Consider the following 57671-nt stretch of genomic DNA (forward strand, 5'->3'; position numbering starts at 1 on the left):
CGGGTTCAGCCTCACGCCGCTGTTCAACCCGGACACGTTCTCCTGGCCCGTCGTGTTCGGCGCGGTCTCCGTCGCCGTCCTGTCCTTCCTCGGGTTCGACGGCATCAGCATGCTGGTCGAGGAGGCCAAGGGCGGCTCCGCGCAGGTCGGCAAGGCCATGCGGCTGGCGCTGATCCTGGCCGGCGTGCTGTTCATCGTCCAGGTGTGGGTCGCCGCGCTGCTGGTCCCCGACCCGGCCGGCCTGCTGGCCAACGGCGACCAGGCGGGCACCGCCTTCTACGACACGGCGGAGGTGGCCGGAGGAAGCTGGCTCGCGCACCTCACGTCCACCGCGACGGCCGTCTCCTGGGGCCTCGCCGACACGATGGTGGCGCAGGTGGCCGTGTCCCGGCTCCTCTACGCCATGGCGCGCGACCGGCAGCTCCCGTCCTTCCTGGCCAAGGTGTCGGTCAAGCATTCGGTGCCGACCAACGCCATCCTCTTCGTCGCCGCGCTGTCCATCGTCCTCGGCCTGTGGATGTCGAACCGCGCCGACGGCGTGGACCTGCTCAGCAGCCTGATCAACATGGGCGCGCTGATCGCCTTCATCGTGCTGCACATCTCGGTGATCACGCACTATGTGGTCCGCCGCAAGTCGACCGACTACTGGGCGCACCTGGTCATGCCGCTCATCGGCATGGCGATCCTGATCTTCGTCGTCGTGAACGCCAACATCCTGGCCCAGAAGGTGGGCCTGATCTGGCTCGCCATCGGCGCCGTGGTGCTGCTCGTCCTGTACCTCAGGGGACGCCGGCCGGCGCCGGCCGGCCTGGCCGCGACGGGCGAGCACGTGATGGAGGAGCAGCGATGAACCGGCCGCCGCTCTATCACGACCTCTATCTGATCGCCCACGACCAGACCGGGAAGCCGCTGGTCCACCTGTCCTCGCTGAGCGTCGGACTGGCGGGCGCGGTGCTGCTCGACCTGGCCCTGAGCGGTCGCCTGGACATCACCCAGGGCCGGCTCGCGGTGTACGACCGCAGCCCGATCGGCGACATGATCGCCGACAGCCTCGTCCCGGTGATCCTCAAGGATCGCGACAACCGGGACACCAGGTTCTGGATCAAGAAGGTGGCCGAGGACGTCTACGACCGCGCCTGCGGCGGCCTGGTCGCCGCGGGCGTCCTCACCAAGGTGACCCGGCGCCGCATGGGCGTGATGGCGCAGACCCGATACCAGCCCGCCGACATCGCCCCCGTCGTACGGGCTCGCGCCGGGGTGCGGGGCGCGGCCGAGACCGGCGAGCAGGCGGACGCGCGGTGCGCCGCGCTGTGCGGCCTGGTGGGCGTGCTGCGGCTGGAGGGGGCGCTCCACCTCGCCCAGCCGTCCGGCCAGCTCGTCGGCCGCCTGCGCGCCATCGCCCGGGAGTACCCGCGTCCGGTCAACGAGGTCATCGGCGTCGTCGAGACCCTCATCACCGAGAACGCGATCGCCCTCTACCGCTGACCCCGCCGACCCAGGACAATCCCCCTCGAACAGGGACAATGTCCCATTCTTCCTGGCAGGATCGTCGCTACTCTGAAGGGGCGATCAGGGAGGTCACGTGCGGCGTGCGGCATGGCCCGTCTGCGCGGTCACACTCCTGCTGGTCACCGCGGCCCTCGTCCTGGGCGTACACAACGGGATGGGACCGCTCTCCCAGAGCCACCTGCTCTTCGTCGCCGCGTACGGCGTCGTGGGCGGGCTCATCGGCGCGCGGCGGCCGGGCAACACGATCGGCCTCGTCATGGCGGCCGGCGGCCTGTGCTTCGCCCTCCTCGACGCCTTCGGCCAGTACGCGATCTACGCGCGGGGCGCCGGAGCGCCGCTCGCCCGGGCCGCGGCCTGGCCGCAGACCTGGCTGTGGGTCCCGGCCAACCTCACGATCGCCGCGATCCCGCTCTTCTTCCCCGCCGGACGGCTCCCCTCGCCGCGCTGGCGGCCGCCGCTCCGCGCCCTGGTCGTGGTCGCCCTGGCCTCGATGGCGCTGAGCGCCGTACGACCCGGCCCCAACGACCAGGCGGGGCTCGGCACGGCCGTGGTCAACCCGCTCGGCGTGCCCGCGCTGGCGGACCTCTCCCGGGCCGTCGACCCGTTCATGACGGTGCTCTGCGGCGTCCTCTTCGTCGCCGGCGCGATCGACCTCCTCCGCCGCACCAGGCGGGCCGGACGGCGGGAGCGCGACCAGCTCAAGTGGCTGGTGTACGCGGCCGGGCTGGCCGGGCTCATCGTCGTCGCCCGCCTGATCGCCGGGCTCACCGACGACGTACCGGGACTCGTCTGGCCGGCGAGCAGCACGATCTGGGAGCTGGTGGGGACGCTGGGCGCCGTTCTCGTGCCGGTCTCGGTCGGCGTGGCCGTGCTCCAGCACAGGCTGCTCGACATCGACCTGGTCATCAACCGCACGTTCGTGTACCTCCTGCTCTCCGGATGCGTCGTCGGCGGGTACGTCCTGACGGTCGCCTACCTCGGCGCGATCTTCCGCTCCGAGGGCGCGCTGCCGGTCTCGATCGTGGCCGCCGGGGTGGTCGCGCTGGTCTTCGCGCCGCTGCGGGACCGCGTCCAGCGCTCCATCAACCTGGTCATGTACGGCAGGCGCGACGATCCGTACGCCGCGCTCGCGCTGCTGGGCAGGCGGCTGGAGGAGACGGCGGAGCCGTCGGCCGTGCTGGCGGCGGTGGCCCGCTCCGTGGCCGAGGCGCTGCGGCTGCCGCACGTCGCGGTGGAGGTGGCCGGCGGCCCGTCGCACGCGCACGGCGCACCCGCCCCCGATCCCGTACGGCTCCCGCTCGTCTATCACAACGAGCCCGTCGGCGAGCTGGTCCTGTCCCCGAGGCCCGGAGAGAGCGGGTTCGGCGCCAGGGACCGCCGCGTACTCGCCGACCTGGCCAGGCAGACGGGCGTCGCCGTCCACTCCGTACGGCTGTCCGCCGACCTGCGCCGGTCACGCGAGCGCCTGGTCATCGCCAGGGAGGAGGAGCGCCGCAGGCTCCGCCGGGACCTCCACGACGGCCTCGGCCCCACGCTGGCCGCGCTCACCATGCGGGCGGAGGCCGTACAGGACCTCGTCTCGGACGCGGCGGCGAAGGCGATGCTGGAGGAGATCATGGGCGACGCGCAGGCCGCCATGGCGGACGTCCGCACGCTGGTGGACGGGCTGCGGCCGCCCGCTCTCGACACCCTCGGCCTCCTCGGCGCGATCCGCTCGCACGTCGCCGGCGTGCCCGGGAGCGTGGGGGCGCGGCTGGACGTGCGGGTGGAGTCCGCCGGAGAGCTGCCCGCCCTGCCCGCAGCGGTGGAGGTCGCCGCGTTCCGGATCGCCGTGGAGGCGCTGGCCAACGTGCGCGGCCACTCCGGGGCCGCGCACGCGCGGGTGCGCCTGTCCGTGGCCGGCGGGAGCCTGGTCCTGGAGGTCACCGACGACGGGCGGGCCGCGTCGGCCCCGGAGGCCGGCGCGCCGGCGGGAGCGGGCGTCGGCGTCGGCGCGGGCGTGGGGACGGCGTCGATGCGGGAGCGGGCGGCCGAGCTGGGCGGGTCGTGCGTGATCGAACCGCGTGCCGAGGGCGGCACCCGGGTGCGGGCCGAGCTGCCCCTCGGCGCCGGAGGAGCCGGCCCGGGACACCGGGAGGCGACGGAAGGAGAATCGGAGAGCGATGAAGCCGATCCGCGTGCTGCTCGTTGACGACCACGCCGCGTTCCGCGCCGGGCTGCGCGCGCTGCTGCGGGCGGTGGAGGACGTGGAGGTGGCCGACGAGGCCGCCAGCGGCGAGCAGGCCGTGGCCCTCGTGTCCGGGACGCAGCCCGACGTCGTGCTGATGGATCTCGCGATGCCCGGCATGGGCGGCGTCGCGGCCACCGAGCGGATCGTGCGGGACCATCCCCACGTGCGGGTCCTCGTGCTCAGCATGTCCCACGACGACGACTCGGTGCTGGCCGCCGTACGCGCCGGGGCCAGGGGCTACGTGCTCAAGGGGGCGCGGCGGGCCGAGCTGGTCCGCTCGATCCAGGCCGTCGCCGAGGGCGAGGCCATCTTCGGCCCCGCCCTCGCGGCCCGGCTGACGGACTACTTCTCCCGGGGAACGGCCGGGGCGGGCGGGGAGGAGCGCTTCCCCGAGCTGACCCGGCGGGAGCGGGAGATCCTGGGCATGATCGCCTCCCATCTGACCAACCCGCAGATCGCGGCCCGGCTCAGCCTGAGCCAGAAGACGGTGCGCAACCACGTGTCGAGCATCTTCACCAAGCTGGGGGTCGCGGACCGGGCCGGGGCGATCATCCTGGCCAGGGAGTCCGGCCTCGGCGGCTGACGGGAGGACTCAGGCGGCCCGCCAGGCGGCGATCGGCATGCGCAGCACCCTGACGCCCACCCAGCCGAACGCGGCGAGCTGGAACAGCGCCCCGATCGCCTGCACGTACGGCGCCTGGCCCATGGTCAGGAACGGCCCCACGACGCCCATCAGCGTCACCGGGGGCAACCACCACGGCCCCGCCTTGGCGAGGGCCAGGCCCGTCATCAGCGTGAGCACGCCCACGTGCGCGAGGAAGCCCGGCAGCAGCGTGCCGTAGACGAAGCCGCCGAGCGCGCCCGCCGCCTCCGTCACGCGTACGGCCTGCTCGGCCGGGACGGTCTGGGCCAGGGCGAGGTCGTAGAAGTCGGTCGTGAAGAGCGCGACCGCGCTGGCCGCGCCGGCCAGCCCGATCGCGGCGCCGACGTTCCCGGTCCGCGGCATCCGGGCGCGCAGCAGGTGCGCGAGCCCGAGGATCGCGGGGATCATGGCGATCGTGCCCCATTGGAAGAGCAGGGCGCTCACCTGCACCTGCGCCGGCCGACCGGCGAACACGGCCGGCTCGTGGGCCGCGCCCGGCGGCGAGGTGAGGAACGCCAGGAACTCCAGCACCGGCCAGGCCAGCATCGCGGCCCCGGCGACGTTCCTCCGGAACAGATCCGGTTCTCTCAACATCGGTGAATCACCACTTCCACAGCTCCTTCACGGGTCTCCGGCCGCTCGCCGACAGGGCGGTCGCGGCGGATCCAGGGAAGCGCGGCCCCGTCCCGGGACGGATGAGCCGCGGGCCCGCGATGACCGGGAGGAATGTCCCGGCGTGCGGGGCCCTCGGAAGCCTGTGATCTGATCGGTACCGGGACTTAGTGACTTGGCGACGTTGACCCCCGTACGTTGTCCACCATGACAGAGCCTGGTGACCTCGGCCCGCTTGTCAGCCTGCAAGGCGTCAACAAGAGCTTCGGCACACTCCATGTCCTCAAGGACATCAACCTGAGCGTCGCGCGCGGCGAGGTCGTCGTGGTCATCGGGCCGTCCGGCGGCGGCAAGTCCACGCTGTGCCGCCTGGTCAACCGGCTGGAGACCATCGACTCGGGGTCGATCACCTTCGACGGCCAGGAGCTTCCCGCCGAGGGCAAGGCGCTGGCCCGGTTCCGATCGGACGTCGGGATGGTGTTCCAGTCCTTCAACCTCTTCTCCCACAAGACGATCCTGGAGAACGTCACGCTCGGGCCGATCAAGGTCCGCAGGATCTCCAAGGAGGCGGCGGAGAAGCGCGGCATGGAGTTGCTCGAACGGGTCGGCATCGCCTCGCAGGCCGCGAAGTACCCCGCCCAGCTCTCCGGAGGCCAGCAGCAGCGCACGGCCATCGCCCGCGCGCTGGCCATGGATCCCAAGATGATCCTCTTCGACGAGCCGACCTCCGCGCTCGACCCCGAGATGGTCCAGGAGGTGCTCGACGTCATGACCGGCCTGGCCCGCGACGGCATGACGATGATGGTCGTCACGCACGAGATGGGGTTCGCCCGCCGGGCCGCCAACCGCGTCGTGTTCATGGCCGGCGGCGAGGTCGTCGAAGAGGCCGAGCCCGACGAGTTCTTCGACAACCCTCGGACCGACCGGGCCAGGGACTTCCTTTCCAAGATCCTCACGCACTGATCACGCGATCCTCCCCGAGCCGCGATCCGGCTCGGCGTACGGAATGAAGAGGTGGCAGTTATGCGAGCACGTCGAGTCTGGGCGGCTCTCGCCGTCGCCGCCACAGCCGCGAGCCTTTCGGCCTGCGGCGGGGGCGACGAGAGCTACTCCAGCATCGCGGAGAAGCTGCAGAAGGCACAGAAGGTGGTTGTCGGCACCAAGTGGGACCAGCCCGGCCTGGGCCTGAAGAAGGGCGCCGACCCCGAGGGCTTCGACGTCGACGTCGCCAAGTACGTCGTCAAGGAGCTCGCCGGAGGCAAGGACGTGGACATCACGTGGAAGGAGTCCGCGTCGTCCAACCGCGAGGCGTTCCTGGCCAACGGCACCGTGGACATCATCTTCGCCTCCTACTCCATCACGGAGAGCCGCAAGGAGAAGGTGACCTTCGGCGGCCCGTACGTCGTGGCCCACCAGGACGTCATGGTCCGCAGCGACGACAGCGCGGTCACCAAGCCGACCGACCTGGCCGGCAAGCGGATCTGCCAGGCGGCCGGTTCCAACTCCTACAAGCGGATCACCGACCCGCCGCCGGACGGCGAGCTCGACCTCGACGCCCAGCTCGTCGGCGCGGCCACGTACTCCGAGTGCGTGAGCAAGCTCGGGGGCAACAACCTCGACGCCGTCACGACCGACGACCTGATCCTGGCCGGGTTCGCCGGTCAGGCCCCGGGCAAGTTCAAGATCCTCGGCCAGCCGTTCACCGACGAGAAGTACGGCGTCGGCCTGAAGAAGGGCGACACCAAGACCTGCGAGGCCGTCAACGCCGCCATCACCAAGATGTACCAGGACGGCACCATGCAGCAGCTTTTCACCAAGTGGTTCGGCCAGGCACAGGGGCTCAAGGCCCCCACCGGCGCTCCGACGTTCGAGCCCTGCGCCTGACCGTGTCCTGAGGACACCTGAAACGGCCGCCGCCGAGCCGGACACCCGGCCGGCGGCGGCCTCCCCCACCGGTGGAGCACGATGGACGATCTGATCAAATACGCGCCGGACCTGCTGGCCGGCTTCCTGGAGAACGTCAAGCTCTCTCTGATCTGCGCGGTCCTCGCGCTGGTTCTCGGCACGATCCTGGTGTCGATGCGGGTGGCGCCGACACCGGTGCTGCGCGCCGCCGGAAGCATGTACGTCAACGTCGTACGGAACACGCCGCTGACGCTGGTGCTGGCCTTCTCCTCACTGGGCCTGAGCGACACCATGGGCCTGTCCTTCTCCGAGACCCCGCGGACCAACAGCTTCTGGCTGGTCGTCTTCGGACTCTCCGCGTACACCGCGACCTTCGTCTGCGAGGCGTTGCGCGCCGGCATCAACACGGTGCCGCTCGGGCAGGCGGAGGCGGCGCGCGCCATCGGGCTGACGTTTTTCCAGTCCCTGCGGATGATCATCCTGCCCCAGGCGTTCCGCACCGTCGTCGCGCCGCTGGGCAGCGTGATAATCGCGATGATCAAGAACACCACCGTGGCGATCGCCGGAGGCTACCTGATGGAATCGGCCTTCGTCATGAGGGACACCTTCGACGACACGGGCGTGTCCATCCCGATCTTCATCGGGCTGGTCATCGCGTTCATGGTCGTGACGCTGCCGGTCGGGTTCCTCACCAACCGCCTGGCGTCGAGGCTGGCGGTGGCCCGATGAGCGCAGGAGTCCTCTTCGACGCCCCGGGTCCCCGCGCCCGGGTGCGCAACGCGATCCTGACCGCGGTGTCCGTGGTCGTCCTGGTCGCCGCCGTGTACTTCGTGTACGCCAGGTTCGACGCGAAGGGACAGTGGGAGGGCGAGCTCTGGAAGCCGTTCCTCGAAGGCTCCACCTGGACCGAGTACATCATCCCCGGGCTGCTCGGCACTCTGAAGGCGGCCGGCATCAGCGCGGTGTGCGCGCTGATCTTCGGCGCTGTCTTCGGCCTCGCCCGGCTCTCCGACCACCGGTGGGTCCGCGGCGTCGCGGGCGCGGTCGTCGAGACGTTCCGCGCGATCCCGCTGCTGCTGCTGATCTTCTTCCTGTTCTTCCTCGCGCCGAGCGTGTTCGGCAGCGGCGACTACACGCTGATCGCGCTCGTGACCGGGCTCACGCTGTACAACGGGTCCGTGCTGGCCGAGATCGTCCGGGCCGGGGTGCGCGCGGTGCCGATCGGTCAGGCGGAGGCGGCGCAGGCGATCGGGCTGCGCAAGAGCCAGATGATGCGGCTGGTCCTGCTGCCCCAGGCGGTCACCGCGATGATGCCGGCCATCGTGAGCCAGCTCGTCGTGCTGCTCAAGGACACCGCGCTCGGCTACATCATCGCGTACGTGGACCTGCTCAACATGGGGTTCAAGATCATCCCGGCGGTGTACTTCGGGTCGCTCATCCCGGCCGCGATCGTCATCGGCGTGATCTACGTCGGGCTCAACATGTCGCTCAGCGCGCTCGCCACCTGGCTGGAGAAGCGCACCAGGCGCAGCACCCGTACGGCGGCGACCCCGATCGCCCCGCCCGGATTCGTCGGCGAGCCCGACTCCACCGGGGCCGGCGGAGTCGGCGCGGTGGCCTGAGCCGGACGTCGGACCGCCTGCGGCGACCGGTCCCCCCACCGGTCCGACCGGTCACGCCGCCGACGAAGTGGCGCCGGGGCGGCTCGGGAGGGTGAGCGGCCGGCGGCGAGGTCTTTCCGGTTCCTTGTCGTGTCGCTGCTTGGCCTTGGGCGTCGCACGCCCGGATCCTTGGGCTCGTGCGGCGCGTCGCGGCCCTGTTGGCGGGCCTTTCCCTGGTGTGCGCCTCCCTCACCGCGTGCGGAAAGGGCGGCGTCCTCGTCGTCGGCGTGCGCGTCGGATATCCCGGGCTGGTCGTCCGGCTCCCCGAGAACGGCTACACCGGCTTCGACATCGCCGTCGCCCGATATGTGGCGCGCGAACTCGGCTACAGCCTCGGGCAGATCGCGTACACGGGCGATCTCGCCGGCGCCGACATGGTCGTCGGCACGACGGACGCTCCCGACGCCGCCGGGCCGTACCTCGTGACCGGCTCCGACCTCCTGGTCCGCGCCCGCGACCTGAGCATCGCCGGGCCGAAGGACCTGCGGCGACGGCGCGTGTGCGGCACCGTCGCGGACGCCGCGCCGCTGGTACGCAGGTTCGGTCCCGCGTGGAAGGCCGCCTTCCTCGCGGAGGCGAACGTCCCGGCCGCGTGCGCTCCGCTGCTGGCCAAGGGGACGATCGACGCCATCGTGGCCGACGCGCCCGTCCTGGTCGGGCTCGACGCGCAGTACCCCGGCCGGTTCCGGCTCTGCGGCCGCTCGATCGCCGTCCACCGGTACGGCATCGGCGTCCGTACGGGCGGGACCCGGGAGGAGATCGACGCCGCGCTGCGGCGGATGTTCGACGACGGCTCCTGGAACCGGGCGGTGATCCGCTATCTCGGCGTGCTCGCCGCCCGCTACACCAGCCCTCCACCCCTCGACGTGAGCGCGCGGTAGGGCTTTCCACAGATCGTCGGGGCGGGCGGACGCGGTCACCCTCCTTCCGGCAGGATGGGGCCATGTCCCCCGCCATGCCGCATGCCGCCTGGTCGTCACCGATCTCGACCACCGACGTCGCCCGGTCGGGGCTGTCCCTCGGCTTCCCCACCGTGCTGGGCGAGGACCTGTGGTGGGAGGAGGACCGGCCGGCGGAGGGCGGTCGGCGCACCGTCGTCCACCGCGACGCCGAGGGCGTCCTGCACGAGTTGCTGCCCGCGCCGTGGGACGCGCGCACCCGTGTCCACGAGTACGGCGGGCGCTCCTACGCCGTCGTGCCGGGGGTCGGGATCGTCTTCTCCCACCACCGCGACCAGCGGCTCTACCTCGCCGCCGCCGGGGCGGAGCCCCGGCCGCTGACGCCGGAGCCCGACCGGGCGTGCGCGCTGCGCTACGCCGACCTGCTCGTCCACGAGGGGCCGGACGGACCCGAGCTGTGGTGCGTGCGCGAGCGCCATCACGACGACGGCCGGGTCGGCCGCTCCATCATCTCCCTGCCCCTCGCCGACCACCTCCCCGCCGTGGAGAACGACCGTTCCGGCTTCGTCGACCATCCCGGCTCCACGGACCGTCCCGGCCGGTCCAGCCGGACGGAGCCCCGGCGTTCCGACGGGACGGGTCCCCTCTCCAGCGGCCCGCACGCGCCCGGAACGCCGGAACCGCCCGCCGCCGCGGAGGGGATCGTCGAGCGGGTGAGCGGAAACGACTTCTACGCCTTCCCCACGCTCTCCCCCGACGGGCGGCACCTCGCCTACATCTGCTGGGACCATCCGGCCATGCCGTGGACCGGCACCGAGCTGCGGGTGACCCGGATCTCCAACGGCCACACCGTGACGATCGCGGGCGGCGCCGACGAGTCGGTGCTGGCGCCGTGCTGGCGTGACGACCACACGCTCTACTTCGTCTCCGACCGGTCGGGCTGGTGGAACCTCTACCAGGCGGGCCTCCTCGACGGCTCCCGCCGCGCCCTCCACCCGGCCGACGAGGAATTCGCCGGGCCGCTGTGGCAGCTCGGCGGCCGGCCGTACCAGCCGCTCGGCGACGGCCGGCTCGCGGTGCTGCACGGGCGCGGCGACCTGCGGCTCGGCCTCCTCGATCCGGCGGCGGGGACGCCCTCCGACGTGGAGGTCCCCTACAGCGGCTGGATCCCCGCGCTGGCCGGCGACGGCCGCACCGTCGCCGGGATCGCGTACGGCCCGCACCTGCCCAGGGCGGTCGTCCGGATCGACGGCGGCAGCGGCCGGATGGAGTTGTTGTGCGGCGACACCGCCGAGCTGCCCGACCCCGCCTACCTCCCCACGCCGCGGGCCGTCGAGATCGAGAGCGGCCACGGCCGCCCCGTTCACGGTTTCCTGTACCCGCCGTCCGGCCCCGGGGTGTCGGGGGCGGCGGCCGCGCCGTACGTCGTCTTCGTGCACGGCGGTCCGACGGGACACGCGACGACCGAGCTCAGCCTGGAGAAGGCGTTCTTCACCAGCCGGGGCATCGGCGTGCTCGATCTGAACTACGGCGGCTCGACCGGGTACGGCCGCGCCTACCGGGAGCGCCTGCGCGGGCAGTGGGGCGTCACCGACGTCGAAGACGCCGTCGCGGCGGCGCGGTGGCTCGCGGCGGAGCGCCTGGCCGACGCGGCGCGCATCGCGATCAGGGGAGGCAGCGCGGGCGGCTGGACCGTGATGGCGTCCTGCTGCGCCTCCGACGTCTTCGCCGGAGGCGTGTCGATCGCCGGGGTCAGCGCCCTCGCCCCGCTCGCCGCCGCCACACACGACTTCGAGTCCCGCTACATGGACTGGCTCGTCGGCCCCGAGACGCTGTACGGCTCCCGCGAACCTCTGGCGCGGGCAGGCGAGATCGACTGCCCGATGCTGCTGATGCAGGGGCTGGCGGACCCGGTGGTGCCTCCGGCGCAGTCCGAGGCGTTCGCCGACGCGCTGTCGGCCCGCGGCGTGCCCTGCACCTACCTCGCCTTCGAGGGCGAGTCGCACGGCTTCCGCCGCCAGGAGACCAAGGCGACCGCCCTGGCCGCCGAGCTCTCCTTCTACCTGCAGATATTCAGCGGCGGGGCGGCCTGACCCCGGTGAGGACGACGATCCCGTGGAGGGCGGCCGGTCGCCGCCCCCGCGTGAGCCGTACGGCCGCGGTCCTGGGCGCGATCACGGCCGCCGCCGCGGTGCTCTACTCTGCCGCGGGCCTGATCCGCCTGCACGCCTTCCGCCTGGGCACCTACGACCTGGTCATCTTCGACCAGGCGGTCCGGTCCTACTCGCGTTTCGGGCTGCCGGTTTCACTCGCGAAGGGCGTCCACAACGACTTCGGGCCGGACTTCTCTGTCCTCGGCGACCACTGGTCGCCGATCCTGGCCTCGCTGGCGCCCTTCTACTGGCTGCACGACGGCCCCGGGACGCTGCTCGTCCTCCAAGGGGTGCTGCTGGCCGCCGCGATCCCGCCGCTGTGGTTGTTCACCCGGCGGCGGCTGGGCTCGGCCGCCGCCCACCTGGTCGCGGGCGCGTACGCGCTGTCCTGGCCGATCGCCGAGGCGGTGGTCTTCGACTTCCACGAAGTGGCCTTCGCGCCCGCGCTGACCGCCTGGATGATCGAACGCCACGACGCGGGCCGCACGAGACAGGCGGTGCTGGCCGGCGTGCTCCTCCTGTGCGTCAAGGAGGACATGGGGTTGGTCGTCGCCGGGTACGGCATGTTCCTGCTCGCCGTCCGCCGCCCGCGTGCGGGGCTGGCGCTGGTGGCCGGCGGTCTCGCCGCGGTGATGGTCACGACCCGGGTGCTCATCCCGGCCTTCGGCGGCCGGGCCGACTACTACTGGGCCTACGGGTCGCTCGGGCCCGACCTGCGCGGCGCCGCCGTACGGGCGCTGACGCACCCGTGGGAGGCGCTGGCGCTGCTGGTCACCCCGCCCGAGAAGGCCGCGACGGTCGCCCTCCTCGGCGTGATGGTGCTCTTCCTGTGCCTGCTCTCGCCGCTGACGCTGATCGCGGTGCCGCCGCTCGCCGCCCGGATGCTGGCGAGCTCGTTCCCGAACTGGTGGGGAACGGAGTACCACTACAACGCGTTCGTCGTCGTGGTGCTCTTCTGCGCGGCGGCCGACGGCATCGCCCGGACCCGGCTCGTCACGCGGAAGGTGCCGCTGGCCGCGTCGCTGCTGGTGGTCGCCGTCGCTCTCGTGCCGTTCTTCGCGTACGGGCGGTTGCTCACCCCCGGGAACCGCGTCCAGGCCGCCTCCGGGGCGGCCGCCGCCGTACCGGACGGGGTGCTGGTGGAGGCGGCCAACTACGTCGGTCCCGCGCTCACCGGGCGTACGCGGGTACTGCTGTGGGACCGGCGCCCGCGCTGGGCGCCCTGGGTGGTCGCCGACACGGGCAGGAAGACGTTCCCGTTCACCGGGCTCGACGAACAGCGCGCACGTGTGGACCTGTTGCGCCGGAACGGCTACCAGGTCGTGTACGACCGCGACGGCTACGTGGTGCTGCGCGCGGCCCCGGACGCGAGGCCACCCGACCTCGCCCGGCCATGACAGCACCGCATTCCGTTCGGCCATGACAGGACCGCCGGCTCGGCCGTGGCAGGACCGCTTTTCGCTCGGCCGTGACAGGACCGTGCCCGGCTCCCCATGACAGGACCACATTCTGCTGGGCCGTGACAGGACCGTCGGCTCGGCCGTGGCAGGACCGCTTTTCGCTCGCCCGTGACAGGACCGCCGTCCGGCTCGGCCGGCCCTTGGTGGCGCGTGGCCTGTCACACAAGCTTGACCGGGTCATTCACGGCTTCCGCCCGGCAGCCCCGGCCTCCGGCGCCGACCAGCCCGTCAGCGGGCGAACTCGGTGGCCCGGGACTCGCGGACGACGGTGATGCGGATCTGGCCGGGGTAGGTCAGCTCCTCTTCCACCTGCTTGGCGACGTCCCGGGCGATGACCTGTGCCTGGATGTCGTCGACGGAGTCGGGACGGACCATGACTCTGATCTCGCGCCCCGCCTGCATCGCGAAGACCTTCTCCACGCCGTCGAACGACTGCGCGATCTCCTCCAGCCGCTCCAGCCGCTTCACGTAGGCCTCGAGAGATTCGCGCCGGGCCCCGGGACGGCTGCCGCTGATCGCGTCGGCCGCCTGGGTGAGCACCGCCTCGACCGTACGCACCTCCACCTCGTTGTGGTGCGCCTCGATCGCGTGGACGACGTCCTCGTGCTCGCCGTACCGGCGGGCGATCTCCGCGCCGATCAGGGCGTGGCTGCCCTCGACCTCATGGGTGAGTGCCTTGCCGATGTCGTGCAGCAGGGCGCAGCGCTTCACCAGGTCACGGTCGAGCCGCAGCTCGGACGCCATGATCCCGGCGATGTGCGCGGACTCGATCAGGTGCTTGAGCACGTTCTGCCCATAGGACGTGCGGTAGCGGAGCTGGCCGAGCAGTGTGATCAGCTCGGGGTGCATCTCGGTGATGCCGAGCTCCACGAGAGCGTCCTCACCCGCGCGGACGCACAGGTCGCGCACCTCGCCCTTGCTGCGCTCGTACGCCTCCTCGATGCGCTGCGGGTGGATGCGGCCGTCGAGCACGAGCCGCTCCAGGGTCAGCCGTGCGGTCTCCCGCCGGACCGGGTCGAAACAGGAGAGAAGCACCGCCTCGGGCGTATCGTCTATGATCAGGTTCACTCCGGTCGTCGACTCGAAGGCCCTGATGTTGCGGCCTTCACGGCCGATGATGCGACCCTTCATATCGTCGCCCGGCAGGTGCAGCACGCTGACCACGGACTCCGCGGTCTGCTCGGTGGCCACCCGCTGGACCGCCAGCGTCACGATCTTGCAGGCGCGTTTCTCGCCCTCTTTGCGCGCCTCGCTCTCGATCTCACGGACGATCAGGGCCGCCTCGCGCTTGGCCTGGTTCTCGATCTCTTTGACCAGCTCGTTCTTGGCCTGATCCGCGGTGAGCCCCGCCACCCGCTCAAGGATCTTTCTGCGGTTCTCGGCGACCTGGTCCAGCTCGACCCGGCGATCGGCCAGTTCCGTCTCGGTCTCGGCCAGCTTGCGTGCCCGTTCGGCCTGCCTGCGCGCCTCCTCGTCGAGCCGCTGCTCCCGCTCGACCAGGCGGCCCTCCCGGCGTTCCAGGTCGGCGCGCAGCTCTTTGATCTCGCCTTTGAGGGTGCGCGCCTCCTCCTCGACCTCTTTGCGCATCAGGGCCGCGCCCTCGGCGAGGGACTCGGACTTCCTGACGATCTCGCCCGCGTCCCTCTCGGCCTTGCCGCGGATCTCTTCGGCCTCGCGTCTGGCCTGTTCAAGCTCCTCGTTCACCTCGGCCTCGGCCGCGGCGAGCTGCTCGGGTGAAGGGCCTCGGGACCGGGAGACGCCCCCGGTGTGGCGCACGACCATGACGAGCGCGGCAATCGCTACGAGCGTCAGCAGCACCACCGCCAGCGCCAGCACGATCACGATCGTATTCATGCGCGCTCACCCCTCCTCGCGTCGCAACTTCGAGCTAGCGAGGGGGTCACGCGCGCAGCACGGCAGTCCGCGGCGACGTCAACGGAACGTCGTGAAATCCGGCAGCCCGGAGGGCGGCCGTCATGGCCGGCAAGCCGGTCGAGATCGCTCGTTCTGTCATCCACCGATATGGCAATCCGCACTGCGGAGTAACTCCTCACTGCGGTCGAGATTAAGCGTCAGCGAGGTAACGGGCAAGCAAAGGAGTGGCGTCAAATAGCTTTTTCCGGTCACATCCACAGTGGGAAACGGTCCCCCCTCAGGTGTGCCCCGGGTCGGCACACGGAGTCAACGCCTCACCTGCCCCTCTGGAGCCTCTGGCCAGGATGCAGCATCAGAACCTCGCTTGCCCCTCTGGAGCCCCACTGGGCGTCAGCGCCTCGCGCACACCCTCGCCGTCATCACCGCACGTCACCGTCGAAGAGATCGTCGACGTCGTCGACGTCGTCGCCCTCGCCCTCCAGTGCCTCGCGCACGACCCGGAAAGCGAGCCCGGCGCCGTACCCCTTGCGGGCGAGCATGCCGACGAGTCGGCGCGTACGCGTCTGAGGATCAAGACCGCGCGTGCCCGGAAGCTTGCGGGCGACCAGCCTCCGCGCCGTCTCCACCTCCTGCTCGGGGTCGAGCTGCTCGACGGCCTCGTTGACGGTGTCCTCGTCCACGCCCCGGTGGCGCAGCTCCTGCGCGAGCGCCCGCCGCGCGAGGCCGCGCCCGGCGTGCCGGGAGCTCACCCATGCCGCCGCGAACGCCTCGTCGTCGATGAGGCCCACCTCGGAGAAGCGCTCCAGCACCGCCTGCGCGGCTTCCTCGGGCACCTCCCGCTTGCGCAGCGCTTCGGCGAGCTGGGCCCGCGTCTTCGGAGCCATGGTGAGCAGCCGCAGACAGATCGCTCTGGCCGCCGCCTCCGGATCCTCGGCCGGCCTCCGCGCGGCCCGGGAGTCCGCATCGCCGACGCCCCCGAAAGTTTCCCCAGCATCCGAAGCGTCACCGCTGAACCGGTCACCGCCGCGAGGACCCCGCTGCCGGCCACGTGCCCTCCCCCGGCCGAGAACGTCCCCGTCCTCGGAAACGGCATCATCGCCGAACGCGTCCCCGCCAGGAGCGCCGCGCCGACGACGCGCCTTCCGCCTGCCGGCGGAGCCCGCGCCGTCATGCGCTTCCCCGCCGAAGGTGTTTGCCAGGTCGAAGGCGCCCCCGAAGTCGAAAGCATCCGCGCCGCCGGAAAAGACCCCACCGCCGAAACGACCGGCGCCGCGAGGAGGGACCCCGCCGGAACGACCCGCACCACGAGATGTGGCCCCGCCGTCGAAAGCGTCCGCGCCGCCAGAGGGGGCGCCGCCGCCGGAACGACCCGCATCACCAGAAGGGGCCCCGCCGTCGAAAGCGCCCGCGCCGCCGGAAGGGGCGCCACCACCGAACACGCCGTCATCCCCGAACGTGTCCCCACGGAAGACATCGGCGCGATCCGCACGACGGCGAGAACGCCGAGGTGGACTGCTCGATGGTGTGCTCTCCGAGGGCTCCCCACGCTCACGGGCGCGGATCGCCTCTCGCAGCGCCTCCAATGAGGGAACCTCCCGTGGCGACGCCCCCTGGTCTCCGTCGCCCGGCCACGGCTCGTTCACGGGGCCGGGAGACTCGTCACGCCTCACGGCCGCGCTCAGACATCACCCGGCTTGGGCGTGGCCGCCTTGGATCCGCGCCCGCCGGAGGGAGCCGCCGCGGCAGGAGCGGGAGCGGGCGCCTCGGCGGCCGCGTCCAGACGCGGGCCGACCCCGAGCTTCTCCTTGATCTTCTTCTCGATCTCGTTGGCGATGTCGGGGTTGTTCTTCAGGAAGTTGCGGGCGTTCTCCTTGCCCTGGCCGAGCTGATCGCCCTCGTACGTGTACCAGGCGCCGGCCTTGCGCACGAAGCCGTGCTCCACCCCCATGTCGATGAGGCCGCCCTCACGGGAGATGCCGATGCCGTACAGGATGTCGAAGTCGGCCTGACGGAAGGGGGGCGCCATCTTGTTCTTGACGACCTTGACTCGGGTGCGGTTGCCGACCGGCTCGGTGCCGTCTTTGAGCGTCTCGATCCGCCGGACGTCCAGCCGGACCGAGGCGTAGAACTTCAGCGCCTTACCACCCGTGGTGGTCTCGGGCGACCCGAACATGACACCGATCTTCTCGCGGAGCTGGTTGATGAAGATGGCGGTGGTGCGGGTCTGATTCAGCGCGCCGGCGACCTTGCGCAGGGCCTGGGACATCAGGCGCGCCTGGAGACCCACGTGGCTGTCGCCCATCTCGCCCTCGATCTCGGCCTTGGGCACAAGGGCGGCCACCGAGTCGATGACGATGATGTCGACGGCGCCGGAGCGGATCAGCATGTCGGCGATCTCGAGGGCCTGCTCACCGGTGTCGGGCTGGGAGACGAGCAGCGCGTCGACGTCGACGCCGAGCTTCTTCGCGTACTCCGGGTCGAGCGCGTGCTCGGCGTCGATGAAGGCGGCAATGCCGCCGGCCCGCTGCGCGTTGGCCACCGCGTGCAGGGCGACCGTGGTCTTACCGCTGGACTCCGGCCCGTAGACCTCGACGATGCGACCGCGCGGGAAGCCGCCGATGCCGAGGGCGACGTCGAGGGCGATCGCGCCGGTCGGGATCACCTCGACCGGGGCGCGCGCGTCGTCGCCGAGGCGCATGACGGAGCCCTTGCCGAACTGCCGCTCGATCTGCGCGAGGGCGGTCTCAAGGGCCTTCTCGCGGTCGTTGATTGCCATTGGGTGCCCCCTGGAGGGTCGTGGTCTGTTGGTCACCGGAAAGCTACGGGGTGCCACCGACATTTTCCGGAGTTCCGGAAGCCGGCACTCGGAAACCGATGCCGAACACCTCCGGGAGGCCCCGAGGAGGCCCGGAAGGCGGCTGCGCTGCCCACCGGACACGGCACACCCTGCGGCGGCCGTTCAAATATAGCCGAACGACTGTTCGATCACATCGAACGTGTGGAGACTCACCTCGCGCCCGCACCCGGACGCCCCGCCGCCCGCCCGGGATGTCCAGCGTCCTCCCCATGCGGGGTCCCGGGAGCCCCGGGCGTCGGCACCGGTCCCCACCCCAACCTCGAAGTCACATTCCCGGGCATTCCGTCACCGCTGTTGCCTGCCCGGTGACCTGCGGCGATCCTGAAGGAAAGCCGGTTCTCCCCTCAAGGCGGCCATGTGACGAGCACCAGCACCTACGGACCGCAGCGCCGTACGCACCTGGAGGAACTCGCGGGGCGGCTCCCTGAGCGCGGGCTCGTCGGCCGCATGCTGGGCGGGGACGATCCCGTTCTCTGGGTGTGGCACCCGGACACCGGGAACCAGACGATCGTCTTCGCCGCGCCGACGACCGACGGCTGGGTGTTCCTGTGGTCTCCCGACGGACAGGAGAGCGCCGAGGCCCCGGAGAAGACGGCCGACGCCGTCACGGAACTGCTGTCCGCAGCCGGCTGAGGCCGCTCCGGCGGGGTCACCCGCAGCGGAGCGGCCGGTTCTCGCTCGGTCAGGCGGGCGTCCGGACCGCTCCAGCCGGTCCGCCGGCGCCGAGCCGCCCCGGGTTCGGGAGCGCTCCACTTCGGCTCCCGCTCGAACGGAACCGGACGCCCTCGCGTCGGTCGCGGGAAATCGTCTAGAGCCCCTGGTCGGGACCGAAGACCTCGTAGTGGATGCGGTCCGCCGGGACGCCCAGGCCGAGCAGCCGCTCCCGCATGGAGCGCATGAACGGCACGGGCCCGCACAGGTAGGCGCGGGTGCCTTCGAGGACCTCGACTCCGCCCAGGTCGACCAGGCCGGTGCGCTCGGCGGGCCACCCGTCCTCCGGCTCCTCGTACCAGACGTGCGCGACGGCCTGTGGGATCTTCTCGGTGAGCAGCTCCAGCTCGCTGCGGAAGGGGTGGCTGAGCGGGGTGCGGTCGCCGTGCACCACGGTCACCGGCCGCGTGGTCGCCGTGGCGGCGAGGTGGGCCAGCATGCTGATGATCGGGGTCGCGCCGACTCCCGCGGAGGCGAGCAGGAGGGGGGAGTCGCCCTCGTCGAGGACGACGTCACCGAAGGGGGCGCTCACGCGAAGAATGTCTCCCTCGCGGACGTTGGCGTGCAGCCAGTTCGAGACCTCGCCTTCGGGGTCGCCCGTCACCCTCTTGACGGAGATCCAGTGGTCGCAGCCACCGGGCGCGCAGGACAGGCTGTACTGCCGGATCTGGCGCGCGCCGTCCGGAAGCTCCACCTGGACGGAGACGTACTGGCCCGGCCGGAAGGACGGCGTGGGGCCGCGGTCGGCCGGCCTCAGCATGAAGGTGGCGACGTCAGGGGTCTCCTCGACCCGCCCGACCACCCGCCAGGGGCGCCACACGTCTCCGTCCGCGACACCCGACTCGGAGTACAGCCGCGCCTCCAGCGCGATCAGCGCGCCCGCCATCAGCCAGTAGACCTCGTCCCATGCGGCGGCCACCTCCGGGGTCACCGCGTCCCCGAGCACCTCGGCGATCGCGGCGAACAGGTGACGGTGCACGATGCCGTACTGCTCGGCCGTGATGCCGAGGGAGGCGTGCTTGTGCGCGATGCGGGCGAGCAGCTGCTCGGGGCGGGTGTCCGGGTTCTCCAGCAGCGCGACCGCGAAGGCGGCGATGGAGCCGGCGAGCGCGCGCCCCTGCGATCCGTTGGACTGGTTGCCCCTGTTGAAGAGGTCGCGCAGCAGCTCCGGATGAGCGGCGAACATCTTGCGATAGAAGATCGGGGTGATGTCCCCGATGGCCCCTCCGACGGCGGGCAGCGTGGCGCGGACGACGGCAGCCGACTTCTCTGAGAGCATGGCAAACTCCTGAATCTGCTTTTTATATACCAATTTCTGGCCGCGTCTTTCCGCGGCGAAGGTATGAATCGACGAGGTCAGGCAGGTGGGGAGGCGAGCAACTGGAGCAGCACCGGCTTGGAGGAGCCACCGACCAGGTCACGTACGGTCAGCGGGTCGAGCGATGAGTAGAACGCCTCCTGCGCCTCACGCAACGCCAGTCGCAGGCGGCAGCCTCCCCGCAAGGGGCACGGCGGCTGGTCATCGCATCCGACCACGTCGTCGGTGCCCTCCAGATGACGCACGAGCCAGCCGACGGAGGCGTCTCGGCCGGCGCCGGTGATCTCCAGACCGCCTCCCCTCCCCCGCCGGGTTTCCAGGACGCCGAGGTGCTGCAGCCGGCTGACCACCTTGGCGACGTGCGTGTACGGCGCGGCCACGGACGCGGCCACCTGCTTGGAGGTGGGCAGCTCCTCCGCCCCGTCCATCACCGCCAGGCGCATGGTGACCCGCAGCGCCAAGTCGGTGAACTTCGTCAGTCGCACACCACAAAAGGTATCAAACTGGCATCTAGGGGTCATATTTGGGGCTCCCGGTTCGCACCCCGATGACCAGGGAGGACGCGGAGCGAGAACGCGGCCGCCACCAGCGGAGACGCGCGGCTGTCGGCCGCCCAGGGGCAGCGGGCGCGGCGAAGGATCCCGCGAAAGGGCCTACGGCACAGGACGCGCGCTCACCGGCGACTCACGGGCACGGGCGACCGTGCGGGGACCGCACGAGCGGCGCTCGACCGGCCCGGGCCGGCGAATCAGCCCTGCGCGAAACGGAGACCGGGGTGACGCCGGGCATGACGGCATGGCGAGCGGCGAGGCGCGCGATCGACCTCGCGAGTGGCGGCTCCGGCGCCTGTGCGGGCCCGGACGGCGGTACCCGGACAGCGGACGAGGGACGGGCCCTCAGCGGGGGTGCGGTGTGCGGCTCAGCGAAGCTTCGGGTCCACGTCGACGACCGTGCAGACGGCCCGCCAGACCCGCTTGGCGGCCACTCCGTCGGCCAGGGCCTGCTCGACCGTCCTGCCGTCGAGGTCGGCGATGACATAGTCCTTCGCCCACGATTCGGCGTACGCCTCGCCGAAGTGGCGGTGCATACGACTCCAGAAGTCCGTCAGGCGCATCCCACAAGTATGGTGCCGCGGAGGGCCCTCAAATGACGCGAGAGCCGTACATCTCCCCGAGCGGGTCGGCGAGCAGTTCGAGACGGGCGCCGTCCGGGTCGCGGAAGTAGATCGACGCCCCGCTCTCGATCTGGTGCGGCACGCCCGCCGCCTCCAGCTTGCCCCGCAGCCGTTCCCAGGTCGCGGGCTCGACGGAGATCGCGATGTGGTGCACTCCGCCGAGAACCTCCTGGTACGGGCCGAGATCGAGACCGGGCAGATCGAAGAACGCCAGCAGGTTCCCGTTTCCGATGTCGAAGAAGAAGTGGTTGGACCCCTTGTAATCGCGGTTCTCGAAAATCTCCGTCAGCGGGAACTCCAGGAGGTCCTGGTAGAACCGGATCGTGCGCTCGGGGTCCGACGACAGCAGTGCGAAGTGGTGGAGCCCTCGGGCACTGCTCGGCGGGCGGTTCTCGCGCAGGTGGCGTTCCCGGATCAGGGATCGCTTCCGTTCGATGGCCTCGTAGTCGATGTCCATATCCGTATGGTTGTCCGCTTTCCCGGATAATCAACGCTTCCAGAGGACAGAACACGGCTTTTAAGTGGAACGTCCCCCTTTCAGGGGCAGGGGACGCTCTCCCCTTTCGCCGCCGGAAACCGGCCCCATCCACCAGAACCCCGTCCAGAGCCGGACACGCATCCCGTCCTCGGCCGGCCCAGCGTCTCGATCATGTCGCCGTGGCGCGCCATGCGACTTTCCGTGCTTTCACGCGTCCCGGCCGTTCGAGGGGCGCGGACCCCGGCCTCCGCATCGCCGTGGAGAGATCACGTCCGTTTCTGTCGGAGGCGGGATGCATGATGGCGAGCTGACACCCTCGCCCGGCCACGAAGGATCCGGCCCGCTCCCAGACCAGAGGAGGACACGTTGAGTGACGTGGTTCGTCGGCGCCCCCGCCGCGCCGTGGCTCCGTACCCCCTCATGTCTGCCGCGCGAGCACCGGTCCGGAACGCGATGAGCTCCCCGGTGCCACCCGAGCTCGCGCCCGTCCCGACGGGGCGAAGCGGCGCGTCGTGGTCGGCCGGGACAGTCGCGTACGTCTCCCTGGAGTCGCCGGCGCTCGCGCCGGCCCCGGACGCGGCGCGCCCCTTCACTCCGACTGCCGTCGCACAGGCGGGGGCCGTGCGAGATTCCCATGCGGACGATGGCCATAGCCTGGGAGAGGCCATGGAGCACCCACCGCCGAGGGATCACGGAGCGGGTACGCGACCAGGCACACGCCTCCCGTGTCACGCCGATCCGCGGGAGGCGTCCGGCGAACGCCGGCGCGGGCTCGCGTCCCGGCCCTCGCCGCGTCCGCCGCGCGACCCGGCTGCTCCGCGACCTCACGCGTACGCGCGGCTCCGGCGGCGTCCGTTCGTGGGCGGGCCCGCGCCGGCGACGCGACCGGGACACGACCACGGCCGTCGACCACGACACCGAGAGAAGCCGGAGAACCTGGAGAGACCCGACAACCGGGAGCGCCCCGAGACCCCGGGGAGCCGGGAGAACTTGGAGAACACCATGCGAGACCGTTCCGCGGTCCCACTTCGCCCTGAGGGACCGGGCCCCCACGCAGTCGCGGGTGCCCGGTGAGCGTGCTCGACCTCTTCGGCCGGGTGACCAGAGAGTGGTTCACCGGCGCGTTCGCCGCGCCCACGGCCGCGCAGGAGGGCGCGTGGTCGTCGATCGCGCGCGGTGACAACACTCTGGTCGTCGCTCCGACCGGCTCCGGCAAGACGCTCGCGGCCTTCCTCTGGTCGCTCGACCGGCTCGCCGCCGAGCACGCCGAGCGCGCCGACGACGAGCGGCCCGAACGGCTGTGCCGGGTGGTGTACGTCTCCCCTCTCAAGGCCCTGGCTGTGGACGTCGAGCGGAACCTGCGCGCGCCGCTCACCGGGATCAGGCAGACCGCCCGCAGGCTCGGCCTTCCCGTGCCGGAGATCTCCGTGGCGATCCGCTCGGGTGACACGTCGGCGGAGGACCGGCGCCGGTTCGCGGCCCACCCGTCGGACATCCTGATCACCACGCCGGAGTCGCTGTTCCTCATCCTCACCTCCCAGGCGCGCGAGGCGTTGCGAGGAGTGGAGACGGTCATCGTCGACGAGGTGCACGCGGTCGCCGCCACCAAGCGCGGCGCCCATCTCGCGCTGACCCTGGAGCGGCTCGACGCGCTGCTCCCCCGTCCCGCACAGCGCGTCGGCCTGTCCGCGACCGTACGGCCGGTGTCCGAGGTGGCGACCTTCCTGGGCGGCGAACGCCCCGCCACGGTGGTGCAGCCGCCCTCGGAGAAGGTCATCGAGGTCGACGTGGTCGTCCCGGTCGAGGACATGACGGAGCTGGCGCCGCCTCCTCCGGGTATGGACGGCGAGCCGGCCGAGCACCGGCGGAGCATCTGGCCGCACGTGGAGGAGCACCTGCTCGATCTGATCGAGGCACATCGGTCCACGATCATCTTCGCCAACTCGCGCCGACTGTCGGAGCGGCTCTGTACCCGCCTCAACGAGCTCGCGGACGAGCGCGCGTTCATCGATCCGGCGGCGGGGCCGGAATCTCCGCCGTATCCCTCGTCGCGGCAGGCCGAGGCATCGGGCACCGAGCCGCGTTCCGGGACAGCGGGGCCACAGGTCGCGGGCACCCCGGAGTCCGCCTCGCCATCGCGACCGCCGGAGTGGGAGGAACCGCCCCGGCCCGCAGCGGCTGCCCCGACCGCATCGGCCGCATCGGCCGGAGCGGCCGGAGCCGCCACTCCGGCGGCTTCCGGCTCCCGTCCGCGCGCTTCTCTGGGCACCCCGGCCGAGATGATGGCGCAGGCCGGGGCGTCCCGCGGCGCGCCAGCCGAGATCGTGCGCGCGCACCACGGGTCCGTGTCCAAGGAGGAGCGGTCCCAGATCGAGGAGGCGCTGAAATCGGGCCGGCTGCCCGCCGTCGTCGCCACCTCCAGCCTGGAGCTGGGCATCGACATGGGCTCGGTCGATCTCGTCGCGTGCGTGGAGTCGCCTCCTAGCGTGGCCAGCGGCCTTCAGCGCATCGGCCGGGCCGGGCACCAGGTCGGAGCGGTCTCACGAGGAGTGATCTTCCCGAAATACCGCGGCGACCTCGTTCAGACCGCCGTCGTCGCGGAGCGCATGAGGAGCGGCCAGATCGAGGAGCTGCGCTACCCGCGCAATCCCCTCGACGTACTGGCCCAGCACATCGTCGCGATGACCGCGCTCGACGAGTGGACGGTCGACTCGCTGGAGAGCCTCGTCAGGAAGGCCGCGCCGTACGCGACGCTGCCGCGCAGCGCGCTGGAGGCGACGCTCGACATGCTCGCCGGGCGATATCCCAGCGAGGAGTTCGCCGAGTTGCGGCCGCGCATCGTGTGGGACCGGGTGACGGGCACCCTGCGCGGCCGGCCCGGAGCGCAACGGCTCGCCGTCACCAACGGCGGCACGATCCCCGACCGGGGGCTCTTCGGCGTGTTCCTCGTCGGCGAGCGCGCCTCCCGGGTGGGCGAGCTGGACGAGGAGATGGTCTACGAGTCGCGTGTGGGCGACGTGTTCGTGCTCGGCGCGACGTCCTGGCGGATCGAGGACATCACCGCCGACCGGGTGCTCGTCTCCCCCGCCCCGGGCCAGCCGGGCAAGCTGCCGTTCTGGCACGGCGACGCCCCCGGCCGGCCCGCCGAGCTCGGCCGGGCGATCGGCGCGTTCATCCGGGAGCTGTCCGCCGCGGGCCTCCCGTCCGGTGCCGTGCCCGGGCCCGGTGAGAAGGACCGGCATACGACGGACGGGAAGGGCCGCCCGGCGGCGCTCGCCTTGGAAGAGGACCGGCCGTCGCGCGGAGAGGGGGCCGCCGCCGCGCGGGTCAGGCAGGCCGGGCTGGACGACTTCGCCACCGGCAACCTGCTGACCTACCTGGCGGAGCAGCGCGACGCCACCGGGTACGTGCCGGACGACCGCACGCTGCTCATCGAGCGGTTCCACGACGAGCTGGGCGACTGGCGGGTGGTGATCCACTCGCCGTACGGCGCCCGGGTGCACGCGCCGTGGGCGCTCGCCATCGGGCGGCGGCTGCGCGAGCGCTACGGCCTCGACGTGCAGGCGATCCATTCCGACGACGGCATCGTGCTGCGCATCCCGGACACGCTCGACGAGCCGCCCTCCGATGTGGCGGCGTTCGACGCGGACGAGATCGAGCAGATCGTCACCGAGGAGCTCGGCGGCTCGGCCCTGTTCGCCGCGCGGTTCCGCGAGTGCGCCGGGCGTTCCCTGCTGCTGCCGCGCCGTACGCCCGGGCGGCGGACCCCGCTCTGGCAGCAACGCCAGCGCGCCGCGCATCTGCTGGGGGTGGCGAGCAAGTACGCGGGGTTCCCCGTCGTGCTGGAAACCATGCGTGAATGCCTTCAGGACGTCTTCGACGTCCCCGGGCTGGTCCAGCTCATGCGGGACATCGCGTCCCGCCGGGTCCGGCTGGTCGAGGTCGAGACCGCCCAGGCGTCGCCGTTCGCCGCGTCGCTGCTGTTCAACTATGTCGGCGCGTTCATGTACGAGGGGGACGCGCCGCTGGCCGAGCGCCGGGCGCAGGCCCTCGCCCTCGACACCGCGCTGCTCGCCGAGTTGCTCGGGCAGGCGGACCTGCGTGAGCTGCTCGACCCCGACGTGATCGTCGAGGTCGAGCGGGAGCTGGCCCGGCTGGACCGGCCGCTTCGTGATCCTGAGGACCTGGCCGACCTGCTTCGCACCCACGGTCCACTGCTGGCGCAGGACGTGTCGATCCGCGAGGGCGACCCGGCGTGGCTGGCCGAGCTGGAGCGGGCCCGCAGGGCGATCCGGGTGCGCATCGCGGGTGAGGATCAGTGGGCCGCCGTCGAGGACGCCTGGCGGCTGCGCGACGCCCTCGGCACACCCCTTCCCGTCGGCGTGCCGCAGGAGTTCCTCGACGCCCCGACCACCGGTTCTGCGTCCGGCTCGGCGCCGGGTTCCCGACCCGGCTCCGCGACGCGGCCGGATCCGCTGGCCGACCTGGTGGCCCGCCACGCCCGTACGCGCGGGCCCTTCCACGCCGGTACGGCCGCCGCCCGCTTCGGGGTCGGCATAGCGGTGGTCGGCGAGGCGCTGCGCCGCCTCGCGGCTGCCGGCCGGGTCGTGTCTGGCGAGTTCCGCCCCGGCGGGCGCGGCGAGGAGTGGTGCGACGCCGAGGTGCTGCGGATGTTGCGCCGCAGGTCACTGGCCCGGCTCCGCAAGGAGGTCGAACCGGTCCCGCCCGAGACGCTCGCGACGTTCCTGCCCGCGTGGCACGGCGTCGCACCCGCGCGGCCGTCCCATGAGCACGGCGTCGGAGGCGGACCTCGCGGCGGCTCCGCTCGGGCGATGGACGACCTGGTCAACGCGATCGAGCGGCTCCAAGGGGCGGCGGTTCCCGCCTCGGCGCTGGAGACCCTGATCCTGCCGGGTCGGGTGCCGGGATACTCCCCCGCGCTGCTCGACGAGCTGACCGCGTCCGGCGACGTCATCTGGGCGGGCCAGGGGTCGCTGCCGGGCGGCGACGGATGGGTGTCGCTCTACTTCGCCGACACGGCTCCGCTGCTGCTCCCCGAGCCTGCCGCGATCACGATGACACCGCTGCACGAGGGCGTCCTGACCGCGCTCGGTGGAGGGGGCGCGCTCTTCTTCCGCGAGTTGTCCAATCGGATGGCCTCCCTGACGATCGGCACGTCCGGTCCCGGCGACGCCGCACCCGACGATCCGGCCCTGGCGGCCGCGCTGTGGGACCTGGTCTGGTCGGGGCGGGTCACCGGCGACACGCTCGCTCCGCTGCGGTCGACGCTCGGCTCCGGGCGGCCCGCGCACCGGCCTCCGGCGAGCCGGTCGCTGCGGCGTCGGGCGGTGCTGCCCACACGCAGCGGTCCGCCGACGGTCAGCGGCAGGTGGTGGCTGCTGCCCGCGCCCTCAGACGACGGCACACAACGGGCGCACGCCCAGGCCGAGGTCCTGCTCGAACGGCACGGCGTGCTGACGAGGGGCGCGGTCGGCGCGGAACGGCTGCCCGGCGGCTTCTCCGCCGTCTACCAGGTGCTGCGGGCGTTCGAGGAGAGCGGCCGCTGCCGGCGGGGCTACTTCGTCGAGGGGCTCGGCGGCGCGCAGTTCGCGCTGGCGGGGGCCGTGGACCGGATGCGGGCCATGTCACCCACCGCCTCAGCGCCGGCGACCGGTTCCGCACCGCTGGAGGACCTGTGGACGACGCCGGCGCCACGCGCACCCCGACGTGTGGTGGTGCTGGCCGCGGCCGACCCGGCCAACCCGTACGGCGCGGCTCTGCCGTGGCCCGACCGGCCCGGGGAAGTCACCCACAAACCGGGCCGTAAGGCGGGTGCCCTCGTGGTCCTGGTCGAGGGGCGGCTCGTGCTCTACGTGGAGCGGGGCGGCAAGACGCTGCTCTCCTTCGGAGCGGACGGCGGAGGCGACAACGGCGACGAGCTCCAGGCGGCGGTCGACGCACTGGCCCTGGCGGTGCGGGAAGGGGCACTGGGCAAGCTCACGGTCGAGCGAGCCGACGGCACGGTGATCACGGACTCGCCCCTCGCCGCCGCGCTGGAGGCGGCCGGGTTCCATCCGACGCCGAAGGGGCTGCGGATCCGCGCCTGAGCGGCCGGACGGATGCCCTTGGCCCGTCCGCCCTCGCCCCCAGGCCGAGGGCGGGGGCGGGGGCGGGGGGCCTGGTAAGCACGCCGGACCTGGTGCGGCATCAAGCCGGAAAGGTCAGGAGACGGCAGCCTTCGGCTCCTCGAGCAGGTGCTTGAGAGCGCGGAGGAACAGTGCGGCGTCCCTGCCGTTGATCAGCCTGTGATCGTAGGCGAGCCCGATGTCGACGACCGTCCGGCTGACCACCTCACCCGCGTCGAGCCGGAGCTCGGCCTGGGGGGTCGTCACCGCGAGCGCGCACACGTGACCCGGGAAGATCAGCGGGATCGCGAGCGTGACGTCGCCGTCGTGATGCAAGGTCACGACGATGTTGGCCCCGGCCAGGTCGCTCTCGCGGAAGTTCCCCGTGACCGCCGCCAGGCGGTACTCCATCAGACGGGTCGCGACTTCCCGAACCGTACGGCGGGCGGCATCGTGGACGACCGGGACGTAGAGCCCCGCGCCGGCGTCCATCGTGACGCCGACGTGCGGGGCCTCCGCCGTCCTGGCAGAACCCTCACCGACGAGCGTGGCGTAGAACAGCGGGAACGCCTCGTGAAGCCGGGCCGCCGCGCAGGTCACGAGTTCGGGCAGGCCGACCGGCCGCCTGATCTCCCGGGTCAGCCGGGCCCCCATCTCCAGCGCCGCCCCGATGTCGATCTTCACGGCCGTGTACGCCGCCGGGATGGTCTCGTGCGAAGAGCGCACCGCCCGCGCCACCGCCCGTTGCACGCGCGAGAGCTCGTACGGCGCGCCCGTGGCGTCGGCGGCGGGACCGACGGGCACGGAGCCTGTGGGTCCCGAGCCTGTGACGGCGAGACCAGTGGCAGCCGGACCCGCGAGGGCGGAACTGGTGGTGGCAGGAGCGGGACCGGTGGCGACAGGACCGGCGACGGTAGGGCCAGTGGTAGCCGCCCCATCGGGCGCTGGGCCATCGGGCGCTGGGCCATCGGGCGCTGGGCCATCGGGCGCGGGACCGTCGGATGCGGGGGCGGCGGGCGCGGGGACGGGTGCGGGGGGCAGCGTACGACCGGCCATGAGCCGTTCGACATCCGCCCGGCGCACGACGGAGACGCCGAGTGCGCGCACCTCCACCGGGTGGATGCCGAGCTCGTCGATCAGCTCCTGGGCGGGCACGGTGATCAGAGGCTCCTGAGGCATCCCCCCGCCAGGTGCCCGGCCCGCCCCGAACCCGGCATCGCCCCCGAACGGACCATTCCCTGACGGAGAATTCGCTCCGGGCGCTGAACGCCCGGTGGACGTGTGAGCCGTGTCCGCTGACTCATGCCGGACTGGGATCGCCCCGCCACCGAGACCACGGCCGAAAGCGCCATCGGAGCCACCGGAAGCGCCGCCAGGACCACCAGGACCACCACCAAGACCACCACCAGGAGCACCGGGAGCACCGGGAGCACCGGCGATATCAAGGGCAACACCACCAGGACCACCGACGGTGCCGCCAAGACCTCCAAGACCTGCAAGACCGCCAGGACCACCAGGACCGCCATCACCAGCACCGGGAGCACCGTTGAGATCGGGGGCGGGGGCGGCGTTCCCGGGTGTGCCCGACGGTAGGGGCGCGGGCCGCTCTCCTTCCGTCGTGAGGCGGGCGATCACGGCACCGGGCGGGCAGTCGGCGTTCACTGGAAGCGTGTGCCAGACGAACCCGTCCTCCTCGGCGACCAGTTCCTCCGTGGCCTTGGACGTCTCCAGGAGCACGATGGGATCGCCCGCCCCTGCCCGCTGCCCGTCCCCGACGATCCACTCGACGACGACGTACGAGGTGTCGTTGCTGTTGAACTTCGGCACCCGGATATCAGTCACGAAGGGCCTCCAGCACCGCGTCGTAGATGGCGGACTCCTGCACGAGCACGCGGCTCTCCAGGTGGGTGGCGGCGGGGATCACGCTGTCGGCGGAGCTGATCTGGACCACGGGCCGCCGCAGCTCGCGCCACATCAGCCGATGGATGCGGTGCGCGACCTCGCTCCCCCAGGTGCCGCCTTCGGTTCCCTCCTCCACCACCAGTACGGCTCTCGCCGCGCGCAGCCCGGCCCGCAGCCGCGCGGCGCCGGAACCCTGCACCCCGGGCGAAGCCGACAGGCTCGAACCCGGCGACGCGGGCGAGTCGGCGTCGTCGAAGATGTCGAACGGGTACAGCCGCGAGGGCACGTACAGGCAGCAGGTCACCTCGTGCTCCAGCAGCAGGGCGCGCATGGCCCGGGTCGCCCGCTCCACCATGCCGCCGGGCGCGACGATGACGCAGTCGGCCGCCTCCGGGTCGTCGAGGAAGACGCGCGCGACGCCGACCCCCGCGTTCCCCGCCGCCACCATGTCGTACCGGAACGGCTCGAGAACGTCGAACATGGTCCGGGTGTAGAGCACCTTGTCCTCGAAGAACACGGACGGCTCGCCCGAGGCCAGCATGGCGCCGACGACCGCGCGGTTGTCGTGCAGCGGTGACATCTCATAGACGGACAGCCCCGGCACGCCGATGAAGTGCTTCTGCATGCTCTGGCTGTGGGTCGGCCCGTACCCGCGTCCTCCTCCGGTGGGGCAGCGGACGACCATCCTCATCGGCACGCGGGACCCGTACATCGAGCCGGACTTGGCGGCGAAGTTGACGATCGGGTCGAAGGCGAGCGCCACGAAGTCGCCGAACATGATCTCGACGATGGCCGCGTCCCCGCAAAGGGCGAGGCCGGCGGCCAGTCCGGTGATGCCGGCCTCGCTGATGGGCGTGCCGAGCACACGGCCGGGAAACCGGCTGGACAGCCCCTTCGTGATCTTGAACGCGCCTCCGTAGGGATCGAGGATGTCCTCGCCGATCACGTAGGTCGTGGGGTGGGCCTCCAGGACACCGTGCAGGGCCGCGTTGAGATTCTCCGCTACGCGCATGGGTCCCACCTCGACTGCGGGCGGGCGCAGACCTCCTCGACGAGCGCCGCCACGCGGGCCCGCTGGGCCTCGTCCGCGCGGGCGAACCGGCGGGGGTCGGCTTGCGCGAGCCGCCGGTACCAGTCGTGGGCCTCGGCGTCCCGCACCACCTCGCGGGGACGGGTGTCGTCACCCTTGCTGTGCGGACCGAGCCGCTGGGTGGCGAACTCGACGACCAGCGGCCGGTTCTCCAGCCGCACCTCGGACACGAGCGGGGCGAGCTCCTCCCTGATCAGGGTGACGTCGGAGGTGTCCACGCGGTAGTGACGCGCTCCGAACGCCTCTGCCCTGCCCCGTACGGTGCCGGCCATCTGCCGGGCGGTCGGGGTGGACTGGGCGATCCCGTTGTGCTCGACGACCACGAGGAGCGGCAGCCGCCAGAGCGAGGCGATGTTGAGCGCCTCGTAGACGGCGCCCTCGCCCCAGGTGCCGTCGCCGATGTAGACGCAGGCCAGGGAGCCGGGCGAGGTGTTCTTCAGGTGCAGGGCGACTCCCGTGGCCACCGGGAGGCTCTCCCCCTGCACGCCGGTGGACATGTAGCGGTCACGGAAGATGTGCTGGCTGCCGCCGACCCCGCGGCAGACCGCTCCCTCCCTGCCCATGATCTCGGCGAGCAGCCCGGCCGGGTCCTCGAAGCGCGCGAGGTAGTGGCCGTGCCCCCGATGGTTGCTGAAGACGTAATCCGTCTCGCCGAGCAGCGGACGGAGGGAGACGGGCACGTACTCCTGCCCGAGGCAGGTGTGCGTGGTGCCGTCGATCCGCCCCTGGCCGAACAGGTCGAGCAGAGCCAGCTCGAAGTGCCTGATCAGGAGCAGCAGGTCGAGATCGCCGTCGTCCGGCAACGGCGGGCGGGCGAGTACGGCGGAGGACTCGGTCACCGGCCACCGTCCCCGAAGGCCGGGTCCGGCCCGGCGCCGACCAGGGCCGCTCCGGAACCACTCGCGACCGCGACGTTCCCGGGCGTGCCGGAACCGGGGGTGCCGGAACCGGACGCACCGGAACCGGGCGTGCCGGAACCGGACGCGCTCCCGGAACGCGCGACGCTCTCCACCACCCCCGCGATCGTCGGCGTGTCGAAGAAGACGTCGAGCGACACCTCGATGCCCAGACGCTTCTGCATCCGCGCGATGATCTGCGTGATCGTGAGCGAGTGGCCGCCGAGGTCGAAGAGGTCCTCGTCGTCGCCGATCTCGTCGATCCCGAGCACCTCCTGCCAGATGGCTCTGATCTCGTCGGCGAGCCCGCTCGGCTCCGTACGACTGTCGCCGGTCAGGATGTCCCCGAGCATCGAATCCGGATTTTTCATGATCTGTTTGAGGTCCTTCACTATCTGGGTGCCCCCCGAAAGGGCGCGCGGGCTGTACTGCGTGATCACGTCGAGGCCGTCGGGACCGTCGATCGCCTGGATGTGCAGGACGCTGCGGACGGAGCCGTTGAACACCGCCCAGTCGACCGTCGTCCGCAGCCCGGCGAACTCGGGCGCGGGCCTGCGCCTGCGGTAGCTCACCGAGACGGGCGCCATCGCCGTACGAGGCCGGAGACCGCGAACGGCCCGGGCGAGCGGCACCGGCCGGAACCGGTACAGCTCCCGCAGGTCCGCGCGTAGACGGGCGGCGAGTTCGGCGACGGTCATACTCGGCGTCGGCGTCGACGCCACCGGTAGTTCGTTGACGTAGAGGCCGATGTGATCGCGGGTCTCGTGTGTCCGCGTCGACATGTCGACGGCGCACACCGGCTCCGCGTTGCCGTACGCGAACAGCAGGGCGTGCACGGACGCGAGGAAGAGCTCGAAGCGCGAGACGTCCCGCGCGCCGGACCCGTCCGGCAGCTCGGCGCGGAAGGTGAGGATCGCCCCGTCCTCCGCCCCTCGCGACCGCCCCGGCCCGTCCGGCGAGGAGGTCAGGCCGGGCAGGGCCACGTCCCCCGGCTCCCGCCAGCGGGTCCGCCAGAAGTCGCGGGCGTCGTCGATGAGTTCCGCGACCCGCTCGCGGTCGGCCGCCGCATGGTCGGCGTACGTGCCCTGGAGCGGCGTCACCGGAGATCCGTTGTAGAGCGCGGCCAGATCGCGGACCAGGACGTCCTTGGACTCGCCGTCGAAGACCAGATGGTGCGCCACGATGATCAGGGCATGCCGGGCGGGGCCGATCCGGGCGATCCGGAACCGGGCCAGCGGCCCCGTCCGGACGTCGAACGGCCGCCGGATCTCCGCGCGGACCAGGTCGTCGACGTCTCCCGCGAGGGTCACCTCCACGCTCGGAGGGGCGGCCGGCACCTCAACCGGGACGCCGTCACGCTCGTCGACGGCGGTCGAGAGGACGGGATGGCGGCCGATCAGCTCTTCGCACGCCCGGACCAGCCGGGGCACGTCGAGCAGCCCGTCGAAGGTGACCAGCAGCGGCATGCGGTACGCCGAGCCCGCCCGCCCCATGCGCTCCGTGATCCACATCCCGACCTGGGCGTACGACGCCTGCGGCGCTGTGGTGCTCATGCCCGGGCCCGCAATGCCCGCTTGTCCACCTTGCCGCCGTTGTTCCTGGGCAGCGCGTCCATGGTCACGATCTCGGAGGGGATCTCGTGCCGGGCCAGCCGTTCGCCGAGGAAGGCCCGCAGCGTGGGCGCGGACACCGGGGCGGCCTCGCCAGGGCGCTGCCCGCCCGCCCCGGCCGGCCGTTCCCCGGGGGCGCGCAGCACGACGGCCGCCGCGACCGCCGCACCGAGGACGGGGTGGGGCACGCCGTACGCGGCCGCCTCCACCACGGCGGGGTGCGCGTGGAGCGCCTCCTCGACCTTGAGCGTGGAGACCTTGAACGCGCCCGACTTGATCACGTCGCTCTCCCTGTCGACCAGGTAGAGGTAGCCGTCCTCGTCGAGCCGGCCGAGATCGCCCATCCGGATCCATCCGTCCCTGAAGACGGAGGCGGTCGAGGGGTCGTTGTAGTACGAGCGTGGCGCGGCGGGCGAGCGCATCCACACCTCGCCGGTCTCCCCCGGAGGCAGCACGTCACCGTCGGGCGAGACGACGCGCACCGCGCCGCCCACGGCTGCTCTGCCGACCGAACCCGGCCGCTCCGGGTCGACGATCATGATGGTCTGGGCGGGGGCCGCCTCGGTCGAGGTGTAGTAGTTCGTGATCGTCGCATTGGGGAACATCCCGGCCAGGCCGGTCGCGACGGCCGCCGGCAACGGCGCGGCGGCGGAGCCGAGCAGCAGCACGCTGGACAGGTCGTGGCGCTCCCCCCGGCCGAGCAGCTCGATGGCCATCGCGGGGACCAGGAACACCGTCCCGGCACGATGCTCCGCGATGAGCCGCGCGAAGCGATCCGGAGTGAAGACCGGCAGGGTCACCACGGCCGGGTGCGCGTTGAGCGCGTTGACCAGCATCATCTGGCCCGCGTTCGTGCCGATCGGGAAGGCGTGGACCAGGTGCCGCGAGTGCGCGAACGGCCGCATGGCCGGACGGCGCGGCCGCAGCAGCGCGCCGAAGGCCAGGTTGGCGTGCGTGGCGGCGACGCCCTTGGCCGTTCCCGTGGTGCCCGACGTGTAGAGGATCTGCGCGATGCCGTGCGGGTCGTTCGGCCTACCGGACGGCTCGGCGGAGCCCAGGGGCAGCTCGCCCAGATCCCTGATGACCATGGACGCCGAGCAGTGCGCGGCGATCCGTCCGACCTCCGCGGCCGGGGCCCGGTCCGACAGGGGTACGGCCACCGCCCCCGCCTTGAGCACTCCGATGAATGCGATCGCGTAGTCGATCCAGCGCGCGCCCGGAAAGATCAGTCCGATCCGTTCGCCGCCGCCCAGCCCCATGGAGAGCAGCGCGCCGGCGACGGCGTTCGACCGCTCCTCCCACTCCGCGAAGGTCAACTCACCGGCCCCGTGGACGATCATCGCCGTCCTGTCGGGCTCCGCCGCCGCCCTGGCCGCGAGCAAGGCGGGCAACGTCGGGGTTTCGACTGCACTTCTCACCAAAACAACTCCGAAAGATCGGATGAAAGCCCCTCCTTACGGAATCGAGGAGGCTTATTGGAAGGATTGTTTCCAGTTGTTCAAGGGCCGAGTCTGACACGGCGCGACGGCGCGCGACAAGAGGGGGCGTCGATCCCCGCCCTTTCGTGCCGGGCCTTCCCGTTCACTCATAAGGGTTGTGGCCCCGGCCGTCGCGTGTCAGACTTGACCCTCCAGATAACCGAAAAGAAACTTTCCTATTAGTGCGCCGGCACTCTCCGTCGGCCATTTAGGGCTGCAATCATCCGATCTGTTGGAGGCGTACGCCTGGATGCTTGCCATCTCTGACATCCCGCTCTCCCTCGGCCAGGAACGGCTGTGGTTCCTGCACGAGCTGAACCCGAACGACGCCTCTTACAACATCTGCGTCACCGAGCGGCTGCGCGGACCACTCGACGCCGTGGCACTGGAACACGCCCTCGGCGCGGTCGTACGGCGGCACGAGGTGCTGCGGACCCGCTACCCCGCCGTGGACGGCAGCCCCGTCCAGGTGATCGACAACGCCGTTCCCGTGCTCGAACGCGTCGCCGCGCCCAGCGAGGAGCGGGCCGCCGAACTCGTCGCCGAGCTGACCAACCGGCCGTTCGACCTCGCCGAGGGCCCGGTGATCCGTACCCGTCTGATCACGCTCACCGGTCCCGGCGACAGCGCGGCGAGCACCGGCGGCGAGACGGGCATGGAGCACATCCTGGTCGTCGTCCTGCACCACATCGCGGGCGACGGCTGGTCGCTCGGCGTGCTGTTCCGCGAGCTGGCGGCCCATTACCGGGCCTTCCTCGACGGCACGCCGCCCCGCGTCCCCGACCTGCCCATGCGGTACGCCGACCACGCGATCCGCCAGCGGGCCCGGGACCGCGCCGAGGAGCACGACTCTTCACTGGCCCACTGGAAGGAACGGCTGGCCGGGGTGCCCGTCCTGGCGCTGCCCACCGACCGGCAGCGGCCCCGGACGAGGAGCTCGCGGGGCGGCTGCGTCGCCCACGAACTGCCCGCGGCCCTGACCGAGCGGCTCACGCGACTGGCACGGGCCGAGCGGGTCACGCTGTTCATGCTGCTGCTCGCGGGCTTCCAGACCGAGTTGTCCCGCTATTCGGGGCAGACGGACTTCTGCGTGGGATCCCCGGTGGCCGCCCGGGACGACGAGGAGACCGAGCACCTGATCGGCTTCTTCCTCAACACCCTCGCCATCAGGGCCGACCTCTCCGGCGATCCCGCCTTCCGCGACCTGCTCCGCCGTACCCGCTCGACCGTGGTGGAGGCGCTGGTCCACAAGGGCACCCCGTTCGACCGCCTGGTCACCGAGCTCGGCGTCGAGCGCGACCTGAGCCGGACCCCGGTCTTCCAGACGCAGTTCAGCCTGCGCAGCGAGACGAACGACGGCCTCGACCTCGCCGGGGTCACCGCCGAGCGGTACGACCCGGGTTTCCAGCAGGCGAAGTTCGACCTGTCGCTGGAGATCCTCCCGGCGGGGGACGTTCTCAAGGCGTTCTTCGTCTACAGCGCCGACCTCTTCCACAGGGAGACCGTCGAACGGTTCGCGGCGAACTTCGAGACCCTCCTGTGGTCCGTCGTCGCCGCGCCGGAGACGCCGATCTCGGAACTGGAGCTGGTCGCGCCCGCGGAGCGGGAAATCATCGCGGAGTGGAGCGCGTGCCCGGCCGTGCCCGAGCCGCCCGCGCCGACGCTTCCCGAGATGGTCGCCACCACGGCTCGCCGCTTCCCCGGAACTGTGGCCGTGCGGTACGGCGACGACGCGCTGACCTACGCCGAACTGGACGCGCGGGCCGGAACGCTGGCGGCGCGGCTCAGGGCGCTCGGCGTCGGCCGCGACGTCCCCGTGGGCATCCGCCTGGAGCAGTCGCTCGACCAGGCCGTGGCCATCCTCGGCGTGCTGAAGGCGGGCGGCGCGTACGTGCCGCTGGATCCGGAACAACCCGCGGAACGGCTGCGGCACATGCTGCAAGGCGCGGCCGTGCTGATCGCGGCGGCCGAGGGTGCCGGCACGCCGGGCGCTCAGGATGCTCAGGGCGGCCGGGTCGCCGCCGGCGGGGCGGCCCTCCCGCCGGAACCGGACTTCGCGGGGCCGGTGGTCGACCCGGGCGGGGCGCTCATCCGGAAGGCCGCCCCCGGCGCCCCGGGCACGGGCGACGCCGATGCCGGTGACGGCCTGACGTGGCCGCCTCCCTCGCCCGACGACCTCGCCTACGTCATCTACACGTCCGGATCGACCGGGCGGCCGAAGGGCGTGGCCGTACAGCACCGGCAGGTCATGAACTACCTGGCCGACGTACACCACAGGTTCGGCGTGACCGAGGGCGGGAACTTCGCCCTGCTCCAGTCGCTCACGTTCGACTTCGGCATGACCGTGTTCTACCTGTCGCTGATGACCGGGGGCACGCTCCACATGTTGCCGTCGCGCGTCTCCGCCCCCGAGCTCGCCGCGTCCATGCCCGGGATCGACTACCTCAAGATGACGCCGTCGCACCTCGCCGCGCTCGCGGCGGACGTGGACGCGCGGGCGCTCCTCCCGAGGCGACTGCTGATCCTGGGCGGCGAGGGGTCGGGCTGGGAGTGGGCGCGCGAGCTGGCCGCGCTCGGCGCCTGCCGGGTGGTCAATCACTACGGCCCGACCGAGGCGACGATCGGCGTCACCACCTACGAGGTCGGAGCGGACACCGAGCCCGCCGGGCCGATCACGCCGATCGGGCGGCCGCTCGGCCACGCGAGGATCCACGTCCTCGACGCGCGCCTGCGGCCGGTGCCGGTCGGCGTGCCGGGTGAGCTGTGCGTCGGCGGCGACCGGCTGGCCCGCGGCTACCTCGGCCGGCCCGACCTCACCGCCGCCGCCTTCGTCGACTCGGAACGGCACGGCCGGATCTACCGCACCGGCGACCTGGCGCGGTGGTTGCCGGACGGCACGCTGGAGTTCCTCGGCCGCCACGACCTCCAGGTCAAGATCCGCGGATACCGCGTCGAGCTCGGCGAGGTGGACGAGGCGCTGCGGCTGTGCCCGGGCGTCGCCCATGCGGTGACCGACGCCCGAGGGGGCGAGCTGGTCGCGTACCTGGTGGCCGGCGACGCGACCGACCGGGCGGACCGGCCCGGCGTCGCGGAGCTGCGACGGGACCTCGGCACGCGGCTTCCCGACTACATGGTGCCGACCCGCTACGTCTGGCTCGACGAGCTGCCGCTGAAGGGGCACGGCAAGGTCAACCGGGCCGCGCTGCCCGATCCGGAGGACGACCGCCCGGACCAGGAGGTTCCCTTCGAACCGCCCGCCGACGAGATCGAGGAGATCATCGCGGCGGCCTGGTGCGATGTGCTCGGCATCCGGCGGGTGGGCGTGCTGGACGACTTCTTCGATCTCGGCGGTCACTCGCTGCTCGCCACCCGCGTGGTGGCCCGCCTGCGCCGTGAGCTGCCGCCCGGCGGCCATCCGGTCGGCCTCATGGACCTCTTCCAGCGGACCACCGTCAGGGAGCTGGCCGAGCTGGCGAGGAGCGGCGCGGGCCCGCGCGGCCTGCTGTACGAGCTGACCGCGCCGCGCCGCGGAACGGTCACGTCGACCCTTGTCTGCGTGCCGTACGGCGGGGGAAGCGCGGTGGTCTACCAGCCGCTCGCGGACGCGCTGTCGGAGACGTGGCGCCTGTTCTCGGTCGCCGTCCCGGGACACGATCTCGGGCTGGCCGAGGAACCGCGGCCGCTGGAGGAGGTCGCGCAACAGTGCGTCGAGGAGATCACGGAGAAGGTGACCGGCCCGCTGGTGCTGTACGGCCACTGCGGGGTCGGAGGCGCGCTGACCGCCGAGATCGCCCGCCGGCTGGAGGCCGCGGGAAGGGAGGTGGAGGCCGTCTACATGGGCGGCGTCTTCCCCTTCGCCCGCCCGGTGAAGGGGCTGATGGGCCGCTGGGCCAGGCTCACCCGGTTGGAGCGGCTGCGCAGCGACCGGGCGGACCTCAACTGGCTGACCGCGCTCGGGGCGGACCTGTCGGATCTGGACGACGAGCAGAAGGCGTTCGTCGTCCGCAACATGCGGCACGACGCCCGGGAGGCCGAGGATTACTTCACCCGGCTGATCGAGACGGGCGCCGACCGGTTGTCCGCGCCGATCATCTCGATCGTCGGCGAGTACGACCCGGCCACCGACTACTACGAGGAGCGCTACCGCGAGTGGGAGTTCCTCACTGACACGACCGCCCTGGTCGTCCTGGACGAAGGCGGCCACTATTTCCTGAAATATCGGGCGGAGGAGCTGGCGGCAGCGGTCACCGCCACCCACCGGGACCTCCCGGCCGCCGAAACGCCCGAGCCCGCCCCGCCCGCCGCGCTCTCCACGGACGGGCGCCGGACGGGTCCGGCCCGGACGGCGGGGCCCGACCCGACGGTGCGCCGGTTCCTGACGGTCGCCCTGGGCCAGATGGCCTGCCTGATCGGCTCCACGCTGACCGAGTTCGCGATCCCGGTGTGGATGTACCTCAGGACCGGGTCCATGACGCAGTACGCGGTGCTCCAGATCCTCGCCGTGATCCCGGGCATCCTGGCGGCACCGCTCGCCGGCGCGATCGTGGACCGGTCGAGCCGCCGCACGGTGATGGTCGTGGGCAACTCGGCCGCGCTCGCGATCCAGTCGGCCGCCGCGCTGCTCCTGTGGGCCGGCCACCTCGGCACCTGGCCCCTGTACGTCCTGCTGACCGCGCTCTCCGTCGCGCTGACCTTCCAGCGGCTGGCGTTCACCTCGGCCGTGCCGCAGCTCGTGCCGAAGCGTTATCTCGGGCACGCGAACGGCGTCGCGCAGACGACGCTGGGCGTCGCGCAGTTCATCGCGCCGCTGGCCGCCGTCGGCCTCCTGTCGGCGGCGGGGCTGCAGGGCATCCTCGTGCTCGACGTGGTGGGCCATGTGTTCACCCTGGTCGTCCTGGCGCTCGTGGCCTTCCCCGCGACGATGGCGCACCGCCGCAGGGAGACCGTCGGCCGCGAGATCGCGGAGGGGTTCCGGCTGTCGATGGGCAACCGGAGCTTCCGCGCCATGGTGATCTTCTTCGCCCTGCTCTCGCTCGGACTGTCGCCGGTGTTCATGATGTACTCGCCGCTCGTGCTGTCATTCGGCACGCTGACGGACGCGGGCGCGATCGCGCTCGTCGCGGGAGCGGGGGCGGTTTCCGGCGGCCTGACGATGGCCGTGTGGGGCGGTCCCGCGCGCGGGCGGATGCGCGCGATGCTGCTCACCACGTCGCTCATCGCCGCGTCCTGCCTGGTCGTGGGCCTCGACACCTCCCTGGTCCTGATCGGCGTCGGCGCCTTCGGCGTGTCGTACGGCCTCGCCCTGGTCAACGGCATCTACGCGACGATCATCCAGGTGAAGGTGCCGCAGCGGTTCCACGGCCGGGTGTTCGCGCTCAACCAGATGGTCGCCTGGTCGACGATCCCGCTCGGGGTCGGCGTGATCGCCCCGCTGGGCACCCGGCTGCTCGGCGACATCGGGACGATGTACCTGGTCTTCGCGGGATTCATCGCGGCCGTCACCTTCGGCGCGCTCCGCACCCGCGTCCTGGCCCGCTTCGACGACGAGGTCCCGGACGCCACCCCCGACGATCTCGTCGGGCTCGAACGGCGAGCTCGGAAGACGGCATGAGAAGCACCGGAACCCCGGCACGGAAAGGGACGACATGCTGAGAGAACGACTGGCGGAGCTGGTGTCGCAATCGTGCGACGGCGAGATCTCCGCCGCCGAGGCCCTGGAGGCGACCGTGCCGCTGTCCTATCTCGGCCTCACCTCGCTGGCCCAGATGCGCCTGATCGACACGCTCGAACGGGAGTACGGCGTGGAGGTCGACCTCGGCGGCGACATCGCGTTCCTCGACAGCGTCGACGGGCTGGCCGCGTGGGTGTCGGCGGCGCGGTGATCTCGTTCTCGGGCACACGCTCCGGCAGGGCGCCGCTCACCTGGGGCCAGCGCGCGATCTGGGACGCCATCCGCCGGACGGCGCCCGACGACCACTACTTCAACTTCGGCCGGGTGCTGGAGGTGCCGCGGGGCGCGCGGCCGGCCTCGGCGGCGCACGTGTCGCGCGGCATCGGGCTGCTGGTCGAGCGGCACGAGGCGCTCCGCACGCTGGTCGGCCCCGGGCCGTGCCAGATCCTCCACGACCGGGGCGCGCTGCCGGTCCGCGTCGCGGCGGGCGCCGACCCGGCCGCCGTCCTCGCGGAGCTGTCCGCGACCGCCTTCGACTACGAGCACGAGTGGCCGCTGCGGGTCGCGCTCGTGACCGGCGGCGGCCTCCTCTCCGAGGACGAGGTCACCCACGTGGTGCTCGTCTTCTGCCACATGGCCGCGGACGGGCTCGGCGCGGAGCAGGTCGTGCGCGACCTGCGGCTGTTCCTCCTGCGCGGCGCGCTGCCCGGCGGCGCGCCGCCGCAGCCGCTCGACCTGGCCCGATGGCAGGAGTCCCCGGGCGGCAGGAGGCAGGCGGCGGGCGCGGCGGCCCTTTGGGAGCGCGAGTACCGCAGGATCCCGGCCACGATGTTCGGCCTGCCGTCCGCAGCAGAGGAGCGGCCGCCCATCCGGCGCGCCGCGCTCACCTCCCCGGCGATCGACCTGGCCGCCCAGCGCCTCGCCGTACGGCACGGCACGAGCACCTCGACCGTTCTGCTCGCGGCGGTGAGCGCGCTCGTCGCCGAGGTGACCGGCCACGGGACCGTCGCCGTCCTGCCGATCGTGAGCAACCGGTTCGGCCGGGACACCCGGACCGCGGTGACCACCCTGTCGCAGGAGGGGCTGTTCGTCCTCGGGACCGGCTCCGGCACGGCGCGCGGGACCGCGTTCGCCGACCTGCTCGCCGCGGCCCGCCCGGCGGTGCTGCGGGCCTACCGGAGCGGCTACCACGACCCGGGCGACAGGGAGCGGATCGCCGCCGAGACGAGCCGCGAGCGGGGCGTCCCGATCCACCCGTACTGCTGTTTCAACGACATGCGGTTCACCGAGCGGGCGACCGACCACGACGACGAGCGCATCCGGCGGGCGCGGTCGGAGACGTCGCTGACCTGGCCGCTCAGCCAGGACGAGCTCAACTGCCGGTTCTGCGTCCACGTGACCGACGCGGCGCGGATCTCGGTCACGGCCGACACCCGGTGGCTCGGGACGGCGGACATCGAACGCTACCTGCTCGGCCTGGAGCGGCTGCTCGTCGAGGCGGCCCTGCGATGACCGGGCCGGGGATCTCCGGGCCCGGATCGGTGCGCGCCTACGCCACCGCCACCTCGTGCGCGCAGGGCGAGTCGCTGGAGTTCCGCCTGGACGGCCCGGACGAGCCGGGCGCGACCGCCGAGCTGGGCGTGACCGTCCATGACGCGACGTGCGACCGGCTCATGCTGGCGGCCTCCGTACGCGGGCCGTCCTGGCGGCTGGAGGTACCGCCGGACTGGCCGAGCTCGCTCTACCGCGCCCGTTTCGTCTCCGGCCCGCCCGAGCCCGACGTGCCCGTGCCCCGCGCCACGGGCGACCTCCCAGGTTCGGGGGCCTCACCGGACGACGAGGTCTACTTCGTCGTACGGCAGGCCGTGCCGGGAACCACGTCGCCGATCCTCGTGTCGATCCCGTTCGCGACGTGGCAGGCGTACAACCGGGCGGGCGTGCCCGGGGAGAGCATCTACTGGACCGAGCAGCCGGACCGCGCCGCGCGCGTGTCGTTCGACCGGCCCGGCGGAGGGCCGCCGCCCGAGCGCTGGGAGGACGGCATGCTGCGCTGGTTCGCCCCGGCCGGATACACGGTCGAGTACTGCTCGGGCCTGGACCTCGACCCGGATCTGCTGTCCGGCTACCGGCTGCTCGTGGTCAACGGGCACGACGAGTACTGGACGGCCGGGATGCGCGACGCGTGCGAGGAGTTCGCCCGGCGCGGCGGGAACATCGCCTTCTTCTCCGGTAACACCTGCTGGTGGCAGATCCGGATGGAGGGCCGGACCATGGTCTGCCACCGCGACCCGGTGACCGACCCCGTGGAGGACCCCGGCCTCACCACGGTCGAGTGGTCGAGCGCGCCGGTCTCCCGCCCGGAGAACACGCTGACCGGCGTGAGCTTCCGCAACGGCGCCGGCGCCTGGGGGCCGTACATGCCACTGATGAGGGAGGAGTCGTACACCGCCAGGTTCGCCGCGCACTGGGCGTTCGAGGGCACCGGCCTGACCGACGGCGACAAGTTCGCCCAGGGAGCGATCGGCTACGAGACCGACGCGGCCGAGTTCACCGAGATCATGGGCGTGCCCCGGGCCACCTGCCGGGACGGCACACCGCCGTCGTTCGTCGTGCTCGCGACGGCCGACCTGCGGCACTGGAGCGCCTGCGGACAGGGCGGCTGGGCCACCATGGGCGTCTTCTCCCTCGGCCGCGGCACGGTCTTCAACGCCGCGACCATCAACTGGGGCAACACGCTGCACGACCCGGTCGTCGACCGGATCACGCGGAACGTCCTCGACCGGTTGTCCCGGCCGTCCCCGCCCGGCTGGGAGGTGATCGGCCCGTCCGGCGACATCCGCGCGCTCGCCGCCTGGCGCTCCACGTTGTACGCCGTGGACACCGGCGGCACCCTCCTGACCCGCGAGCTGTGCGGGCAGAACCTGCGCTGGCAGCCGATCGGCTCGGCGGGCGGGGTGCGCTGCCTCGACTCCCCCCGGGAGGCCGCCGCCGGACTGGGCACCGGCCTGTACGGCGTCACCGCCGGAGGCGTGCTGCGCTACCGCGAGGCGACCTCGGATCCGGCGGACTGGACCGACGTGGGACCGGCCCCGGAGGACACGATCGCGCTCGCGGTCGGCGACGGCGCGTTCTTCGCGGCCACGTCGGCCGGGCGGTTGTGGACGGCGTCGTTCGCCGATGTCGCGTCGGGATCACCGGTCTGGCGGGACGCGGGCGACTCGGGCGGCGCGATCTGCCTGAGCGGGAGCAACGGCCGCCTCTACGCCCTCGGGGCGGACCACCGCGTCCGCACCCGGCTGCCGGTGACCGGCCCGGCGCCCTGGGCCGACCTCGTCGAGGCGCCGGGCGCCGCGGCGTTCACCGCCCACGCGGGCCTGCTCGTGTCGGCGGGCAACGGCCAGGAGCTGAGGTGGCGGACCGCTCAGAAGCCGACCGGGCCGTAGACGGCGGCCGCCGCGCCGGTCGTCATGGCCCAGTAGCGGTCGCCGTAGGACCAGTGCCACCACTCGGTCGGATAGTTGACCAGCCCGGCCTCCTCCAGCGCGGCCGCGAGGATCTTGCGGTTCTGCCGGGCGTCGGCGCCGATGCCGGGCGCGTCCGTGTAGCACGCCCCGCCGCTCTGCTCGGGGTTGTCGTTCACGGCGGTGCCCATGTCGAGCTCGACGCCGTCGTCGTCGCACAGCGTGAGGTCGACCGCCGCCCCGGCGGTGTGCGGCGCTACCTCGATCGGCGAGACGTACCGGCTGGCCGCGCTGTGCAGTTCCTCGGGCGGCATCCCGGGGAACGCCGTGCGGAGCTCGTCCTTGTAGTCCTCGAAGTACTTCCGCTGGAGCGCCGGCGGGCGGTACCCCTCGACGACCACGATGTGGCATCCGGCGGGCAGCAGCGCCTGCGCGGCCTCCAGCCGGGTGAGCACCCCTTCCCGCAGGTGCGCGTACGCGCCGGCGTCGTCGGCGAGGCGCCCGTCCACGCGGAGCCGGCCGCGGACGTCGCGGAGCGGCTCGCCGCACTCCTCGACGGGCAGGGAGGTCACACGGGGATCGGAGATGAGGACGATTTCCGGCATGGTCAAGAACCTACCCGCTCCCCGCGGCGCTCGGGCCGGACCGGGCGGAGCCCCCGCTCCCGCCCGGTCCCCCGATCACCGGCCCGTCCTGATCAGACCGTGGACGAGAAGACCCGCTCCCGCGCCTGGTCCAGCGCGGCGACCAGGGCGCCGCGCAGGATCGGGTTGCCCTCGACCTGGGTGACCGCGACCTTGGGACGGCTCGGGCAGATGCGGGCCACGGCCTCCTCCACCCGGCGGGCGAGCTCCCAGCCCCCGGCCCGCCCGATGTCGCCGCTGAGGACGACCAGCCCGGGGTCGAGCACCACGGCGACCGCCGCCACGCCGACCGCCAGCCGTCCGGCCAGGTCCTCCAGGAAACCGGAGTTGCCGGTGGCGACCGCCGTACGGACGAGGTCGGCGGCGGGCGCGGCGGCGAGGCCGTGCCCGGCGGCGACCGCGGCCAGCGCCTCGCTCCCGACCAGACGCTGGAACGAGCCCGACTGGGGAGCGGTGACGTCCGTGGGCAGCGGCTCGCCGGGCACGGGAAGCCACCCGAGCTCCCCCGCGCCGCCCGAGATGCCCCGGTGCAGCCGTCCGCCGAGCATCACGCCGAGTCCCTGGCCGACGCCGGTCCACAGGATGACGAAGTCGTCCACTCCCTTGGCGACGCCGTAGGCCTGCTCGGCGAGGGCGACGAGGTTGACGTCGTTCTCGATGAGCACGGACTCGCCGAGACCGGCCCGCAGGCCCGCGAGGACGCCGACGTGCCAGGCGGGCAGGTCGAACGAGTAGCGCACGTCGCCGGTCCCCGGATCGACCACGCCGCGGGTTCCTATCACGAACGACCGCAGCCGCCCCATGTCGACGCTGGCCGTCGCGCAGGCCCGGATCACGGCGTTGCGGACGATGCCCACCGGGTCGGCCGCCTCGGTGGGGTCGACGGTCACCTCGGCGACGACGGTGCCGGCGATGTCCGCGACGGCGGCGGTGACGCTGTCCGGCAGCACCTCCAGAGCCGCCACGTACGCGCTGGTGGGGTCGACGGCGTACAGCGCCGCGTTGGGGCCGCGCCCGCCCGGCCGCTCGCCCGCCGTGGTCACCAGGCCCCGCTCCTCCAGCCGCGCCAGGAGCTGGCCCGAGGTGACCCTGGAGAGCCCGGTCAGCTCCCCCAGCTCGCCCCTGGTCAGCGGGCCGTGCGCGACGAGCAGTTCCAGCGCGGCCCGGTCGTTCATCTGGCGCAGCAGCCGGGGTGTTCCCGGTCGTAGTGACACCGGCCGCGTCTCCTCTCGTCACGATCCGCTAACGGCGTGTTTCTTTTAATAAAGTTTATTGTTAGTTTAGCCCCAGCCGCCCCGGAGGCAAGCGATCAGGCCACGGGACGCGCCGACCGAGCGCCACCCCGACGTGAAGCCGGGAAGGGAGAAACCCAACGTGAAGTTCGTGAAGATCGCGGCCGCCACCACCGCGACCGCCGCTTTGGCCCTGGGTCTCGCCGCTTGCGGGAGCAGCGAGGAGAAGCCCGCGACTCAGGCGTCCACCGCCGGAGCCGCGGCTTCCGGGCCCAAGTTCGCCGGGCAGACCCTGACGGTGTGGCGCCTCGGCGCCCCCACCGAGGTCTTCGAGAAGTACATGAACGACCTGGGCGCCAAGTTCAAGGAGGCGACGGGCGCCGAGGCCAAGGTCCAGTGGATCCCCTGGCCGGAGGCCCAGAAGAAGTGGACCGCCGCGCTCGCCGGCGGCGAGGGCCCGGACGTCACGGAGTTCGGCAACGACCAGGTCGCCGCGTGGGTGCAGCAGGAGGCGCTCGCCGACATCACCGACCTGACCAAGAGCGACCCGGACCTGCAGCAGATCCCGCAGAACCTGTGGAGCTACGAGACGATCGACGGCAAGATCTACGCGGCTCCCTGGGGCGGCGGCACCCGCGCCGTGCTGTACCGCAAGGACTGGTTCGAGAAGCTCGGCATCTCCGTGCCGACGACCTGGGACGAGCTGGTCGCGGCGGCCAAGAAGATCGTCGAGAAGCAGGGCAAGGACGTGGACGGCTTCGCCTTCAACGGCGGGTCGGACGCCAACATGTCGCTCTCGCCGTTCGTCTGGTCGGCCGGCGGCGACTTCGCCGCGTTCGAGGGCGGCAAGTGGGTCGGCAAGCTGACCGACCCCGCCTTCAAGGAGGGCTTCCAGTTCTACACGGACCTGGTCACCAAGAACGGCGTCTCCGGCAAGGGCCGCCTGACCCAGAACTCCGTCGACATCGCCCAGCGCTTCGCCGCCGGCAAGGTCGGCATGTACGTCACCGGTGGCTGGGACATCGCCCAGATCAAGGAGCAGAGCAAGGGCAAGGTCGACGAGTCGAAGATGGCCTTCTTCTCGCTCCCGGCCAAGGACGGCAGCGGCCCGGCCCCGGCCTTCCAGGGCGGCAACGACATCGCCATCTGGAAGGACGCCAAGAACCCCGAGCTGGCCGCCGAGTACCTGAAGCTCGCCGCGGGCAAGGAGTTCGGCGTCCGGTACGCCAAGGAGGGCGGCCTGCTCCCGCTCTATCCCGAGGCCCTCGCCGAGCTGGGCGCCGACCCGGCGCAGAAGCCGTTCACCGACACCTTCAAGGTCGCGAAGGGCTTCCCCGCGAGCCCCAACTGGGCTGAGGCCAACGACACCAAGGCGGTCCTGCAGAACGCCGCCCGCGCGGTGATCGACGGCAAGAAGAGCGTCGACCAGGCGCTGGCCGACGCCAACACCGAGCTCGAGACGATCCTCAACCAGTAACGCCATGACGACTCACACGTCGACGGCGACCCGGGGCGGGGAGAACTTCCCCGCCCCGGGTGGGCGCCCCCGACAGCCACCACGCCGATCCAGCCGGCTCCCGGACTGGATCGTTCCGTACGTCCTGCTCCTGCCCGGGCTCCTGGTCATCGGAGGGCTGCTGCTCTATCCGCTGTACCGGGTGGTCGAGATGTCCTTCCACAAGGTCGGACTGGCCCAGCTCAAGGCGAACAACCCGCGCCCCGCGGAGTTCGTGGGGCTGGACAACTACACGCACATCTTCGAGTCCGACCTCTTCTGGCCGTCGCTGCGCAACACGATCGTGTTCGCCGCACTCACCGTCGCCCTGACGCTGACGGTCGGAACGCTCGTCGGCCTGCTGCTCCACAAGCTCGGCAGGAAGATGTCGATGCTCGTCATCGTCGGCATCATGGCCGCGTGGGCGACCCCGCCGGCCGCCCAGGCCATCATCTGGAAGTGGCTGTTCGACTCGGACTCGGGCGTCGTCAACTGGACGCTGAACCTGCTGCCCGACTGGTTCTCCAACCTGGTCTTCGGCCGCTCCGACTGGAGCGGTGAACCCTGGTTCAACGACACGATCACGCTCTATCTCGTGCTCATCATCGCGGTGGTCTGGGCGTCGTTCCCGTTCATCGCGGTGTCGGTCCTCGCCGGACTGAAGAGCATCCCCTCGGAGCTGTACGAGGCCGCGCAGATGGACGGTTCCCGGCCGATCACCACGTTCCGGAAGATCACCTTCCCGCTGCTCAAGCCGGTGTTCTCGGTCCTGGTCGTGCTGTCGATCATCTGGGACTTCAAGGTCTTCACCCAGCTCTACCTGCTCAACGGCGGCACGGTGAACCGGGACGCGTTCAACCTCTCCCTCTGGAGCTACGCCGAGGCGTTCAGCAACCCGCCGAAGATGGGGCTCGGCGCCGCCATCGCGGTCGTGCTGACCGGCATCCTGATGGTGATCACCTTCGTGTACGTCCGGCAGATCGTGAAAACGGAGGACGTGCGATGAACGACGGCCTGACCCGCAAGAAGTTCGGACGCGTCGCGCTCAACGGCGCCGGGATCGTCGTGTTCCTGTTCGCGATCTTCCCCGTCTACTGGATGGTCGCGACCGCGTTCAAGCCGAACGACCAGATCTTCACCACCCGCTTCATCCCGTTCCCCAGCCCGCCGTCGCTCGAGCACATCTCCCGGGTGTTCACCAAGGGCGTGGCCGGGCACTCGATCTGGCAGTACCTGCTGAACAGCGCCATCGTCGCGGTCAGCGCCGTCGTGATCGGCGCGCTCTTCGCGCTGTTCGCGGCGACGGCCGTGGCCAGGTTCAGGTTCAGGTTCCGCACCTCGTTCCTGATCCTGCTGCTGATCGTGCAGATGGTGCCCACCGAGGCGCTGCTGATCTCGCTGTTCACCATGGTCAAGCGGTTCGGCATGTACGACCAGCTCATCGGCCTCGTGGTGATCAACGTCGGGCTGACCCTGCCGTTCTCCGTCTGGATGCTGCGCACGTTCGTCGCCGCGGTGCCCAAGGAGGTGGAGGAGGCGGCCTGGATCGACGGCGCCGGCCGGTTCGCGACCTTCTGGCGGGTGCTCTTCCCGCTGGTGGCCCCGGGCCTGGTCGCGACCAGCATCTTCTCGTTCATCACCACCTGGAACGAGTTCATCTACGCGTTGACGCTGATCAACACGCAGGGCAAGTACACGATGCCGGTCGCCCTGCAGTTCTTCGTCGGCCAGCGGTCGACGGACTGGGGCGGCATCATGGCCGCCTCGACGTTGATGACCATCCCGGTCCTCATCTTCTTCCTCCTGGTGCAGCGGCGGATGGTCTCCGGACTCGTCGCCGGCGCCGTCAAGGGCTGACCCGCCCTTCACCACCAGTGCGCCGAACCACCGGCGCCATCCACATCACCTCGTACGGCTCCGGCACATCGCGGGAGCCGTACCACGACGAATCTTGGAGCCGAAGACAGCCATGTCCGACTTCTCCGCGAGCATCGGCGACCGGGGGCTACACCGTCTCGCGGCCGGTACGTTGCTCGTCGCCTTCCCCGGCACCACCGCCCCGGACTGGGTCCTCCACGAACTGGAGAACGGTCTCGGCGGTGTCACCCTCTTCGGATTCAACGTCGCGAGCCCCGAGCAGCTCGCCGGGCTCACCCGGCAGCTCGGCGGCGCCGCCCACCCGGTGATCTCGCTCGACGAGGAGGGCGGCGACGTCACCCGCATCGCGTACCACACCGGCAGCCCGTACCCGGGCAACGCGGCGCTGGGCGCGGTCGACGACGTCGAGCTGACCGAGCGGGTCTACCGCTCGATCGCGGCCGACCTGGCCGGGTGCGGCGTCAACCTCGACATGGGCCCGGTCGCCGACGTGAACAGCGCGGACGACAACCCGGTGATCGGCACCCGGTCCTTCGGCGCGTCCACCGAGCTGGTCGCCCGGCACACCGTGGCCGCCGTACGCGGGCTGCAGGCACTCGGGATCGCCGCCTGCGTCAAGCACTTCCCCGGGCACGGCGCCACGCGGCAGGACTCCCACCTGGAGATCCCCCGGGTGGACGTCCCGCGCGACCTGCTGTGGGAGCGCGAGCTCGCGCCCTTCCGGGCGGCCATCGAGGCCGGCACCAAGTCGATCATGACCGCGCACGTCGCGGTCCCCCACCTCACCGGTACGGCTCCCGCCACGCTCTCCCCCGCCGCGCTCACCACGCTGCTGCGCGAGGAGATGGGCTACGACGGCGTCGTGATCTCCGACGCCCTCGACATGCACGCGATCACCAAGAGCGTCGGCCTCGGGGGCGGCGCCGTACTGTCCCTCGCGGCCGGCTCCGACCTGCTCTGCCTCGGCCCGCTGCCGACGCAGCAGGAGATCCGCGGCATCCTGGACGAGATCATCCAGGCGGTGGAGGACGGCCGCCTGCCGCTCGCGCGCCTCGAAGAGGCCGCCGACCGCGTCGCGCGGCTGCGCGACTGGCTCGCGGTGGCGCGTGACGAGGCGGCCGAGAGCGACGTCATCGGCCTGGACGCCGCCCGCCGTGCCGTCACCCTCTCCGGATCACCGGCACCCCTGGTGGATCCGTTCGTGATCGAGGTGGACACCCCGCCGACGATCGCGGTCGGCGACGTCCCGTGGGGCGTCGCCCCCTGGCTGCCCGAGGCCGAGATCGTCCGGATCAAGCCGGACGAGGCCCGGCCCGACGCGCTGCTCAGCAGGGCCGAGGGCCGCTCACTGGTCATCGTGGTCAAGGACGCGCACCGGTACCCCCGCAGCCGCGACCTGGTCTCCGCCCTCCTCGCCGATCGCCCCGACGGGGTGGTGGTCGAGATGGGACTGCCCGTCTGGCGACCCCAGGCGGCGGCGTACATCGCGACCTACGGAGCCGCGCGGGCCAACACCCAGGCGGCCGTGGAGCTGCTGACCGTGTGACCTCCCGGTCAGGACGTCGCGACCGGACGCCCGGTCCCGCTCATCGCGGGGCCGGGCGTTCACGTGTCCTAGGACGCGAAGATCTCCTCGCGGGCCTGCTCGAGCGCGGCCAGGACGGCGCCGCGCAGCACGGGGTTGCCCTCCACCTCGGTGGTGACCACCTCCGGGCGGATCAGGCACATCCGCGCGACGGCCTCCTCCACCCGCGCGGTCAGTCCGGTCCCCCCGGCCCGGCCGACCTCCCCGGCGAGGACCACGAGCCCCGGGTCGAGCACCACGCACACGGAGGCGACGCCCAGGGCCAGGCGGAAGGCGATCTCGTCCAGCAGCGGCGCGCCGCGGTCCCCCGCCGCCGCCGCCTCCGTGACGAGATCGGCCGCGCTCCCGCCGACGAACCCGAACTCGCGGGCCAGCTCGGTGACCGCCTCGGCGCTGACCAGGGACTGCAGGCCGCCGGCGAGCGAGGGCAGCCGCCCGGGGGTCGCCTTCACGGTCTCGGCCAGGGGCACTCCGGGCACGGGGAGGTAGCCGATCTCGCCCGCGCTCCCCGTCCTGCCCCGGTGCAGCCGACCGCCCAGGACGACGGCCAGGCCGATGCCGCGGCCCACCCAGACGAGCACGAAGTCCTCGACATCCCGGGCCGCCCCGTTGGCACGTTCCGCGACCGCCACGAGGTTGACGTCGTTCTCGATCGTGACCTCGCGGCGCAGGTCCCGGGCCAGCGCCTCGTGGATGCCCTCGTGCCAGTGCGGCAGGTCGAAGGAGAACCGCACGTCGCCGGTGCGCGGATCGACCACGCCGGGGGTGCCGATCACGACGCCGCGCAGCCGCGACAGCGCCACCTTGGCCGACCTGCACGCCTTGACGACGGCGTTGTGGACGGCGGACACCGGGTCCTCGTGCGCGGCGGGCTCGGCGGTCACCTGGGCGACCACCTTGCCGTTGATGTCGGCGATCGCCGCGGTGACCAGGTCGGGGCCCACGTCCAGGCCCGCGACGTACCCGCACGAGGGCACCACGCCGTACAGCGCGGCGTTGGGGCCGCGGTTGCCCGCCTGCTCGCCGACGACCTCGACGAGGCCGCGCTCCTCGAGCCGGGCGAGGGTCTGCGAGGCGGTCACCTTGGACAGCCCCGTCAGCTCGCCGATCTGGCCCCGGGTGAGCGGTCCCGAGGCGAGCAGCAGCTCGAGCGCGGCCCGGTCGTTGATCTCCCGAAGCAGCCTCGGGACGCCGGGACGTCGCTCCGCCGTCCTACTTTCCATGATCGCCCCCGAAGATCTGTTAGGTGCGCCCGCGACCGGTCAGCAAAGTTTCCTGCCAGCTTAGCGATCGGGCAATCCCCCCGCATCGGACGGAAACCCCGAGGCATCGCTATTGCCCTCCCAGGCAAGAAGTACGAGGATCACTCATGTCTTCGGCAGAGGAGAGCGCATGGCCGGTCAGGTCACCGAGAACCGCGACACCCCCGTCACGCGGCGGATCACTCCCCGGTCCGCGACCCCGGTCGCCCTCGCCCTGGGCGTGCTCCTGCTCACCGACGCGCTGCGGGTCTTCCTGCCCTCCCTCATCACCCTGTACGGCAGGGCCGGCGAGACCCCGCCGGAGCAGATGGGCGTCTTCGCCGCGCTGTGGTTCGTCCTGCCCTTCGCCGCCGTACCGGTCGCGCGCCTCGCCGGCGCCCGCCCGGTCCTGGTCTTCGGCGCGATCGCCCTGGTCGCGGGCCGGCTCGTCCTGCAGGCGGCCGGCGGCGGCGACGCGCAGCTCTACGTCTCCGCCACCGCCGTGTGCGCCGGCCTGGTCTTCCTGTACGGCGCCGCCCGGACCGCCGCGCGCGACACGGTCCCCGTGGGCCTCGCGGCCGGCCTGGCGGTCTCCACGGTCGTCCACCTGCTGCTCGACCGGATGGACCTGGTCTGGCGTGGCGGCCCGCTCCCCTGGGTCGCCGTCCTCGTCGCCTGCGCCGCCTTCCTCGCCGCGGCCCTCGCGTCCGTACGGCTCTCGCCTCCGTCGGACGGCCTCGCCCCCGCCGCCGTGTGGTTCCTCGCCGGCCCCGCCCTGCTGCTCACCGGAATGTTCTCCGGAGGCCCCGGGTTCCTGGAGCTCGGCCAGGACTGGGCGGCGCTCGTGTCCTTCGACGTGGCGCTGCGCGTGGTGCTGCTCTTCTGGGGCGTCGCGTGCGCCCGGTCCGCCCCGTGGAGCGGCTGGGCCGGACTCATCCTGATCATCGCCGTGTCCGCCCAGGCCGCCGACGTGGCGAGCGGTCTCGTCATCGTCACGCCGGTCGTCCTCGGCGCCTGCCTCGGTCAGGCGGCTCGCGGCGGCCTCCCCGCCGCTCGTCCTCCCAGGAACGGCGCGGCGGTCCTCGGCGGCATGGTCGTGTTCCTCGTCGGCACGTTCCTCTACTACGCGGCCTACGACGCGGACCTCGGCTTCCCCAACGTCGTGATCCCGATCGCCGTGGCGGTCCTGGTCGCGGCCACGAGCGCGAAGATCTCCCGGGGCCGTCCCGTCGCGTCCGCCGCGTGGCCGGCCAGGAGGTGGCTCGCGTTCGCCCTGCCGCTGGGCCTGGTCGCGGGCCTGCTCGCGTGGCGGCCCGCCCCCGGCGAACGTGCGGTGGACCGGCCGGAGTTCACGCTGATCACGTACAACATCCGGATGGGGTTCGGCCTCGAGGGGCGGCTCGACCTGGACCGGATCGCCGACTGGGCCCGCGCGCAGCATCCCGACGTGGTGCTGCTCAGCGAGGTGGACCGGGGCTGGATGCTGAACGGCGGGCACGACGACCTGGCCCGGATCGCCGAGGGCCTCGGCATGCGCTACTACTTCGCCCCGGCCGCCGATCGGCTCTGGGGCGAAGCACTGCTGACCAACCTTCCGGTCCGGCAGGTCGTCTCGCATCCGCTGGGACGGCACGACTACCCCACCGGCGCCCAGGCGCAGGCCATCGTGCTGACCGTCGGTGGCAAGGAGGTCGGCATCGTGAACACCCACCTGCAGGCGCCGCCGGGACAGGCGCCCGAGGCGGCGGCGATCGTCCGGGCCCTGTCCGGAGCGGACGGCGGGGCCTCCCGGCCGGTGCTCCTCGCCGGCGACCTCAACACCACGCCCGACGAACCCGCGATGCGGGCCCTGGAGTCCGCCGGGCTGTCCGACCCGCTGCTCACGCTCGGGAACCCGCCGACGTCGCCCGCCGACGCGCCGTCGAAGCGCATCGACCACGTGCTGCTCTCCCCGGGGTTGCGGGCGATCGAGGCCCGGGTGCCCCGCGTCCCGTTCTCCGACCATCTCCCCGTCGTCGTACGGCTCCGCCTCGACTGACGGCGAGGACGTGAGGCGGCGTCGAACCAGTGCCAACCAGGCGGGATAATCGACTACATGCGACTTTCTGCCCGTGTCGACTACGCCCTCCGTGCCGCCGCCGAGCTCGCCGCCGCGGGCGAGGGACCCACAACCGTGGGCGAGCTCGCCAAGGGTCAGGAGATGCCGCCGAAATACCTGGAGAACATCCTGCTCCAGATGCGCCGCGCGGGACTGGTCCGCGGTCAGCGCGGTCCGGAAGGCGGCTACGTCCTGGCCCGGCCGGCCGACCAGATCTCCCTCGCCGACGTGATCAGGGCGGTGGACGGCCCGCTGGCCAACGTCCGGGGCGAGCGCCCCGAGCACGTGGGCTACACGGGCGCGGCCGAGGCGTTGCAGCGGGTGTGGATCGCGCTGCGGGCCAGCGAGCGCGCCATCCTGGAGGAGGTCACGCTGGAGCAGATCGCCAAGGGCGAGCTGCCCGAGAGGGTCACCGAACTCGCCTCCGACCCGTCCGCGTGGAACTCGCACACGCCGGTCTGAGATGCCCGAGGGCGACGCGGTCTACCGCACCGCGAAGCGGCTGCGCGAGGCGCTCGACGGCCGGACGCTCACCCGGTCGGACTTCCGGGTGCCCCGGCACGCCACAGCCGACCTGCGCGGCCGCGCCGTCCTCGAAACCGTCTCCCGGGGCAAGCATCTGCTCACCCGGCTGGAGGGCGGCCTCACGATCCACACGCACCTGCGGATGGAGGGCGCCTGGCGGGTCTCCCCCGCCGGCCGTCCCGCGCCGCCCGGCGACGTCGTACGGCTGATCCTCGCGAACGCGGAATGGCAGGCGGTCGGCACCAGGCTGGGCGCGGTCGATCTGCTGCCCACTGAGAAAGAGGATCGGTTCGTCGGTCATCTCGGACCCGACCTGCTCGGGCCCGGCTGGGACGCGGCCGCGGCCGTACGGAACCTGCTCCGGGCGCCGGAGACCGCCATCGGGGAGGCGCTGCTCGACCAGCGGAACCTGGCGGGGATCGGCACGATCTGGCGGGCCGAGACGCTGTTTCTCGCGCGCCTGTCGCCATGGCGGACCGTCGGGTCGATGTCGGCGGACGAACTCGAGAGCGTCGTGACGCTCGCCCATCGGATCATGGACGCGAGCAAGGACGCTCCGGCCCCGGTCACCACCGGCGACTCACGGCCAGGACGGGCGTTCTACGTATACGGCAGGGCACGCCGCCCCTGCCGACGCTGCGGAGCCCCGGTCAGCAGCGGGGAACTCGGGCCGCGGTCCTACGAACGGTTGATCTTCTGGTGTCGCGCCTGTCAGGGAGACTAGGCGGCGACCATGTCCTTGACCTCGGTGAAGCCTTCGAACTCGGAGCCGGGAAGGCCACCGGGAACGGTCTCCGGAATCGGCAGCCGCTCGTGCTCGGGCATGTCGGCCAGGACCGGCGCATGCTGGAGCTCGGCCAGCGCGAACTGGTCGGAAACCTCACGAAGCACCTGGGACAACGGAACACCGAGGGCGCCGCAGATCGAGGCGAGCAACTCCGAGGACGCCTCCTTCTGCCCGCGCTCCACCTCGGACAGATAACCGAGTGAGACGCGTGCCAGGGTGGACACCTCGCGCAGGGTGCGGTTCTGCCGCACCCGCAGCCGCCGCAGCACATCACCGAGCAGCTGACGCAGCAGGACCATCTGTCGCTCCCTCCCGAGCGCAGGCGTCTTCACGGCGCTCCGCGCGGTCGGCTCGTATCGCCCGTTCTTCGAACGCCCTTCGTACATAGTCCTCGCCGTCATCATTGGTTCGTTCGGCCCTTTCCCCGGCCGCTTTCCGGACTTGCTCCTCGCCGATGGCTCACGGACCTCACTCACAGCTCCACCGTACCCGTATCGAGCGACACCGCGGCAGACCGTGGCGAGCATGTTCGCTGGTGACGTAACGCGGTAATCATCCCGATTGTTCCCCCAAATTTGCTTCTAGCACACCTCTCAGCAGCTCCAAGGCCTCCTGGGCGGTGGCCGCCCGAATGCTCTCCCGTGAGCCGCTCAACATCATGTTCCGGTGCCAGACGCGCCCGTCCGGACCGCACAGCGCGGCGTAGACGGTGCCGACCTCCTTGCCGTCCTGCGTGTCCGGGCCGGCCACCCCCGTCACGGCCAGCCCGTAGTCGGCCTCGGCGACCTCGCGGACCCCGCTGGCCATCGCCGCCGCGACCTCCGGATGCACGGCCCCTTCCCGCTCCAGCAGGTCGGCCGGCACTCCCAGCAGCTTCGTCTTCAGTTCTGTCGCATACGCGATCACGCCGCCGCGGAAGGCGGCGGAAGCGCCCATGGGGTCGGTCAGCCCGGCCCCGAGCAGGCCGCCCGTCAACGACTCGGCCACCGCGACGGTGGCCCCCTGCCGGACCAGCAGCGACAGGATCTGCGCTGCGGCTGAACCCCTCACTCGGCGCGCGACCTCCTCGCCACCTGACGCAGCCGGACCGCCCGGACCACGTAGTCCACGCCCGTGCCGACGGTGACGGCCAGCGCGAGCCCCATGAGCAGCCACCGGACCAGGCCGGGCGCCTGCGGGAGGATGTAGAGCGCGATCGCCACGATCTGCAGGACGGTCTTCACCTTCCCGCCGTAACTGGCCGGAATCACGCCGTGCCTGATGACCATGAACCGGAGCAGGGTCACCCCGGCCTCCCTGGCGATGATCACGATGGTCACCCACCAGGGGATCTCGGCGAGGAGCGACAGGCTCACCAGCGCGGCGCCGATCAGCGCCTTGTCGGCGATCGGATCCGCGATCTTCCCGAAGTCGGTGATCAGGCCGTACCTGCGGGCCAGCCACCCGTCGAGCTGGTCGGTGAGCGAGGCGACCAGGAAGACCGCGAGGGCGCCGTACCGCCAACCCTGCCCGTCCATGAAGAGGAACACCGTGAAGATCGGAACGATCATCAGGCGCACGATGGTCAGCGCGTTCGCGATGTTCCAGGTGCTGACCAGGCGAACGGGAGCCTCCGCCGGCTCGGCGATCCGGGCCGCCGGCGGCTCCGGGAGGATCTCCGGCGCACTCGCCGCGGTCACCGGAGGCTCGCTGCGCTCAGTCATGGACCGGCCTTGATCCGGGCGATCAGGTCAACCCCCTCCGAGTCGACGGCGACGGCCGGGACGATCTGCCCCGGCACCAGGCCGATGCCCTGGACCGTGACGGAACCGTCCACCTCGGGCCCCTGGTGGGCCGCCCGCCCCTCGTAGCCGCCGTCGCCCAGGTCCTCCTCGATGAGGACCTCCAGGTCGGTGCCGATGCGCTCCTCCGCCCGCTGGGCGACGAGCTCCTCGGCCAGCTCGGACAGCATGGCCACGCGCTCGTCCACGGTTTCCTGGTCGAGCTTGCCGTCGAAGGACGCCGCCTCCGTGCCCTCCTCGTCCGAGTAGCCGAAGACGCCGATCACGTCGAGCCTGGCCTCCTGGAGGAAGGCCATCAGCTCGTCGAAGTACTCCTCGGTCTCGCCCGGGAAGCCCACGATGAAGTTGGAGCGCACGCCCGCCTCGGGGGCGCGCTCGCGGATCTGCTCCAGCAGGTCGAGGAAGCGCCGGGGGTCGCCGAAGCGCCGCATCCGCCGCAGCACCGGACCGCTCGCGTGCTGGAACGAGAGGTCGAAGTACGGCACCACGCCCTCGGTGGAGGCGATCACGTCGAGCAGGCCGGGCCGCAGCTCGGCCGGCTGCAGATAACTGACTCGGACCCGCTCGATGCCGTCGGTCGCGGCCAGCTTCGGCAGCAGCGTCTCCAGCGCCCGCAGGTCGCCCAGGTCCTTGCCGTACGACGTCGAGTTCTCGCTGACCAGCACGAGCTCCTTGACGCCCTGCTCG

Annotated in this window: 45 protein-coding genes and 1 pseudogene (2 of these 46 cut by a window edge); 25 read left to right on the forward strand and 21 right to left on the reverse strand. The window is 72.0% G+C overall.

Translation table 11 applies throughout. The annotated features are described in order from the left end of the window. From AWQ70_RS20415 to AWQ70_RS20430, 4 genes are all read left to right on the forward strand, one after another. Positions 1 to 850, forward strand: partial view of an APC family permease gene (locus AWQ70_RS20415; protein WP_067178670.1) — the 3' portion only. The gene continues 557 nt to the left of window position 1, outside the view; 850 of the gene's 1407 nt are visible here — the last part of the coding sequence; the start codon falls outside the window, past its left edge; the stop codon is at positions 848 to 850. Beyond that, the gene (locus tag AWQ70_RS20420; RefSeq protein ID WP_084517474.1) at positions 847 to 1485 is read left to right on the forward strand and encodes a GOLPH3/VPS74 family protein; all 639 of its coding nucleotides are present in this window, start codon (positions 847 to 849) and stop codon (positions 1483 to 1485) included. Before AWQ70_RS20415 ends, AWQ70_RS20420 begins: the two co-directional genes overlap by 4 nt. Positions 1486 to 1582: 97 nt before the next feature. Next, positions 1583 to 3700 carry a sensor histidine kinase gene (locus AWQ70_RS20425; protein ID WP_067178574.1) on the forward strand — a complete coding sequence of 706 codons (2118 nt, stop codon included), beginning with the start codon at positions 1583 to 1585 and terminating at the stop codon, positions 3698 to 3700. After that, positions 3672 to 4322, forward strand: a complete 651-nt coding sequence (locus AWQ70_RS20430) for a response regulator transcription factor (RefSeq protein WP_084517476.1) — start codon at positions 3672 to 3674, stop codon at positions 4320 to 4322. Before AWQ70_RS20425 ends, AWQ70_RS20430 begins: the two co-directional genes overlap by 29 nt. A 9-nt stretch (positions 4323 to 4331) precedes the next feature. Here AWQ70_RS20430 and AWQ70_RS20435 read toward each other — a convergent pair whose 3' ends face one another. Beyond that, positions 4332 to 4976: a hypothetical protein gene (locus AWQ70_RS20435; protein WP_067178575.1), complete on the reverse strand. Its 645-nt coding sequence runs from the start codon at positions 4974 to 4976 to the stop codon at positions 4332 to 4334. 225 nt (positions 4977 to 5201) lie between these two features. Between AWQ70_RS20435 and AWQ70_RS20440 the strand changes: the two genes are divergently transcribed. The 7 genes from AWQ70_RS20440 (at position 5202) to AWQ70_RS20470 (ending at position 13009) form a co-directional block, all read left to right on the forward strand. After that, positions 5202 to 5957: an amino acid ABC transporter ATP-binding protein gene (locus AWQ70_RS20440; protein ID WP_067178576.1), complete on the forward strand. Its 756-nt coding sequence runs from the start codon at positions 5202 to 5204 to the stop codon at positions 5955 to 5957. A 60-nt stretch (positions 5958 to 6017) separates the two neighbouring features. After that, a complete protein-coding gene (locus tag AWQ70_RS20445) occupies positions 6018 to 6878 on the forward strand; it encodes a glutamate ABC transporter substrate-binding protein (protein WP_067178577.1) in 861 nt (286 codons plus the stop codon). Positions 6879 to 6959: 81 nt separating this feature from the next. After that, positions 6960 to 7628: an amino acid ABC transporter permease gene (locus AWQ70_RS20450; protein ID WP_067178578.1), complete on the forward strand. Its 669-nt coding sequence runs from the start codon at positions 6960 to 6962 to the stop codon at positions 7626 to 7628. Beyond that, complete coding sequence (locus AWQ70_RS20455) at positions 7625 to 8521, forward strand: amino acid ABC transporter permease (RefSeq protein WP_067178579.1); 897 nt, start codon at positions 7625 to 7627, stop codon at positions 8519 to 8521. The genes AWQ70_RS20450 and AWQ70_RS20455 overlap by 4 nt, the downstream gene beginning before the upstream one ends. 176 nt (positions 8522 to 8697) lie before the next feature. Beyond that, on the forward strand, positions 8698 to 9441 hold the full coding sequence (locus tag AWQ70_RS20460; RefSeq protein ID WP_067178580.1) for a type 2 periplasmic-binding domain-containing protein: 744 nt from the start codon (positions 8698 to 8700) through the stop codon (positions 9439 to 9441). A 62-nt stretch (positions 9442 to 9503) separates the two neighbouring features. Beyond that, the gene (locus tag AWQ70_RS41350; RefSeq protein WP_245647062.1) at positions 9504 to 11552 is read left to right on the forward strand and encodes a S9 family peptidase; all 2049 of its coding nucleotides are present in this window, start codon (positions 9504 to 9506) and stop codon (positions 11550 to 11552) included. A 5-nt stretch (positions 11553 to 11557) separates the two neighbouring features. Continuing rightward, a complete protein-coding gene (locus AWQ70_RS20470; protein WP_245647063.1) occupies positions 11558 to 13009 on the forward strand; it encodes a DUF2079 domain-containing protein in 1452 nt (483 codons plus the stop codon). A gap of 291 nt (positions 13010 to 13300) precedes the next feature. On the opposite strand, the gene rny is transcribed toward AWQ70_RS20470, so the two are convergent. The 3 genes from rny to recA form a co-directional block, all read right to left on the reverse strand. Then, positions 13301 to 14926 (reverse strand): ribonuclease Y, encoded by a 1626-nt coding sequence (gene rny, locus AWQ70_RS20475; protein WP_067178581.1) that lies wholly within the window; start codon positions 14924 to 14926, stop codon positions 13301 to 13303. 440 nt (positions 14927 to 15366) lie between these two features. Beyond that, entirely contained in the window at positions 15367 to 15852 is a 486-nt protein-coding gene (locus tag AWQ70_RS39100) for a regulatory protein RecX (protein ID WP_157530212.1), read from the reverse strand. A gap of 773 nt (positions 15853 to 16625) precedes the next feature. Next, entirely contained in the window at positions 16626 to 17723 is a 1098-nt protein-coding gene (gene recA, locus AWQ70_RS20485) for a recombinase RecA (RefSeq protein ID WP_067178583.1), read from the reverse strand. 438 nt (positions 17724 to 18161) lie between these two features. On the opposite strand from recA, the gene AWQ70_RS20490 reads away from it, so the two are divergent. Further along, positions 18162 to 18437: a hypothetical protein gene (locus AWQ70_RS20490; protein ID WP_067178584.1), complete on the forward strand. Its 276-nt coding sequence runs from the start codon at positions 18162 to 18164 to the stop codon at positions 18435 to 18437. 175 nt (positions 18438 to 18612) lie between these two features. Here AWQ70_RS20490 and AWQ70_RS20495 read toward each other — a convergent pair whose 3' ends face one another. The 4 genes from AWQ70_RS20495 to AWQ70_RS20505 all read right to left on the reverse strand — a co-directional run bounded on the left by AWQ70_RS20495 (position 18613) and on the right by AWQ70_RS20505 (position 21464). Further along, entirely contained in the window at positions 18613 to 19794 is a 1182-nt protein-coding gene (locus tag AWQ70_RS20495) for a globin domain-containing protein (protein ID WP_067178585.1), read from the reverse strand. Between the two features lie 77 nt (positions 19795 to 19871). Further along, positions 19872 to 20318, reverse strand: coding sequence for an RrF2 family transcriptional regulator (locus tag AWQ70_RS20500; protein ID WP_067178586.1), 447 nt, complete (start codon positions 20316 to 20318; stop codon positions 19872 to 19874). Between the two features lie 434 nt (positions 20319 to 20752). Continuing rightward, positions 20753 to 20947 (reverse strand): DUF3046 domain-containing protein, encoded by a 195-nt coding sequence (locus AWQ70_RS37825; protein ID WP_084517480.1) that lies wholly within the window; start codon positions 20945 to 20947, stop codon positions 20753 to 20755. A 28-nt stretch (positions 20948 to 20975) separates the two neighbouring features. Then, positions 20976 to 21464: a VOC family protein gene (locus AWQ70_RS20505; RefSeq protein WP_067178587.1), complete on the reverse strand. Its 489-nt coding sequence runs from the start codon at positions 21462 to 21464 to the stop codon at positions 20976 to 20978. A 1091-nt stretch (positions 21465 to 22555) separates the two neighbouring features. On the opposite strand from AWQ70_RS20505, the gene AWQ70_RS20510 reads away from it, so the two are divergent. Further along, a complete protein-coding gene (locus AWQ70_RS20510) occupies positions 22556 to 27592 on the forward strand; it encodes an Lhr family helicase (protein WP_067178588.1) in 5037 nt (1678 codons plus the stop codon). Positions 27593 to 27706: 114 nt separating this feature from the next. On the opposite strand, the gene AWQ70_RS41355 is transcribed toward AWQ70_RS20510, so the two are convergent. After that, positions 27707 to 28414: a 2-oxo acid dehydrogenase subunit E2 gene (locus AWQ70_RS41355; protein ID WP_067178589.1), complete on the reverse strand. Its 708-nt coding sequence runs from the start codon at positions 28412 to 28414 to the stop codon at positions 27707 to 27709. A 498-nt stretch (positions 28415 to 28912) separates the two neighbouring features. Between AWQ70_RS41355 and AWQ70_RS41360 the strand changes: the two genes are divergently transcribed. Further along, positions 28913 to 29203, forward strand: coding sequence for a hypothetical protein (locus AWQ70_RS41360; RefSeq protein ID WP_245647064.1), 291 nt, complete (start codon positions 28913 to 28915; stop codon positions 29201 to 29203). Positions 29204 to 29299: 96 nt separating this feature from the next. Here AWQ70_RS41360 and AWQ70_RS42410 read toward each other — a convergent pair. The 5 genes and pseudogenes from AWQ70_RS42410 to AWQ70_RS20540 form a co-directional block, all read right to left on the reverse strand. Continuing rightward, positions 29300 to 29452, reverse strand: a pseudogene (locus tag AWQ70_RS42410) (biotin/lipoyl-containing protein); the annotation flags it as partial. After that, complete coding sequence (locus AWQ70_RS20525) at positions 29445 to 30524, reverse strand: alpha-ketoacid dehydrogenase subunit beta (protein ID WP_067178591.1); 1080 nt, start codon at positions 30522 to 30524, stop codon at positions 29445 to 29447. The gene AWQ70_RS20525 and the pseudogene AWQ70_RS42410, both read right to left, overlap by 8 nt. Beyond that, positions 30515 to 31441 (reverse strand): thiamine pyrophosphate-dependent dehydrogenase E1 component subunit alpha, encoded by a 927-nt coding sequence (locus AWQ70_RS20530; RefSeq protein ID WP_067178592.1) that lies wholly within the window; start codon positions 31439 to 31441, stop codon positions 30515 to 30517. Before AWQ70_RS20530 ends, AWQ70_RS20525 begins: the two co-directional genes overlap by 10 nt. After that, complete coding sequence (locus tag AWQ70_RS20535; RefSeq protein ID WP_067178593.1) at positions 31438 to 33051, reverse strand: condensation domain-containing protein; 1614 nt, start codon at positions 33049 to 33051, stop codon at positions 31438 to 31440. The genes AWQ70_RS20530 and AWQ70_RS20535 overlap by 4 nt, the downstream gene beginning before the upstream one ends. Further along, positions 33048 to 34526: a class I adenylate-forming enzyme family protein gene (locus AWQ70_RS20540; RefSeq protein WP_245647065.1), complete on the reverse strand. Its 1479-nt coding sequence runs from the start codon at positions 34524 to 34526 to the stop codon at positions 33048 to 33050. The genes AWQ70_RS20535 and AWQ70_RS20540 overlap by 4 nt, the downstream gene beginning before the upstream one ends. A gap of 310 nt (positions 34527 to 34836) precedes the next feature. Between AWQ70_RS20540 and AWQ70_RS20545 the strand changes: the two genes are divergently transcribed. From AWQ70_RS20545 to AWQ70_RS20560, 4 genes are read left to right on the forward strand one after another with little or no spacing between them, the layout of a single operon-like run. Then, entirely contained in the window at positions 34837 to 40197 is a 5361-nt protein-coding gene (locus AWQ70_RS20545; RefSeq protein WP_067178674.1) for a non-ribosomal peptide synthetase/MFS transporter, read from the forward strand. A 34-nt stretch (positions 40198 to 40231) separates the two neighbouring features. Next, entirely contained in the window at positions 40232 to 40468 is a 237-nt protein-coding gene (locus AWQ70_RS20550; protein ID WP_067178595.1) for an acyl carrier protein, read from the forward strand. After that, entirely contained in the window at positions 40465 to 41769 is a 1305-nt protein-coding gene (locus tag AWQ70_RS20555) for a condensation domain-containing protein (RefSeq protein ID WP_169808712.1), read from the forward strand. The genes AWQ70_RS20550 and AWQ70_RS20555 overlap by 4 nt, the downstream gene beginning before the upstream one ends. Next, positions 41766 to 43700 (forward strand): N,N-dimethylformamidase beta subunit family domain-containing protein, encoded by a 1935-nt coding sequence (locus AWQ70_RS20560; RefSeq protein ID WP_067178597.1) that lies wholly within the window; start codon positions 41766 to 41768, stop codon positions 43698 to 43700. Before AWQ70_RS20555 ends, AWQ70_RS20560 begins: the two co-directional genes overlap by 4 nt. Here the strand turns inward: AWQ70_RS20560 and AWQ70_RS20565 are convergent. After that, complete coding sequence (locus AWQ70_RS20565) at positions 43679 to 44323, reverse strand: M15 family metallopeptidase (RefSeq protein ID WP_067178598.1); 645 nt, start codon at positions 44321 to 44323, stop codon at positions 43679 to 43681. The two genes, AWQ70_RS20560 and AWQ70_RS20565, sit on opposite strands and share 22 nt — an antisense overlap. A 92-nt stretch (positions 44324 to 44415) precedes the next feature. Next, a complete protein-coding gene (locus AWQ70_RS20570; protein WP_084517484.1) occupies positions 44416 to 45576 on the reverse strand; it encodes an ROK family transcriptional regulator in 1161 nt (386 codons plus the stop codon). A gap of 160 nt (positions 45577 to 45736) precedes the next feature. Here AWQ70_RS20570 and AWQ70_RS20575 point away from each other — a divergent pair, with 160 nt between their 5' ends. From AWQ70_RS20575 to AWQ70_RS20590, 4 genes are all read left to right on the forward strand, one after another. Next, the gene (locus tag AWQ70_RS20575; protein ID WP_067178600.1) at positions 45737 to 47071 is read left to right on the forward strand and encodes a sugar ABC transporter substrate-binding protein; all 1335 of its coding nucleotides are present in this window, start codon (positions 45737 to 45739) and stop codon (positions 47069 to 47071) included. A 4-nt stretch (positions 47072 to 47075) separates the two neighbouring features. Further along, entirely contained in the window at positions 47076 to 48095 is a 1020-nt protein-coding gene (locus AWQ70_RS20580) for a carbohydrate ABC transporter permease (RefSeq protein WP_067178601.1), read from the forward strand. Next, the gene (locus tag AWQ70_RS20585; protein WP_067178602.1) at positions 48092 to 48946 is read left to right on the forward strand and encodes a carbohydrate ABC transporter permease; all 855 of its coding nucleotides are present in this window, start codon (positions 48092 to 48094) and stop codon (positions 48944 to 48946) included. The genes AWQ70_RS20580 and AWQ70_RS20585 overlap by 4 nt, the downstream gene beginning before the upstream one ends. A gap of 112 nt (positions 48947 to 49058) precedes the next feature. Continuing rightward, entirely contained in the window at positions 49059 to 50513 is a 1455-nt protein-coding gene (locus tag AWQ70_RS20590; protein ID WP_067178603.1) for a glycoside hydrolase family 3 protein, read from the forward strand. 68 nt (positions 50514 to 50581) lie between these two features. Here the strand turns inward: AWQ70_RS20590 and AWQ70_RS20595 are convergent, their stop codons facing one another. Beyond that, complete coding sequence (locus tag AWQ70_RS20595; protein ID WP_067178604.1) at positions 50582 to 51775, reverse strand: ROK family transcriptional regulator; 1194 nt, start codon at positions 51773 to 51775, stop codon at positions 50582 to 50584. A gap of 169 nt (positions 51776 to 51944) precedes the next feature. Here AWQ70_RS20595 and AWQ70_RS20600 point away from each other — a divergent pair, with 169 nt between their 5' ends. Genes AWQ70_RS20600 through AWQ70_RS20610 form a run of 3 tightly spaced genes read left to right on the forward strand, consistent with a single transcriptional unit; the run spans position 51945 to position 55140 of the window. Beyond that, complete coding sequence (locus AWQ70_RS20600; RefSeq protein WP_084517486.1) at positions 51945 to 53831, forward strand: endonuclease/exonuclease/phosphatase family protein; 1887 nt, start codon at positions 51945 to 51947, stop codon at positions 53829 to 53831. A gap of 57 nt (positions 53832 to 53888) precedes the next feature. Continuing rightward, positions 53889 to 54353 (forward strand): RrF2 family transcriptional regulator, encoded by a 465-nt coding sequence (locus AWQ70_RS20605; protein WP_067178605.1) that lies wholly within the window; start codon positions 53889 to 53891, stop codon positions 54351 to 54353. 1 nt (position 54354) lies between these two features. Further along, the gene (locus AWQ70_RS20610) at positions 54355 to 55140 is read left to right on the forward strand and encodes an Fpg/Nei family DNA glycosylase (protein ID WP_067178606.1); all 786 of its coding nucleotides are present in this window, start codon (positions 54355 to 54357) and stop codon (positions 55138 to 55140) included. On the opposite strand, the gene AWQ70_RS20615 is transcribed toward AWQ70_RS20610, so the two are convergent. The 4 genes from AWQ70_RS20615 to rimO all read right to left on the reverse strand — a co-directional run. After that, on the reverse strand, positions 55137 to 55502 hold the full coding sequence (locus AWQ70_RS20615; protein WP_067178676.1) for a helix-turn-helix domain-containing protein: 366 nt from the start codon (positions 55500 to 55502) through the stop codon (positions 55137 to 55139). The genes AWQ70_RS20610 and AWQ70_RS20615 overlap by 4 nt on opposite strands. Positions 55503 to 55755: 253 nt before the next feature. Continuing rightward, positions 55756 to 56253, reverse strand: a complete 498-nt coding sequence (locus AWQ70_RS20620) for a CinA family protein (protein WP_067178607.1) — start codon at positions 56251 to 56253, stop codon at positions 55756 to 55758. Next, positions 56250 to 56906: a CDP-diacylglycerol--glycerol-3-phosphate 3-phosphatidyltransferase gene (pgsA, locus tag AWQ70_RS20625; RefSeq protein WP_067178608.1), complete on the reverse strand. Its 657-nt coding sequence runs from the start codon at positions 56904 to 56906 to the stop codon at positions 56250 to 56252. The genes AWQ70_RS20620 and pgsA overlap by 4 nt, the downstream gene beginning before the upstream one ends. Then, positions 56903 to 57671, reverse strand: partial view of a 30S ribosomal protein S12 methylthiotransferase RimO gene (gene rimO, locus AWQ70_RS20630; protein ID WP_067178609.1) — the 3' portion only. It continues 641 nt past the right edge of the window; only the last 769 of its 1410 coding nucleotides appear in the window; the start codon falls outside the window, past its right edge — the gene reads right to left on this strand; it ends in the stop codon at positions 56903 to 56905. The genes pgsA and rimO overlap by 4 nt, the downstream gene beginning before the upstream one ends.

This window comes from Microtetraspora niveoalba (assembly GCF_001570405.1).
Taxonomy (GTDB): Bacteria; Actinomycetota; Actinomycetes; order Streptosporangiales; family Streptosporangiaceae; genus Microtetraspora; species Microtetraspora niveoalba.

Excerpts from the sequence above, each read along its gene's own strand:
- AWQ70_RS20560 (WP_067178597.1), top strand. The coding sequence starts at position 41,766 with ATGACCGGGCCGGGGATCTCCGGGCCCGGATCGGTGCGCGCCTACGCC.
- AWQ70_RS41350 (WP_245647062.1), top strand. The coding sequence starts at position 9,504 with ATGTCCCCCGCCATGCCGCATGCCGCCTGGTCGTCACCGATCTCGACC.
- AWQ70_RS20445 (WP_067178577.1), top strand. The coding sequence starts at position 6,018 with ATGCGAGCACGTCGAGTCTGGGCGGCTCTCGCCGTCGCCGCCACAGCC.
- rny (WP_067178581.1), bottom strand. The coding sequence starts at position 14,926 with ATGAATACGATCGTGATCGTGCTGGCGCTGGCGGTGGTGCTGCTGACG.
- AWQ70_RS20615 (WP_067178676.1), bottom strand. The coding sequence starts at position 55,502 with ATGGTCCTGCTGCGTCAGCTGCTCGGTGATGTGCTGCGGCGGCTGCGG.
- AWQ70_RS20550 (WP_067178595.1), top strand. The coding sequence starts at position 40,232 with ATGCTGAGAGAACGACTGGCGGAGCTGGTGTCGCAATCGTGCGACGGC.
- AWQ70_RS20565 (WP_067178598.1), bottom strand. The coding sequence starts at position 44,323 with ATGCCGGAAATCGTCCTCATCTCCGATCCCCGTGTGACCTCCCTGCCC.
- AWQ70_RS20610 (WP_067178606.1), top strand. The coding sequence starts at position 54,355 with ATGCCCGAGGGCGACGCGGTCTACCGCACCGCGAAGCGGCTGCGCGAG.
- AWQ70_RS20600 (WP_084517486.1), top strand. The coding sequence starts at position 51,945 with ATGGCCGGTCAGGTCACCGAGAACCGCGACACCCCCGTCACGCGGCGG.
- AWQ70_RS20440 (WP_067178576.1), top strand. The coding sequence starts at position 5,202 with ATGACAGAGCCTGGTGACCTCGGCCCGCTTGTCAGCCTGCAAGGCGTC.
- AWQ70_RS20420 (WP_084517474.1), top strand. The coding sequence starts at position 847 with ATGAACCGGCCGCCGCTCTATCACGACCTCTATCTGATCGCCCACGAC.
- AWQ70_RS20435 (WP_067178575.1), bottom strand. The coding sequence starts at position 4,976 with ATGTTGAGAGAACCGGATCTGTTCCGGAGGAACGTCGCCGGGGCCGCG.
- recA (WP_067178583.1), bottom strand. The coding sequence starts at position 17,723 with ATGGCAATCAACGACCGCGAGAAGGCCCTTGAGACCGCCCTCGCGCAG.
- AWQ70_RS37825 (WP_084517480.1), bottom strand. The coding sequence starts at position 20,947 with ATGCGCCTGACGGACTTCTGGAGTCGTATGCACCGCCACTTCGGCGAG.
- AWQ70_RS20545 (WP_067178674.1), top strand. The coding sequence starts at position 34,837 with ATGCTTGCCATCTCTGACATCCCGCTCTCCCTCGGCCAGGAACGGCTG.
- AWQ70_RS20605 (WP_067178605.1), top strand. The coding sequence starts at position 53,889 with ATGCGACTTTCTGCCCGTGTCGACTACGCCCTCCGTGCCGCCGCCGAG.
- AWQ70_RS20585 (WP_067178602.1), top strand. The coding sequence starts at position 48,092 with ATGAACGACGGCCTGACCCGCAAGAAGTTCGGACGCGTCGCGCTCAAC.
- AWQ70_RS41360 (WP_245647064.1), top strand. The coding sequence starts at position 28,913 with ATGCCGGACTGGGATCGCCCCGCCACCGAGACCACGGCCGAAAGCGCC.
- AWQ70_RS20535 (WP_067178593.1), bottom strand. The coding sequence starts at position 33,051 with ATGAGCACCACAGCGCCGCAGGCGTCGTACGCCCAGGTCGGGATGTGG.
- AWQ70_RS20450 (WP_067178578.1), top strand. The coding sequence starts at position 6,960 with ATGGACGATCTGATCAAATACGCGCCGGACCTGCTGGCCGGCTTCCTG.
- AWQ70_RS20495 (WP_067178585.1), bottom strand. The coding sequence starts at position 19,794 with ATGCTCTCAGAGAAGTCGGCTGCCGTCGTCCGCGCCACGCTGCCCGCC.
- AWQ70_RS20595 (WP_067178604.1), bottom strand. The coding sequence starts at position 51,775 with ATGGAAAGTAGGACGGCGGAGCGACGTCCCGGCGTCCCGAGGCTGCTT.
- pgsA (WP_067178608.1), bottom strand. The coding sequence starts at position 56,906 with ATGACTGAGCGCAGCGAGCCTCCGGTGACCGCGGCGAGTGCGCCGGAG.
- AWQ70_RS20505 (WP_067178587.1), bottom strand. The coding sequence starts at position 21,464 with ATGGACATCGACTACGAGGCCATCGAACGGAAGCGATCCCTGATCCGG.
- AWQ70_RS20430 (WP_084517476.1), top strand. The coding sequence starts at position 3,672 with ATGAAGCCGATCCGCGTGCTGCTCGTTGACGACCACGCCGCGTTCCGC.
- AWQ70_RS20580 (WP_067178601.1), top strand. The coding sequence starts at position 47,076 with ATGACGACTCACACGTCGACGGCGACCCGGGGCGGGGAGAACTTCCCC.
- AWQ70_RS20590 (WP_067178603.1), top strand. The coding sequence starts at position 49,059 with ATGTCCGACTTCTCCGCGAGCATCGGCGACCGGGGGCTACACCGTCTC.
- AWQ70_RS20455 (WP_067178579.1), top strand. The coding sequence starts at position 7,625 with ATGAGCGCAGGAGTCCTCTTCGACGCCCCGGGTCCCCGCGCCCGGGTG.
- AWQ70_RS20525 (WP_067178591.1), bottom strand. The coding sequence starts at position 30,524 with ATGCGCGTAGCGGAGAATCTCAACGCGGCCCTGCACGGTGTCCTGGAG.